Here is a 57,208-nt window from a genome sequence, read left to right on the forward strand (position 1 = left end):
GTCGAAGATAATGGGTTTTCCTGCGCGGTCATTTTTGGGCAGCTCTTTAATGCCCGCTACAGACGCGAAGGTGGCCATCAAGTCGAGGCCTCCCACAATGTCATGGTTTTTGCTATCAGCCTTGATTTTGCCTGGCATCCAGGCGATGGCTGGTACGCGGCTTCCTCCTTCACGATCGGTGCCTTTAGTGCCTCGAAACGGCGTATATCCGGCATCCGGATATACGTCCTGCCAGGCACCGTTATCGGTGGTGAAGACAACTAAGGTATTTTTATCCAGTCCCAGCGAACGGATTTTGTCCATGATGTGACCGACGCGGGCATCCATTTCCACCATCGAATCTGCATATTTGGTCTTCGCCATTGATTTTCCGATAAAGTCCGGGTCGGGCATATTAGGTTGATGGTTCTTCATAAAATTGATGCTCATGAAAAAAGGTTTGCTGTCTTTCGCATGAGCATCGAGGTATTCCAGTGAGGCTTTTTCTACATAGCGATCAAAGAAAGGAATACCGACTACACCTTCTTTGCCATTAATTTCTGGGGTATTAACGTACTGACCATTGATCTTGAAATCTTCATGGGGCGCTTCACCGGCTTTTCCTGATAATGCCCCTCGCGTCACGCGGGCGAACATTTCGCGCAGTTTAGGATCCATATCGGGGAACCAGGTCGGATCGGCGTAGGTGTAGGCATTGAGATGGTAAAGCCCGACATAGCGCATCTCGTCATAACCCTGAGCGTTCGGCAGGGCATAGTCCGATTCCCCCAGGTGCCATTTGCCGGTGAAGAAGGTGTCGTAACCTGCTGTTTTCAGTACCGAAGCCAGCGTCCATTCCTCTTTCGGTAGCCCGCCGCCCTGGCCCTGGAATGCCACCGTGGTCATGCCGCTGCGATTAGGTATACGCCCGGTCTGCATTGCTGCGCGGCCTGGGGTACTGCTCGGCTGCCCGTAAAAACTGAAGAAGGTCATCCCTTCCTGCGCCATTTTATCGAGATTTGGCGTTGGCATACCCCGGCCTTCACCCCCGCCATAGGCACCGAGGTCACCGTAACCGGTATCATCGGCAACAATTAAAATAATATTGGGCTTATTACCGTTGCTCTGATCATCGGACACATTTTTCGCAGGTTCTTCCGCCCGGAGATCATGGGGCAGAAATATCGAACCGGCAGCAAGAGCTAAAACACCAACGCCTTTATAGGATCTGTTCATCGTTTACATCCTTAGAAATAGCGGTTGTTTTGAAAGTGTTCACTGCACAGAAAGGTATTGAGATTGTCTTACGTCCATTTGCGAAAAAAATAAAAACAGAATAAGCGTTTTTTAGGGTGATTCCGGGCGACCCAATGGCTCGGTAGCCCGGCAATTATTACGGCGTCACCATATTGAACCAGAACTCAAATTTATCCATATAGCCAAGCAGCTCATCGACTTTGGCGGGATTACCGCTGATTTTAACTTCCCCCTTATCCTGCGCCTGCTTCAGCGTTTCTTCCTTGAGGATGATGTTGTTCAGGGTGTTGCGGTTGAGGGTGAGGGTAGCATCCGCATTTTGTGCCTGGGCATCAGACGTGTGGTTGAGCACACCATTTTCCAGTTCCAGCTTATATTTGCCGCCATCATCACCCAGATCGACGTTAATCACTGCCTTCGCATTGCCGGCTTTCTCGCCATTGATATGCACCGCGAGGAAATCGAAGAACATTTCTGGTGTCATGGCTTTGACTGTGTCCGGGCTGGCAGTATTTGGCGTGGGGCCTTTAACCACGCCATTACGCAGCTCCTGCGCGCCAGTGAGATAGAAGTTACGCCATGGGCCGGATTCAGCCTGATAACCCAATTGTTCCAGGGCATCGGCTTCCAGATCGCGCGCAGCTTTATTGTTGGGATCGGCAAACACCACTTTGCTGACGACCTGTGCTACCCAGCGGTAATTCCCCTGGTCGAAGTCGGTTTTGGCTTTTTGCAGGATTGGGTCCGCACCGCCCATGTATTCAACGAATTTCTTCGCTGCTTCTTCCGGGGGCAGCTCATCCAGCGTGGCAGGATTACCATCGAACCAACCCAGATAGAGCACATAAGTGGCTTTCACGTCATGGCTTACTGAACCGTAATAACCCCGGTTCGCCCAGGTTTTCGCCAGTCCATCCGGCAATTTGAAGTTGGCGGCGATTTCGTCACGCGTCAGGCCTTCATTCGCCATCCGCAGCGTCTGATCGTTGATGTAACGATAGAGATCGCGCTGGGTTTTCAGCAGGTTGTTGACGTTATCATTGCCCCAGGTCGGCCAGTGATGCTGGGCGATAATAATCTCGGCTTTATCGCCCCAGCGGGTAATGGCATCGTTGATGTATTTTGACCAGGGCAACGGTTCACGAATCTTGGCACCGCGCAGGGAGTAGGTGTTATGCAGGGTATGGGTGACATCTTCCGCCGCCTCAATCATTTTCTTCTCTTCGACATACCACAACATCTCTGATGGCGCTTCCGAACCCGGTGCCATCATAAATTCATAGGTCAGGCCATCGATGGTGTGCTTCTCGCCGGTTTTACTGATGGTGTCCGTTGGGGCGATCAGGGTGACGGTCCCCGCTGAAGTGGTGGTGCCTAATCCCGCGCCGACCTGGCCTTTCGGGTCTGCTTTTAACAGGTTGCCGTACATGTAACTGGCACGGCGGCTCATCACGTTGCCTGCCATAATATTTTCAGCCACCGCGGCCTCCATAAAACCTGCCGGGGCATAAATTTTCACTTTGCCGGATTTCACATCCGCTTCGTCTACTACGCCACGTACTCCACCGTAGTGGTCAACGTGGCTGTGAGTATAAATCACCGCGACCACAGGTTTTTTACCACGATGTTTATAGTAAAGATCCATCCCTACTTTGGCGGTTTCAGCGGAAACCAGTGGGTCGATAACCGTGATACTTTTGTCACCTTCGATGATGGTCATATTGGAGAGGTCAAGATTGCGGATTTGGTAGACGCCATCGGTAACCTGAAATAGCCCGCTGATATTAATTAACTGTGATTGACGCCACAGGCTGGGATTAACGGTATCCGGCGATTTTTCACCCTCTTTAATAAACGCGTACTGGCCCGGATCCCAGATAACATTTCCGGCTGCGCCTTTAATCACAGCCTCGGGTAATGCGGCGATAAATCCTTTGTGGGCATCACTAAAATCGGTTTTATCGTTAAAAGGTAACTGGTTATACAGCGCATCATTGGCTTGTTTAGTTGCGCCAGTGGCGTCTTTGGGATTGGTGTCCGCAGCAACAGAATTAAACGAACTGGCAAGCAGGGCAGCCATTATCAGACAATGCAAATGTTTCCGTTTCATTTAATGACCTCGGCTTGATGGGCTAAAAATAAAAATGAAGCTGCACCTGGTAAATATAAGGCCAGTAAAAAATAGAAACTGTGATGAAAATTATTGGCTTAATGGTTTTAAATTCATTGACATTGTGAAGTAACCCTAGCCGAAGATTTTTGGTAATCAAGCGAAGCGTTAATGATTTTTTTTAGAATTTAGTCCTCACCAGGTTTTAAATCGAACAGTTGCAATATTTCAAACTCAGTCTAAAAATTTAATTGCTGCAATAATCCGTCCGATTTCAAACATCTCTGAGGTGTGATAATGAAAAAGATCATGGCAGGAGTGATAGCGCTCATCACCGCTTCGTTAATTTGTGGCTCAGCCTTTGCTGCAAAGGAAATAAGTAAAGCAGAAGCGAAGAAATATCATAAAGTTGGCACAGTGAGTTCGACCAAAGAACATACCTCACCGCGTGCCGCGATGGAGGAAATTTCCAAAAAGGCTGATGAAATGGGAGGTAAATATTTTGTCATCACCTCCGGCAATGAAGGTGACAAAGTCCGTGCAACGGCAACGGTATACAAATAAAAACACTGCGCCCTGGTTATCCAGGGCGCAGGCATCGGCTATCAGAACTGATATGACACGCTGACCGAGAAGTTACGCGGTTCACCGTAGACATAGTTATTCATGTAGCTGTAGTAGGTGCGGTCGAACAGATTATCGACGTTAGCCTGAACAGCCACCTGTTTGGTGACCTGATAACGCGCAAACAGGTTAGCCAGTGGGTAGCTACCCTGATAGACACGTTGGGTGCTGCCATCGGGTGCGGTGTCATCCTCAAACACACGGTTCTGCCAGTTGATACCGCCACCGATTGTCAGATCAGGCAGCATGGGCAGTTGGTAGCGGGTGAACAGCTTAAATTCAGTCTGCGGTTGACCCGGGTTGTAACGGCCGTCTGAATCACGCGCCACGTAACGTGTTGCGCCAAAAGTCATTTGCAGATTGTCCGTCAGCGCACCGTTCAGCTCAAATTCGGCCCCTTTACTACGCGCACCTTTGGTCGCGGTGTAAGCCTGCTCGCTGCTGTTGTTGACATAGACGCCATTGATTTCCTCGCCGACGTTGTCCTGTTCAATGCGGAAGATCGCCATAGTGGCGGTCAGTCGGCCATCGAACCAGGCTGATTTCAGGCCGGTTTCATAGCTTTTGCCGGTTACCGGCGTCAGGTAATGGCCGCTGGCGTCACGGTAGGTTTGTGGCTGGAAGATTGAGGTATAGCTGGCGTACGCCGACCAGGTATCGTTGATGTCATACACCACACCCGCGTAAGGCGTAATGTTGTTTTTCTCCATATTACCGCTGCTGCCATTGGTGCTGTACTGCGTGTAACGCGCACCGACAATCAGCGACAGCGGATCGGCCAGTGAGAAACGCGCGGCGGTGTAAGCCGATTTCTGACGTACCACGTCATCGGCGTTTTGATACCAGTCGCCCCACTCAGGTTCCGCGATATTGCCATTCCAGTGATTGTTAAATATCCCGATATCATCACTGGCAATATCACCCGCATCCTCATCAGTGACGCCATTCTGGCTATAGGTGCTGTTGTGCTGACGACTATAGCTGATACCCGCCATCAGCTGATGCTGACGACCAAATAACTCGAAGGGACCGCTGGCATAGCCATCCACCGAAGTTAACTCACGTTTGCCCCGGTCCTTACTGCCAAAACCATCGGCACCTTCACCGGTGGTCTCATCCGGGTAAGCCATGTATCCCACATACAGCAGTTTGTCGCTGAAGGTGTTTTCGGCATGTGTGCCGTTCAGACGAAAACTCCAGCCATTATCAAAGTTATGCACCAGGTCGGCATACACTTTGCGCACTGTGGTGTGGTAGTAAGTCCAGTCGGCGGATGAGTTCAGGCTGCGGCGATAATGTGTCAGAGAACCATTGCTGTAAAACACCGGGTTGCCGCCCCAGGTGGGGTCGCGGGTGTCGGCGTCCTGATAATCATAAGCGAGCGACAGGGTGGTGTTATCGGTGAGATCGGCATCAAGGGTGCCGTACAGGAATTTGGTATTTTTATGGTAACGATCCAGCCAGCTGTCCTGATCCTGGTAACCTGCGATAACACGTCCACGTACCGAGCCTGATTCGTTTAATGGCGCAGAAAGATCAGCGACATAACGCTGTTTGTTCCAGCTCCCGTAGCTGGCACTTACCGTTCCGGTGAAATCTTTGCTATCCGCATGTTTACGCACCATGTTAACTGACGCCGCCGGGCTACCTGCGCCGGTCATCAGGCCAGTGGCACCGCGCACGATCTCGATACGATCGTAAATCGCGGTATCCGAGGCGGTATCCCCATAGTTCCACGAATCACCCATGGAGGTGGGAATACCGTCAAAGGTGAAGTTTGTCAGCTGGAAACCGCGTGAATAGTAGTAGGCGCGTTCGCTGTCATCCTGGCTGCTGGTGATGCCGGTGGTGTTGTTCAGCACGTCATTAATGGTTTGCAGTTGTTGGTCCTGCATACGCTGCTGGGTAACGACGCTGACTGATTGCGGCACATCGCGCGGCGTCAGCAACAATTTGGTACCGGCACGGGTGGTTTTGACCTGATAGTCTTGCTTATCCTGGGCGGTGTTGTCGCCGCTGGTGGTGGCATCCACCACCAGATCCTGCTGAGTATTGCTGCTGCTATTATCCGCCGCCTGGGCCGTTATCGGGTTGAGAAGGGCGTGAACTGCCATTGCCAGCAATGAAACCGTAAAGGTTTTGCGCATGCCGGACGCGTGAGTATCCCTGCAAATCAAAGACATGATATTTCCCGTCAAAAAGAGCGTGTTTGTTATCGCTTCTGTTTTTTTATTTAGCCGCACCATCCTGCGGCATTTAACGCAAAGAAGCACATTAATTGAGAAAGCCAATGATAATCATTTGCTTTAAAAATTCTAAAAAGGTTTCATTCAATTATGTAAATATTTGTATAAATTAAGGTAATCATAAGGATAGGATGTCGATAGACCCTTTAATTACTCAAGTTAACGTTTTTACTGACGTCAATTCACCTGCCAGCTGGCGTATTTTTCAGGCAAATGTTCCGTTTATAACGAGGGGAGTGGGCTTCTTCTAAGCTGTTGTTTAGGGGGGATTTGCTAAGTTTTCGTTAATGCGTATGATTCTCATTCTTTCTACGATCATTTCCGCCAGGGCTTTGTCCTGCCGGAGACCGTTATCCATTGATGGAGTTCAGAATGACATCGTTTTTCAGTCCGCATCGGGCAGCGCTTGCCGCAGCGGTCATTGCCGCATTTAGCCTGACAGCCTGCCAGGCACCCGCCCAGAAAACTCAGACAGCTGCAGTCGCCGTGGCGGCAAAACCCACCGATAACCAGCTTACCCAGCGTGTGATTGGTGATGGCTTGTATGAACTGGCTTACTCTCCGGTAGCCAATGCGTTGTATGTCGCCAGTGCGCAGAGCTTCAAGGACGTTAACGGCGGCATGTTGTATCGCCTCGACCCGACTACGCTGGCAACCAAAGGGGAAACCCATACCGATCTGAAAAACTTCGGTATGGCTATCGATAGCGAAGGTGGCGTGTTCTACACCACCAACTCGCTGGATGGCGGGGTGTCGAAAGTTGATGCACAGAGTGGCAAAGTGCTGCAACGCCTGATGCTGGGTGGTAAGAAGGATAAAGACGGTGACGTGCCCGGTGCACGCGAGATGTTGCTGCATGGCAACGAACTTTACGTAGGCCGCGTTGCTGATCCTGGCTTTATCTCGGTGGTGGATACCAAAACCTTCAAACCTAAAACCACGATCAAAAATGTCGGTAAATGGGTAACGGGCATCATCTATTCACCGCTGACCGAACGTATCTACGCTGCCAATGGTGCAGGGGAAATCGCGGTCATCAATCCACGTACGCATAAAATTGAACAACGCTGGACGGCAGGCGATGGCAAAGAGTACCTGTTCCTGAATATGGCAGAAGATCCGGCCACCGGTCGCCTGTTCGTTACTGATGATTCCAAAGGCAAGACCACGCTGGTGTTTGACGAGCATAGCGGTAAGGTGATCAAGCGTATCCCGGGTGACGCGCTGGGCATCAAGTTCAACGCGAAACGCAATGAGATCTACATCAGCCAGCGTGAGTCGAAGAAAGTGCTGCAACTGGATGCCACCAGCTATGCGGTGAAAAACAGCTGGTCGTTCGATACCAACCCGAACAGCCTGCTGGTGTCACCTGATGGTGAAACGCTGTATGTTTCCCTGAAGCAGGCGTTCAATAAAGACAACTCCACTCAAGGGCCAGATAGCGTGGCGCGCATCGCGCTGAAATAACCGGGAAAAATCTGTAGCAGCGCAATACACTATGCTCCCGATTGCGCTGCTACCCAAGGTGACTCTCCGTTATGCTTGGTCATTACTTCTCGCAACATGGCTTCGATATCCGTCTGGAATGGGGGCTTGCCGCCGCACAGCATCTGGCTCAGAATGCGGATTGCGTGATTGTGGTAGATGTCATGTCGTTTTCCACCTGTGTCAGTGTGGCGAATGACAATGGCGCATTGATAGCCCCCTGGCCCTGGAAAGACGCGTCTGCCCAGGCGTATGCCGCAGAAATGGGGGCGCAGGCTGCGAGCATTGATCGGCGCTTCTCTGCTGAAACCTTTACCTTGTCGCCCGCCTCATTATTGAATATTCCTGCCGGGACAAAACTGGTGTTGCCATCACCCAATGGTTCCACCATTGCGTTTAAAGCGCGCGAACATGGCGGCGCGGTTTATAGCGCCGGGTTACGTAATCGGCAGGCAACCGCAGCGGCCTGTGGCCATTTTCAACGAATTCTGGTGATCCCCTGTGGTGAACGTTGGCCGGATGGGAGTTTGCGTCCGGCGATTGAGGATTATGTTGCAGCGGGCGGAATCATCCAGGCATTAGGCACGCGTCTGCGTTCCCCGGAAGCGGAGATGGCGGTTGCCGCCTTTCAGGCGGCGCAGCAGCAGAATTTTGCCGTATTAAAAGAGTGTGCATCAGCCACAGAGTTAAGGGGGCGGGGCTTTGCAACAGATGTTGAGCTGTGTTTGCAGGTTGATGTGAGTGCCAATGCTTGCCAGCTGACAGGGAAGTTTTTTGTCCCCGGTGTTAATGACAACTCAAAGCCGTGACGGAGTGATAATTACCACGATCACAATTATCGCACTAATTATCAATTATGAAATGATAACTATGGTTACTATAACTTCCATCGAAGGCATACAGCCTTTTAACAAATAAACGAAGGAAGAAGACCATGAAAACCATTAAAGCCATGTCCATCGCCGCTGTCGCTGCTCTTTCACTGATGTCATTTGGCAGCTTTGCTCAGAGCGTTTCCGTTACAGCTTCTACGCTGGACGGTGCTGAAGCGAAAATCGCCGCGCAGGCAGCACAGCAGGGCGCTCAGTACAAAATCACTGAAGCCAACACGAATAACCGTGTGCATATGACCGCTGAGTTATACAAATAACAGCGAGTGATGCCCGGAAGCGCTGAAAAGGGTCGCCGTGGGGTGGCCCTTTTTTTGATGGTATCAATCTTTATCAATTTTTTTGATTTATTTCAGCAAAACGCTCAGCTTTTATCCGCCGGGTGACAGGTCTATTCTTTCTCACATCGGGGCACAACGCCTCACAACTTAAAATAATCTCTGAGGAAATGACCATGAAATCTATCAAAACTTTCGTTGCAGTTGCGGCCCTGTCACTGGTTTCTTTCGGCAGCTTCGCACAAAGCATTACCGCTTCGGCCTCAACCCTTGATGGTGCCGAAGCCAAAATTGCCGCTCAGGCCAAACAAGCGGGCGCAGCTTACAAAATCACCGGTGCGCGTGTTGATAACGGTGCTTACCTGTCGGCTGAACTGACCAAATAATTATGGTCGCAAAGGGAAGTGCCGAAGAGGGCCGTCCTGGTACGGCCTTTTTCGCCCTTTACCCGTCATGAGGAGTTAATGCCATGCATCACAACCACGAAATCGCAGCCCAGGCAGCGGCATTTGTCCAGTCTCTCAAATCTCATCGCCACGCCAATATGCCCGCTATCCGTTTTCGCCACTGGCCGCAATTTATCTCGACCGTGCGCGAATTAATGGAAAAAAACTAACTTCCTGCAATCCAGATTTGCAAATCCTTCAGATTGTTCCCAGAATTGAGACTCAATGTGTGAGTTTTCAGAAGGATAAATCATGCGAAGTTATCTGGTGGCTTTGTATGTAACCTTGTTTATCTGTGCGGCTCCGGCACAGGCAGAAGGAACGATTAGTTCAGGGTGGAACTGGTTAACCAACGACATCTCCCAGACCTGGGAACAACCGCAGAATTACGATCTCTATTTGCCATTCATCGCCTGGCATGCCCGCTTCGCATACGATAAAGAAAAAACCGATAACTATAATGAAACGCCGTGGGGCGGTGGTTTTGGTGTGTCCCGTTACAATGAAGAAGGTAACTGGAGCACGCTGTATGCCATGATGTTTAAAGATTCGCATAATGAGTGGCAGCCGATCGTTGGCTACGGTTGGGAAAAGGGCTGGTATCTCGATAACGCGCGTGATTTTCGCCTCGGCCTCGGCTTTACCGCCGGGATTACGGCGCGTGATGATTTCGCCAACTATGTGCCGTTACCCATCGTATTACCGCTTTTCTCAGTGGGTTATAAACGCGCAACCGTGCAGTTCACCTATATTCCAGGCACCTATAATAATGGCAATGTGCTATTCGCCTGGCTGCGTTTGGCCTTTTAACCGACGGATGCTGATATGGCGAGAACCCACTTTGATGGCTGGCTGAAAAAAACCGGGTTAACCGTTGCCAGCCTGGCAAAAATCGTCCTGGTGGGTCTGGTCGTCATCATCATCGTTTTCTTTATTGGTCGGATTTATCAGTCAGAACGCGGTGCGCCTTTACATCGCTGGCACACCTGGTCAGCGGATGAAATGAGTGAGAAAGAGATCGACCGCGCCAGTTTTTCTGATTATCAAACGCGGGAAGACGCGATTTTTCTCGATATGAAGCACAGCATTACCGATAAGCTCAGTGACGATGAGAAAACGACACTGAACCGTTACTACGCACAAAGCCGGGTTTATCCTGCCCGTTTTCAGCCTGACTGGAATCGTTCTTTTATTCTGATGCCACAGGGCACCCCGCGCGGCGCGGTGGTATTGTTACACGGCCTGACCGACTCACCCTACAGCATGCGCTATCTGGCGGAAGATTACCGGCAGCAGGGCTTTGTGGCGGTAGTCCCGCGTCTGCCAGGACATGGTACCGCGCCGGGCGCACTGACCACGGTGAACTGGGAGCAATGGCTGGCCGTAACCCGTCTGGCGGTGCGCGAAGCCACGCGACGCGCCGGACCTGATGTCCCGCTCCATCTGGTGGGTTATTCCAACGGTGGTGCGCTGGCAATGAAATACGCCCTTGATGCTCTCAATGATCCCTCGCTGCGCCAGCCCCAGCAGATTGTACTGATGTCACCGATGATCGGTGTGACGGCTTTTGCGCGCTTTGCCGGGCTGGCGGGATTGCCTTCGCTACTGCCTGGATTTGCCAAAGCAGCATGGCTGAATGTGGTGCCGGAGTTCAATCCCTATAAATACAACTCCTTTCCGGTTAAGGCGGCACGCCAGTCTTGGCTACTGACCCAGGCACTTCAGCAACAAATTTTGCAGGAGGCACGTAATCAGCAGCTGGCACAACTGCCGCCCGTGCTGACGTTCCAGTCGGTAATGGATTCCACGGTCAGTACCCGTGCGGTGGTGGATTCGCTGTATCGTTATCTGCAAAGCCGGGGTAATCAATTGGTGATTTTTGATATCAACCAGGCTTCTGATTTGCGCGCGCTGTTCCGGCCAGCGTTATACACTGCCGTGAACAATTTGCTGCCGGCTGCACCACGTCATTACGGCACCACAGTGATCACCAATGCGACGCCAGCAACCAGCGAAACCGTTGCCCGCAACACAGCAGCCGATCAAACCAACGAAACCGTTCAGCCATTAAATATCGCGTGGCCGCCAGGTATGTATTCTCTGTCCCATGTCGCGGTGCCGTTTCCCCTCACGGATTCGCTCTATGGTCTGGAACCGACGGAAAAGAACCAGTCGGGTATTAGCCTTGGTATCATCTCATTGCGTGGTGAAACCAACACGCTGATTGTCGGGCTGGATACCCTGATGCGCGCCAATTCCAACCCGTTTTTTGACTATATGATGACGCGTATTAATCACCACATTGCCTGTAGCAACCAGCCTGATGTTGCCGCATGTCTGCAAAGCTGGTGATCGATCGCGAAAAAAACAATTTTTCCCGAATAGAAATCGCCATTGAGGTGTTTACCCCCAGACAAGGTGATTTTTCGGCGTCTTTCTCCCGGTGAACCTTGCCTCTGGTCGGTGTGAAAACACTGGCCGCCTTATTCCATGCCACTTCGCGAGGTTCAATGATGAAAACGATCAACTCTGTTCGCTGGTTGGTTCTGCCTGCCTTGTTACTGGCCCTGCACGTACCAGGTGCATGGGCGATGGGGGATGATGACAGCAACAGTAAAACGCCGGATTGTCCGAAAGGCCAGGTGTACGACAGCAAATCGAAAAGCTGTGTGCCGGATAAAACCAGTTCACTCAGCGATGAGGACAAAACCAACTACGCCTACCATCTGGCCAAAAAAGGAGAGTATCAGGCAGCGCTGAATCTGCTGGATACGCTAAAAAATCCCAACACCAAAGAAGCCTGGAATTACCGGGGCTACGCCACACGTAAGCTGGGCCGCACAGATGAAGGGATGAGCTACTATCAACGATCAATCGCCATCGACCCACATTACGCCAAAGTGCGTGAATATCTCGGCGAGGCCTGGATGATCAAAGGTCGTCCCGATCTGGCGAAGGAGCAGCTTGCCGTCATTAAAACCTTGTGCGGCGTAAGCTGTGAAGAGTATCGCGACTTGCAGGCCGCGATTAATGGGCATCCGGAGTCCTGATAGCGGTGTTTAGCGGAGGGTGGAAAAATCACCAGCACTGAAGTCCGACAGCATCTGGCGACACATCTGGCGCGCTTATGGCGTTACGCCATGGTGCTGTCACGTAACCGTGATGTGGCCGAAGAGCTGGTGCAATCCACCTGTGTGCGGGCGCTGGAGCGCAGTGCGCAATTCACGCCCGGCACGCGCATTGATCGCTGGTTGTTTAGCGTGCTGCATTCTGTGTGGATCAATGAATTGCGCGCCCAGCGGGTGCGTATGGGACAGGGTTTTGTCGCCAGTGATGAACTGATCGCCCCGGATCATCAGCAACTTAATGAGGAACGCATGCAGTATCTCAAGGTGATGCAGCGCGTTGGACAGTTGCCGGAGGCGCAGCGCAATGCGGTGTTTCTGGTATATGTCGAAGGCTTTACTTACCAGGAAGCGGCTGAGACGCTGGCCGTGCCGGTGGGGACGATTATGAGCCGCCTGGCTGCGGCGCGCACCACGCTGGCCAATGCCGTCAATGTCGGGTCTTCGGCACAGGAGAAACGTTTGTGACTGCGATCCGCTTTACTTCACCTTATCCGGATGAAGCTATCGTTGCCTGGCTGGATGGCGAAATGCGCGCGGATGACGTCCAGGCATTTGAGAAGGAACTGAAACGCAGCCCGGCGTTATCTGCCCGTACCGCAGAACTGATGAAAAGCAATCAACCCTTTGCGGAAGCGTTTGGTGTGATGCTGGATCAGGCCCCGGAACAACGTATGCAGCAGCAACTGGCACAGTTGCTGGCGCAAACGCCGGCGCTGCCCGAGCGGCGATCGGTACAGGTGAGTCGGCGGGCGTTAATCGCGGCATCGTTGGGTTTTCTGCTGGTGGGAGGGAGTGTCGGCTATCTGCTGCGTCCGGTGACACAACCGGATGAAAGCGCAACCATCCGTGAGCTGGAAGCACAATATATGTCGTTATACAGCCCGGAAACGCTGGCGGATGTCGATAACTCACCACAGGTACTGCAACACGCGCTGGCACGCACCGCGCGCGATCTCGATCTCCATCTGACGCTGACGCAACTCGCGTTACCGGAAGCGGATCTGAAAAGCGTCAGAATGCTGCGCTATGACGATGCGTTGATCAGCCAGATTGCCTGGAACCATGACAGCTATGGTCCGATGGCATTGTGCATTTCACGTCAGGATCCGCAGCCCTCCAGCACACTCAACCAGGAAAAACGTCACGGTATGAACCTGGTGTGGTGGCATCGTGACGGTTATCAGTTTGTGTTGATAGGACGTAATCCGGCGGAGCAGTTGATGAAAACCGCGACCTTGCTGAGTCGCGGTTTGCAGGTGTAAACGTCAGAAACGCAGTGAAAGGCAAGTCAGACCGCCGTCCATCTTACGGATTTCACTGGTATCCAGTTCAATAATCGGCATATCCAGCGTGCGCAGTTGTGCCAGGGTTGCCGGATAACCCGTCGGGGTAATTAGCGTGCCGTTAATCAGCAAAGTATTACCGGCGTAGATTTCTTCGTCGGGAATAATCAGGTGCTGATAGTGGGAGAATTGCGGCAGGCGGGCGAACTTTTCTGTCGAGATCAGGGTATTTTTACCGACATAATTGATCGCCGATTTAAGATGCAAACCTTCGTCAACTTCAACAGACGTGACACTGTAACCGTAAGGTTCCACCAGACTGGCAAACTCGCTGATACCGGCTTCATTGGTGCGGGTCGTCAGTCCGATATAAAACGCCTTATCGATTAACATGACATCACCGCCTTCGAGCGTTCCGCGCTCGCTCATCACTTTCAGCGGACGAAAATCCTTCAGCACCGCTTTGATTGATTCGACTTCGCCCGCCCGCTGTGGCGCGCCAGGATGGGTTATCACCGCCAGTTCCGGTACGATTACCGCAGTATCCTCGACAAAATGCGCATCGGGAAAGTCCGCTTCTGCGGGCAGCAGTGTCACCTTCAGTCTGAGCGACAGCATGGCGTTCAGATAATCCCAGAATTGCCTGCGGGTGAGTTCCGCATCCGGTGCGCCGAGAGAGGCGGTGGTCAGCCCTGCCGCGCAATTGTCAGCAGGGAGTCTTGCAATGATTTGAGTAAAAGCCATCTGTCATTCCTTTAATAATGGTTGTGCCTGACAATCAATCTAACTTGCAGGTGACTCACAGTAAATCAAGCCGCGCATGCAACACGGCGATCTGCTGTCGCCACTCCTCCTGAAGCGCCGGTTTCTGGTGTTTTGGCTTACGGCTGAGGTCATCAGCCAGTTTTTGCTGTAAATCCAGCAAGGTTGCCAGCAGGGTATCTTCGTCGTGGTCCAGTGTATCCGCAACCTGAGACATGCCTTGCCTGCACGGCTGTACAGGTTGGTCAACCCCCAGTTTGGCTGTCATGGCGGGTAGATCCTGACACTCGGTAAGCTGCTGTTGATCAATCAACCAGAATCGATTGCAGCTCTGCTCCATCAGTAAACGATCGTGTGTGATCAATAACACCGCACCAGTGAACTGATTTAGCGCTGCGGCCAGCTCCTCTTTGCCTGCGATATCAAGATGGTTTGTCGGTTCATCCAGTAACAATAATGAATAGCGTGCGAGGGTCAATCCGACAAACAACAGCCGCGAGCGCTCTCCGCCACTGAGTGAATCCACCCGTTGTTGATGGCGCGCATAAGGGAAACCGGCGGCGATCAGCGCCATTTTGCGCTGGTCAGTGCTGAGAGAGACGAAAGGCATCAGCGCATCGCTTAAGGTAGCGTCATCCGCTACCTGCATCAGATTTTGATCGTAATAACCAAGCCGGACACGGGGATGAAACATGCCAGACGCTGGCTGCTGCCAGCTCTGCCACAGATGACGCAGCAGGGATGATTTACCTGAACCGTTGCGGCCAGCCACGGCGATGCGATCGCCACTTTTCACCTGTAAAGCCGGTAATCTGAACAACACCGATGCCTGCGGGGCCGGGCGCACCGTCATTTCCGGCAGTGCCAGCACGCGATCGGCATCCAGCGCTTCTCCCTGCAATTGCAAACGCCAGGGGCTGCCGTCGGTGAGGGTGGTTTGTGCTTCCCTCAGCCAGTCAACCCGTTTCTCCATCTGCTGCGCTTTGCGTGACAGACCTTCGTTATCATAGGTGCGCCCCCAAATCGCCAGCCGATGCGCGCTTTTTGCCAGCCGATCGATCTCCTTCTGCTCGCTGTGAAAGCGTTGCGCATCGGCTTCATCCTGCTCCGCCAGGGCGGCACGCGCGGCGCTACAGGGCAGGTCAAAGAACTGCAAAGTTTTATCCCGCAGCATCCAGCTGCTGGTTGTCACGCGGTCCAGCAGGGTACTGTCATGCGACACCAGCACAAAGCTGCCATTCCAGCTATTGAGGAAGGTTTCCAGCCATAGCAACGTGGGGAGATCGAGATGGTTGCTCGGTTCATCCAGCAGCAACAGATCGGGTTGCTGAATCAGCGCACGAGCCAGCAACAAACGCATATGTTGGCCACCACTCAGGGTTGCGGCGGTTTGTGCTTGCTGGTCCACGCTGAATCCGAGGCTGTCGAGCAGAGCTTCCGCACGCCAGCGTTCACTCAGTTGCAGCGAGGGGGGCAGCTGCGCCACTACGCTAGCCAGTAGCGTTGCCTGTGCAAGTGACGGTGGCAGGTGTTGCTCAATTCTTGCCAGTAAACAATGGCTGGCCTGCACGATATTACCCCTGCTGACATCCAGTTCGCCGCTGAGGATTTTTAGCAGGGTACTTTTGCCGCTGCCGTTTGCCCCCAGCAGACCAATGCGGTCGCTTTTTTGCAGACTAAAAGTGATGTTGTGAAAAAGGGTGCCGAAGGCATTATCAAAGCCGACAGCCTGTGCTGATAGTAAAGTGCTCATGTGCTTACTCATAAGTTGCAGGCGCAAAAAGGCCTGACGTCAAACAACGCTGACGACAACCCGGTAAGCCGGAGGGAAGGGAGTTAAATTTTCAGTGACTTCGCTCAGGACGCGGATTATCGCAGCACGATACCGGTGACGCCTGAGTACGGCCAATTACTATAGAGGTGTGAGTAAATAAACAATTCACACGTCAGCATAGTAATCCTCCTTAGTTATCAGTGGGTGAAGGGAGGGAATGACTATTGATACCTTCTTGTCTCTTTTCAGACAAGACGTTTTTACTGCTTAATGCACAACCCAGTACGCCCTTGACAACTTCACCTGCAAAATGGTTGTATTGTACAACCTTATTTCATGCCGAATGCTAACCATGACCGATCCCACCCTTATCCAGACGATCCGTGCTTCATCGCGCCTGATGGTGCGCGAGCTGGGATTTATGAACACCACCCTGGCGGCGACCGAATATTCTCCCTCGGCGGTGCATACCCTGCTTGAAGTTGCCAGCCATGACGGGATGACCGCCGCGCAGCTGGTACAAATCCTTGGGCTGGAGAAGTCCAGTGTGAGCCGTATGCTGGGCAAATTGATCAAAGCAGGCGAATTAACCGAAGTGCCATCCACCCAGGATGCTCGTGTGAAGCAACTGGTGCTGACCGATCAGGGAAAAATCACGGTTGCCAGAATCAATGAATATGGCACCAGCCAGGTCATCACTGCGCTGGCGCATCTCACGGGGCAGCAACAGCAGGCGGTTGCTCAGGGATTAGCGTCCTATGCCGGAGCATTGAAAGCGCGCCGCGATCAGGCTGAAATGGGGCCGGAAATCGCCATCACCACGGGTTATCAGCCCGGCTTGATAGGCCGGGTCGCGGAAATGCATGGTCGCTACTATGCACAGCATCATGGCTTTGGCCACTTTTTTGAAGGCAAAGTGGCAACAGGTCTGGCGGAATTTGCCGGTCGGTTGGATGTGCCACGCAACCAAATCTGGGTCGCCAGCCAGCAGGGGAGTATTGTTGGCTCGGTTGCCATCGATGGTGAGGATCTGGGAAATAATCAGGCGCATCTGCGCTGGTTTATTCTCGACGATGGCTGCCGTGGGGCGGGTGTCGGCAGAAAGTTACTGAGTGCCGCGATGGCCTTTTGTGATGCGCAGGCATTCTCTGCGGTTCAGCTCTGGACATTCAGCGGACTGGACGCCGCCCGCCGTCTGTACGAATCCTTTGGTTTTACCCTGACACAGGAGTGGCAGGGCGACCAGTGGGGAAAATCCATGCTGGAACAGCAATTTACCCGCGAGGCTAAATAACCGTTATCTGTTTTTGCGCCAGTAATCGCGCCATCGCGTCATCAAGCGGATCATCAATGATCAGCGTGCTGGCAAGCGACAAATCGCCAATCGCGAACGCCGAAGCGGAGTTCATTTTCTCTTTCGATACCATCACCACGGTCTCGGCCGCTCTGGCAGCCAGTGCTCGCTTCACGCCAGCCTCTTCATAATCTCCTGTGGTGAGGCCGGCGGTTTTATGCACGCCGGTCACGCCCATGTTGCTGCAACACCTGGCATTGCGCCTCAATACGCAGAAGAATCGGTGAGCATTTTTAGCGACGCGATTTATCGTGCAATTCTGTGCAGGGCGTTGGAAAACCCCGCGTGATAAATCACGCCGCAACAACCCGGTGCGATATTTCACTATGGGGGCAATATCGCAGCGTTACAGAAAGTCTCCTTATCCGGGCATCTTTTTCTGTTCTGCGATGCTAGATTCCTGTTGCGGGTTGGTTAAAATCAACCTTTAGTCACTGACAGGAGCGCTCCATGCTGGACATCACCCACTTTCCTCTTTTTCTCGCCTCAGTCTTTTTACTTTGCATAACCCCCGGTCCTGATCTGGCCTACGTGGTAGGGCAAAGCGTGGCGAATGGGCGACGTTCCGGAGTGATCTCGGCTGCAGGCGTGGCGTTAGGCAGTTGTACTCATGCGGTTGCCAGTGCCATTGGCCTCACTGCCCTGATTGCCGCCTCGCCGCTGCTATTTACGGTGATTAAATATATTGGTGCTGCCTACCTGCTATTTCTCGGCAGCAAAATGGTGTGGGGGACGTTTGTCAGCCGTAGCGCCGCACAACAGGCTGGTGAGGCTGCCGTCAAAATGCCTGTCAGTGCGCGTAGCCTGTTAACTCGCGGGCTGATTACCTCGGTGACCAATCCGAAGGTGTTGCTATTTTTCATCGCTTTCTTCCCACAGTTTGTCGTGGTTGACGGCGATCACCATGCGCAATCTTTCCTGATCCTCGGCCTGACTTACGCCCTGGTGGGTTTAACCACTGATACCCTGTTTGCGTTGTTAGCCGGTGGTGCCGCCAGTGCAGTGGCGAAAAACGCCGCGATGCAAAAGTTACTGGATCGGGTGGTTGGCGTCACCTTTATTGGTCTTGGGATTCGTCTGGCCTTAACCCGTCGTGGTTAAACCTGATTGCAGAGGGAGCCTTTCATGACAAGAAAGCACAATATCATCGGTATCGTCAGCGATGAGTTCGCTAATCCCAACAGCGTAAAAATGCTGAATGAAGTGACGCGACAACTGAATGCGCGTGGATGTTTGTCATTGTTGCTCAACGTTACTTCGCGCGAGCATTATCTGTCGTTACTCCGTCAGGCGACTGAACTGGGCGTTAATGGATTGATTTTCCTCACCTCCCTTTATCACGAAGAGCCATCACCATTCCCGGCGATCTGGCTGAGTGGGGAGAACGCGCTCAGGGCGGATAACTATGATGCCGGTGCTGAGATTGGTCGTCTGCTGCTGGCGCAGGGGCATCAACGTTTTGGTGTTATGCACGGCGAAGATCCCGCAACCGAACCGCGCCAGATGCAGGGTTTTGTCGCGAGCTTAGCCGCTGCCGATAAAACCCTCGATCAGCGACTGATTGCCGGTAACAATGATCGTGAACTGGCTTATCAGGCGATGATGGCATACCTGAAAAAAACGCGTGCTGCTGAACGTATCAATGCGCTGTTCTGCGAAAATGACGTGCTGGCTTTCGGTGTCATGCAGGCAGTGCGCGATTTTGGTCAGGGTGTGCATATTGGCGTGGTGGGTTTTGATGATGTCGACGAGGCTCGCTCTCCGACCTGGCATCTGACCAGCTGGGCGCAGCGTGGTGATTTGCTGGTGGCTGAGGCGTTAAATCGCTTGCTGGATAACAAGGCAGATGACAGTGCGGCGTGGCAGCAGGGCGAATTGCAGGTGCGTCATTCGCATCATGGCAAACATGTGCACGGTGAGATGTCAAAGTGCGGCTGTGCCAGCCGTCATTGATAACGATTGCGCGATAAATCGCGCCGCTACAAAACCCCCACCGGTCCGTAGCGGCGCGGTTCATCGCGCTCTTTTGATCTTACTCATCAAATTGCATCAATCATCCCGCCATCCACTCGCATCACCGTGCCAGTGATGTAACTGGCTTGTTGGCTAGCGAGAAACGCCGCAGTGGCGCCGTATTCTTCGGGTGCACCATAACGGCCCGCTGGAATGCCCTGACGGCTTTTCTCCGCTACGGCGTCCGCGGTGCTGTTTTCACGTTTCGCCTTGATGGCATCCAGCTGGCTGACGCGATCGGTAGCGATGCGTCCCGGCACCAGCACGTTAACCGTTACACCATCCGCCGCCACTTCACGGGCCAGGGTTTTTGACCAGCCGAGTAAACTCATACGCAGGGCATTGGACAGCGCCAGATTAGGGATCGGGGCAATCACGCCAGACGAAGTCGAGGTGATAATACGACCCCAGCCGCGCTGGCGCATGGCGGGCAGCACTTTGTCCGTCAGCTGAATCAGTGAGGAAACCATCAGGGAAAACTGCTGCTGCCAGATACCGGCATCAGTGCCCTGAGCAGTGGCAGGAGGCGGACCACCCGAGTTGTTGATCAGAATATCAATATCGCCCCAATGCTTGTGGATGTCGTTCAATACATCATCAAACTTCTCGGGCGCAGCCAGGTCGAGCTGCCAGGCCTGCGCGGTGCCGCCTTGCTGCTGGATCAGTGCTACCGTTTCTGCCAGCTTTTCCTGGTTGCGGCCGGTTACCGCGACTTTTACCCCTTCCTGCGCCAGAGACAGCGCCATCGCCCGGCCTAAACCACTTCCCGCACCACACACCAGCGCGACCCGTTGTTGTATTTGCAAATCCATAAACCACTCCTGATTGTATTTTCAGGATCATGATGTGCAAAATTGATGCCGATTATTTGCGTGGCCGCTTAATATTTACCTGGTCATAGGCAAATTGCAGATGTTGCTGCATCAGGCTGGCGGCCAGTTCCTGCTTGTTTTCTCGTAATGCATCAATGATCGCCACATGTTCTTCACACCATTCTTTGACGCGGCGCTTGTTATGGTAGCTGCCAAATTCCATCAGACGACGTAAGCGGTTTTGCTGCTGAATCGCCTGCAACACAAACAGATTGCCGCTGGCTTCCGCCAGTAGCTCATGAAAGGAGGCGTCGGTTTCGAAGATGTCCTTCGCCGGGACCTGGGTGATATCCGGGTGAGTAATCAGCCACAGATGCTGTGCACGCAACCTTTTGAGTAACTGGCGATCGACATGTAAATGCGGCGTCAGCAGGGCGGCGGGTTCAATCATCAGGCGGAAACCGTAACTGTTGCGCAAAGCCACATCCGAGTTCAGCGTTTGCAGGAAGCGCCAGCCATGCCCGGCATTACGTGCAATCAGGCCATCTTCCGACAGCTTCACCAGGGTGCGCGTCAGTATCCCGCGGTCCACCTCATAGCGCTGCACAATTTCGGTCTGGGTGAAAGACTCAGGCAGCGTACCGGCAATACGATCGCGGACCAGCAATTCATACAAATTCTGATCATTACTTTTGGGTTGTTCGATACTCAGCTGTTGCAGTTCATCGGCGCTCTTTAACAGAAAGAAACCCTGATTGGGCCGGGCTTCCACCGCACCGAGGCGGGTCAGTTCTTTTAATCCGGCACGTACCGGCGTGCGCGAAACGCCCAGCGCATCGGCAAGATGTTGTTCACGTAAATGATGACCTGGATCGAATCTTGCTTCATATATCAGGTCAAGGATTTGCCGGGCTATCCGGCGACTGCTCGCAGTTGAGTCAGGCTGCATGGAGAACGTTCCCTGAAAGTGTATTGTTGTGGTCTGAATATACAATAACACGGGAAAAGTTTTGCAGCGAAATAAAGCAGGAACTGCACGATAAGCGTGCAAGTGCACCAGGAAGGGACGTGTTTTTGTCATCATGATTGTATTTGTTGATTCATAAAATCCAAAATATTAACCAGGAGACGACTATGTCCAGCTCGTATTTCACCCCTAACCGCCTGCGCGGATTGATGTTCACACTGGCGCTGCTGCCACTTGCCAGCCATGCCGCAGGGGAAAGTGTTACCCCCGGCAAACTGACTTATGGCACCGCCGCCACCTTTATGCCGTACGAATTTGTCAAAGACGGCAAGCTCACTGGCTTCGATATCGACCTGATCACGGCACTGAGTAAAGAACTCAAACTCACGCCTGCGCCGATGGCGATGGAGTTCAAAGGACTGATCCCGGCCTTACAGGGCAATCGCCTCGACATCATCAACTCAGCGATGTACGTCAACCCGACCCGCGCCACCCAGGTGGATTTTGTGCCTTACCTGAAGATCGGCAGCCGCGTGGTGGTGCGTAAAGGTAATTCGGCTGGCATCACCGGTCGTGATATGTCGCTGTGCGGCAAAACCATCGCCGTTACTCTGGGTGGCATCGAAGAGAGTCAGGCGCGGGTGGACAACAAAAATTGCGTGGCCGCCAGCAAAGCCGCGATCAACGTGCTGACCTTCCCGGCGGCCACTGACTCTGCGGTTGCCGTTGCTCAGGGCCGCGCTGATGCAGAATTCCTCTCTACGCCGGGCACCCTGGCGCTGTTCAGCGAGAAACCCGGCATGTTCGAAGCGGTAGGTCCGGAATTTGAAGCCGATACCCATATCGCCTTTGCCGTGCGTAAAGGGGATGCCGAAACCAAAGCACAGCTGGAGAAGGGCCTGCAAAGCCTGGTGAAAGATGGCACCTACAAGCAACTGATTGAGAAATGGAACTTCCCGGATTCCGTTGCCATTTTTTAATGCTTTTTAAGCCGTTAACCGGAGATAGCTATGTCGATTGATTTAATGTGGCAGTACTTCCTTTCCCCTGAGTTTTTGCAGGGTGCGTGGATGACACTGCTCATCACCCTTTGCTCACTGTTGTGTGGCGTGGTGCTGGGTCTGGTACTGGCCCTGCTACAGGAGGCTCCTTTTCGCGCCGGAAAGGCCCTGGCCTTTTTCTACCTGTGGCTGTTTCGTGGCACGCCAGTGCTATTCCAGATCATCTTTGTCTACAACGTGCTGCCAGGCTTCGGCTTACGCTTCTCCGCGTTTACCTGTGCAGTGCTGGCGCTTTCGCTCAATGAAGGTGCGTATATGGCTGAGATACTGCGTTCCGGTCTCCAGGCAGTGAAAAGCGGGCAACGTACCGCCGGTATGGCGCTGGGTATGACCAACGCGCAGATCATGCGCAAGATCGTGTTACCGCAGGCGGCACGCATTGTACTGCCACCGATGGGTAACCAGATGATCAGCATGCTGAAATCGAGTGCGCTGGTGTCGGTGATTGCGGTGCAGGAGCTGCTGCTGGTGGCGAATCAGGCGGCCAGCGCCAGTTTCCGCTACTTCGAAGCGCTGTGCGCTGCCGGTATCTACTATCTGCTGCTGACCACGCTGTTCATGATTTTCCAGTCATGGCTGGAGCGCACCCTCGACCCGAAACAGCGCCGCCGCAAAAGTCAGAAAGCACAATCCCATGAAATGAAGTTGCCTAAACCTGCCCGGGAGGTGTCATGAACCAGGAACGTAAACCGCTGCTGGAAATGATCGGCATCGATAAAACCTTTGGTCGTCAGACCGTACTGAAAAACTGCTCGCTGAGCGTGAATCGCGGTGAAACCGTGGTGCTGATTGGCCCGTCCGGTTCGGGTAAATCGACGCTGCTGCGTTGTGTCAATTTGCTGTCCCCGGCTGACAGTGGCGATGTGTTTTTTGCCCGGCAAAACATCAGCCGTGGCGAAGTTCCGCCGCATCAGCTGCGCCAGCGTATTGGCATGGTGTTTCAGAACTACGAGTTGTTTTCCCATCTCACCGCTGCGGAAAACATCATGCTGGCCCCGATGACGGTGCTGGGCATCAACCGCATTGAGGCGCGCAAACAGGCCGAAATGCTGCTGGCAAAGGTGCGTATCAATGAGCGCGCCGATCACTTCCCGGATGAGCTTTCCGGCGGCCAGCAGCAGCGTGTGGCGATTGCCCGCGCGCTGGCGATGAAACCCGAACTGATGTTGTACGACGAACCGACCTCAGCGCTGGATCCGGAAATGATCCGTGAAGTGCTGGATGTGATGGCGGAGCTGAGTGCCGAAGGCATGACCAGCATGGTCGTAACCCATGAAATGGGTTTTGCCCGCCGCGCTGCCAATCAAATCTTGTTTATGGAAGAGGGCGAAATTCTCGAACGCGCCAGCGCCCAGGACTTTTTTACCGGCCAGGTCAGCGAACGCGCCAAACGTTTCCTCGACCAGATCTTACATTAATAGCGGAGTACCTATGAGTAGTTACCAGGCAGACAGTGTGCGCATGAAGCGGGATCTTACCGCACTGGTCGCCATCAATACCGAAAACCCGCCCGGTCACGAACGTGAGGCCGCCGAGTGCGTAGCAGGCTGGCTGCGCGAAGCGGGTTTTGACCTCTCGTTTAGCGAGTATGCGCCAGGGCGCACCAACGTGATCGCGCTGCTGAAAAACGGCGACGGCCCCTGTTTTGCCTTTAATACCCACCTCGACACCGTCCCGGCCGGGACCGGTTGGTCGAGCGATCCCTTTACCCTGACCGAGCGTGAAGGGCGTTTATACGGTCGTGGTGCCTGTGATGCCAAAGGCCCGCTGGTGGCGATGGTGGAAGCGCTGCGCATGCTGGCGGCGAACCGTCACAGCTGGTCCGGCACGCTAATGGGCGTGTTCACGGCGGATGAAGAAGTGGCGAGTGAAGGGGCGAAGTTTTATGTGCGCGATCAACCGCCCGCTATCGATTTTGCGGTGATTGGTGAACCGACTTCTAACGCGACCTTCTCGGCCCACAAAGGCAGCCTGCGTCCGCGTGTGCGGGTGAAAGGCGTGACGGCGCATTCCGGTACGCCGGAGTTGGGTATCAACGCGATTTACCAGTCGGCGAAACTGCTCGGGTTGATCGAGGAGGCGCATCAGCAGCAGGTGCGCTGCCGCTGCCACGCGCTGGTGGGCAACGCCAGTTTGACCGTCACCCGTGTGCATGGCGGGCACGCCGATAACGTGGTGCCGGATAACTGCGAACTGCTGCTGGATCGCCGCATGGTGCCTGGCGAAGACGAAACAGAGGTGAAAGCGGAGCTGCAACAGTTGCTCGATCACGCCAGAGAACAATCCGGTGTTGAGGCGGAAATCATCGCCTGGCAACCGACCACCGGTGGCGCAACCGAAACTGACAGCAATGAAGCCATTGTGCAGCACAGCCTGGCAGCCTGCCGTCGGCATGGTCAGCCTGAACCCGGCCCGTTTGGTTTCCAGGGCGGCTGTGATTTGGTGCATTTCCGTACCCTCGGTGCCAAAGGTGTGGTGGTCGGCCCCGGCGCGCTGGCGGTGGCGCATAAGCCGGACGAGTTTGTCCCGGTAGAGGAGTTTATCGCTGCGGCTTACATCTATCTCGATATCGCGCTGGCGATGCTGCCTGCGGAGGCTCACGCGTGAAGGCGCAACTCTGGCGCGGCGACCTGCATTACGCCGGGGTGACGCTGCATACCGCAGCTTCCGGCGCGGTACATGCGCTCGATACCCTGTGGCTACAGCTGGAAGATCAGGGTGTGCAGGGCATCGGAGAAGTGCGACTCAACATCGCTTATCTGCATGGCTACAGCGAACAACAGGTGCTGAACAATCTGCTGGCGACGCTGGCGCAGTGGGACTGGCAGGCCGATGCGCACAGCATGCTGGCCGCCGTGCACGCCGAGGATAGCCCGCTGCTGGCTCCGTCACGCATGGTGCTGGATATGGCGCTGCATGACCTGCTGGCACGTCAGCAGGGCGTCAGCCTGGCAGCCTGGCTGGGTGCACCAGCCGCGGCATGGGGTTTCGCCACCAACCAGACGCTGTTCTGGGGCAGCGAAACGCAACTGTTGGCTCAGGCGCAAGGCTATGTCGAACGCGGTTTTACCCAGTTGAAACTGCGCACCGGGGTGGCGGATTTCGCCACCGATCTGGCGCGTTTACAGGCGTTGCGCGACACCTTCGGTGACCAGATCTCACTGGCGATCGACGTTAACGGCCAGTGGTCGCTGGCGCAGGCCCACCAGGCGCTGCCGCAATTGGGTGAACTTCAGCTGAGTTATATCGAGCAGCCGCTGGCCGTCGCTGATGACCGGCATCTGGCGGAGCTGTACCCGTATGCCATCCCGATCATGCTCGACGAAAGCCTTAACAGCAACGCGGCCATCGATCGCCTGATCGCTGCCGAAGGGGCGCTGTGGGGCCATCTCAAGCTGGTCAAATTGGGTGGACTGGCACCGACGCTGGCAGCGGCACGACGTCTGCAAAAAGCAGCGGTTCCTTTCATGATTGGTCAGATGAACGAAGGCCATGCGGCGACGGCAGCGGCGTTACAGCTGTGCCGCGTGCTGCAACCGGCGTTCGCCGAACTTTACGGCGCTGATGGTTTAACCGATGACCCGGTCAGCGGCCTCGCTTATGCCCACGGCCAGGTCGCCGTGAATGATTCTCCCGGCCTGGGTGTGCAGTTTTCTGCCGCCCGCGCCACTTTCCTCCAGGAGTTTAGTGATGCAACAGCTTAATAATGTGGTTCAGGGCAGTGAATCCGCCTTCAGCGCGGGCGAGTATGCACTGCGTATTCAGCGCACCCGTGAGCGTCTTAGCGCCGCCGGTGTCGATGTGATGATCGTCACCGGGCCGGAAAATATCTTCTGGCTCACCGGTCAGCAAACCCCCGGTTATTACACCTTCCAGGCGCTGCTGCTGCCGGTAGAAGGGGATCCGGTGTTTGTGATTCGCCAGCTGGAATACTTCAACTTTATCGCCAACACCTTTATTTCTGACGCCGCCATCTATCAGGATGGCGATAACCCGGTGGATTTTCTTGTCGGCATGTTGCAACAGCGTGGCTGGCTGAATAAGCGCATCGGGCTGGACAAACGCGGCTGGTTCCTGCCGATTGCTGTCTACGAACTGCTGCAAAGCAAGCTCGGTACCATCGCCGACACCGCAGGGGTGATCGAACCGCTGCGTGCGGTGAAGTCTGCGGCAGAAGTGGAAAAAATCGCCACCGCGGCACGTTATGTTGATGCGGGTATGCGTGCCGGTATGGCAGCGATTCGCAGCGGCAGCGATGAAAACGCGCTGGTGTCCGCGATGATGGGTGCCGCCATCGCGGCCGGTTCTGAATATGTCGGGATGGAGCCGCTGGTGTCCACTGGACCACGCAGTGGTGTGCCGCACGGCACCTGGCGTCGTCGCGTGATGCAGGATAACGAGCCAGTATTCCTCGAAATGGCTGCTGCGCATGATCGCTACCACGCTGCGCTGATGCGTTCGGCGTGGATTGGTCGCCCACCGGCGATTGCGCTGGAAATGGAAAAAGTGTGCCAGGAAGCGTTGCAGGCGGCACTGGATGCCATCCGTCCGGGTGCCACCTGTGCCGAGCCGCATATCGCCTGCCAGAAAGTGATCGATCGTGCCGGTTTCACCGAACATTTCAAAAAACGCACCGGTTATTCCATCGGTGTCTCTTTCGCACCGGACTGGGGCGAAGGCGGCATTCTCAGCCTGTACAGCGGTGTTACCACCGAATTGCAGCCAGGCATGACCTTCCATATTCCACCGGCCCTGCGCATTTACGGCGAATTCACCGTTGGCGTCAGTGAAACCGTGGTGGTCACGGAAACCGGTTATCGCCAGCTTGGCAGTCTCTCTCGTCCATTAACTTTGCTGTAAGGAATTTCCATGAAAGATATCAACGAATGCCGTGAACGCCTGCGTGGCATTTTCAACATCACCGTCACGCCGTTTGCGGCTAACGGCGCTATCGACTTCGCTGCCCTGCGGGAAAACATTGAGCGCGTCATTGGTCTTGGTTATGACGGCATTCTGATTGGCGGGACGTATGGCGAGTTTCCGGTGATGTCACTGGCCGAGCGCCGTGAATTGTTCCATCAGGTGATGGATTGCGTGCAGGACCGTATCCCGGTGATGCTGTGCAGCGCCAGCTCAGACCCGCGTGATGCGCGTGAACTGACCATTCTGGCGGGCGATTTGGGTGGTTTACCGATGGTCACTGCACCGTACGTCAGCGAAATCACCGACGCACAAATCCTGTCTTATTTCAAAGAGATGGCACCGTTATCTAAAACCGGCATCCTGGTCTACAACGCACCGGGCATTGGTATCACGCTGTCACCCGCTTTGCTGGAGCAACTGGCGGATGTCACGGGTGTGGTGGGGATCAAACAGGGGGATCTTAACCCGACCGCCATCGACCAGATCGCCAACCGCCTGCGTGGACGTCTGCGTCTGTTCTGCGCCTCGGACCTCGCGTTCTTAGGCCCGATGATGGCTGGCTTTGACGGTATCAGCACCACCAACAGCGGGGCGCTGCCGGAGCTGGTGTTGGCGACATTCCGCGCGGTGGAAAAAGGCGATGCGGGCACAGCGCGCGATCTTCATCAGCTGTGGTACGACTACCGTGCCCTGGCGCGTCAGCACGGTCAGCCGCAGTTGGTGAAAGCGGCAATGGCGTTGCGTGGCTTTAACGGTGGTCGCGTACGTGCGCCGTTGCTGGATATTTCTGCCGAAGCCCAGACAGCGCTGACCAGCGTGATGCGCAAACTGGCCAGCGATGCGCGTACCGGCGTTACCCTCGCTGAGTAAGCGCCGCCTGTAGAAACGCGGTGAGCAGCGGGTGCGGGGCGTCCGGACGCGATGCCAGTTCGGGATGGCCCTGCACCCCCTGCCAGAACAGATGATCGGGCAGGGTTATACCCTCAACGATATCGTCGGTCTGCGCGTTGACCTGCACGCCACTGGCGCTGAGTTGAGCAAATAACTGCGGATTAAAGCGATAACGATGGTTGTAGTGCATGGCACCGTCATGAAATGGCAGCACCCCGCAACGGTGATGACCATCGGCGAAGGCGACAAAGCTGTGCAGTGCCGCATCGGGGGCGACCTCCGCCAGAATCGCCTGTTCGCACGCTGGCTGCTGGCGCACGGCAGCCGTAGCCATGCTCTGCATCCCGAGACACAGCCCGAGGGTGGGGAGTGGGCGGGTCACCGTGGCTTGCGCGACGCGGATTTGTCCCTGTACCGCCGCCATTGATGATCCACCCGGCAGCAGCACGCCATGCAGCCCCTCCAGTTCATCCAGGCTGGCGGAGAGCGAGGCGGGTGGCAGGAAGTGGATGTCGAGCGTCAGATGCAATGCGGATGCTGCATCACCCAGCGCCGCCAGCGTGGCCGGATAAGCCTGACGATGGTCAGCTTCGCGGCCAATCAGGCCAATACGCAACGTGCTGGCAGGTTCAGCGGCTGGTGCGGTAGACCAGCGACCATAGTGGTCGGTATGCAGGGTGAGCAGCGGCTGGGTGTCATCGCGCAGTACCAGCGTCTGGCCGCTGTCGTGGCTGAACAGCCGGGTGCCAGGCAGCTCGACGATCGCAGCGGCACGCGCGGCAGGTAAGACGATCACTGCGCCAGCGTTCGGTAGCGAGTCGGCGCTGCTGACTTCCTGTTGCAGCGTATCGCTGCGATACAGGCCGCTGGTGACGCAATAACCGGCGGGAATAACGTGTTGATGGCTATCGGGCACATCGCCGCTAAAGCTGGGGCGCAGGCTCCATAACGGCAACCCGAGTTGATTAGCCCACAGGCTGGCGGTGACACCGTAACGGGCCGATAAGGGTGAATCATCGAGAATGAATATCAGTGACACGGCAATTTTCCTGCTGATGTTGGATGAATAATTGTATTAGTTGAATCATCAGATACAAAAGAGGATTTATGAATAACAGTCAAACGGCCCGGCGCATGCAGCGGGTACGACCTTCGCCAACCGCGACCATTTCTGACCAGGTACGTGAACTGGAAGCAGCGGGCAAAGCGGTGATCAATCTGGGCGAGGGGGAGCTGGATTTTGCCACCCCGGCGTCAATCAGCTATGCCGGCATCGAAGCCATTGTGCAGCAGCAAACCAAGTACACCGCCGTGACGGGTACCGCAGCATTGAAGGCGGCGATTGCCGGTAAATTTGCCCGTGACAATCAGTTGCAGTTCGCGCCAGATGAAATCATCGCCGGTAGCGGAGCGAAGCAGCTGATTTTTAATGCGCTGCTGGCGACGGTCGATGCAGGCCAGCAGGTGATCATTCCCGCCCCTTACTGGGTGTCTTACCCGGACATGGTCACGCTGGCGGAAGGTGAGCCGGTGATTGTTCCCTGCGCTGAAGCGGACGGCTGGAAGCTACAACCGGCGCAGCTGGCGGCGGCCCTGACGTCGGAAACGCGCTGGGTGATCCTCAATTCGCCGGGCAATCCAACCGGTGCGATTTATAGCGCCCAGGAGCTGCGGGCGCTGGCAGATGTGCTGTCCGATCATCCGCATGTGCTGATTATGGCCGATGATATCTATGAACCGCTGCGTTATGACCAGACACCGTTCGCGACCTTTGCCGAAGTGGCACCCCAACTGGCACATCGCACCCTGACGGTGAACGGCGTGTCAAAAAGCCATGCCATGACCGGCTGGCGTCTGGGCTATGCGGCGGGACCGCGCTGGCTGATTGCGGCGATGCAGGTGCTGCAATCGCAAAGCACCTCCAATGCCAGCAGCATCGCCCAGGCGGCGGCGGTGGCAGCGTTGAATCAACCGGCTGATTTTCTGCTGGGCTGGCTGGCAAAACTGGAACAGCGTCGTAACCAGGTGCTGGCGATGATCGCGGCCACCGACGGACTGAGTGCCAGTGCCCCACAAGGCGCATTTTATGTGTTTGCCAATTGCCAGGGGTTGATGGGGCGCCGTACGCCGGGCGGAGAGGTGATCAGCGATGATAAGGCGCTGGCCTCCTGGCTGCTGGCGGAAGCCCAGGTGGCGGTGCTGCATGGTTCGGCGTTTGGGACGCCGGGCTATCTGCGTATCGCCTATGCGGTGGACGATGCGCTGCTGGAAACGGCGTGCCAGCGGTTGCTGACCGCCTGCGCAAAACTGCGTTAGCATCAGGTCTTTGGCTTTGCGCGATAAATCGCGCCGCTACAAATGTGGCGGTAGCGGCGTGATTTATCACGCGTTTCAGAAACACTCCCGGCACCACTTTGATTACAACATACTACAACATCGACTAACAAAAACCGGCCACAGCGCCGCTGTATATCTGCTATTTAAGCGAAGCAGTAAATAAATTTTGGCCTGAATAAATACCGCACTGAAATTATCCACAAGTTGAATGATGTTTAATTTAATTGTGATGCTTTGCACACATCGAGAATAATAAACGCAGAAAGCACAACCGCGTGCAGGGGAGTTATTAAGCTTAGAGGCGCAGAGTATGATCCTATGCTCAACGGCGACATTTAAAAATTAATACTTTCTGAAAGGTGCTCACATGTCTGAAAACCGCGGAGTGGTATACATAGGTAATGGCAAAGTTGAAGTCCAGTCGATTGATTATCCGAAAATGCACGATCCCAGGGGCAAGAAAATAGAACACGGAGTGATCCTCAAAGTACTCTCCACTAATATATGCGGATCCGACCAGCATATGGTGCGCGGGCGCACCACCGCCCAGGTTGGGTTAGTGCTGGGGCATGAAATCACCGGGGAGGTGATCGAAAAAGGTCGCGATGTGGAACGCTTTGAGATCGGTGATGTGGTCTCAGTGCCGTTCAACGTCGCCTGCGGGCGCTGTCGTTCCTGTAAAGAACAACACACCGGCGTCTGTCTGACGGTAAACCCGGCGCGTGCCGGTGGGGCCTATGGTTATGTGGATATGGGGGATTGGGTGGGGGGGCAGGCTGAATATGTACTGGTGCCCTATGCCGATTTCAACTTACTCAAGCTGCCGGATCGCGAGCAGGCACTGGAGAAAATCAAAGACTTAACCTGCCTTTCCGACATCCTGCCCACCGGCTTTCACGGGGCGGTGACGGCGGGGGTAGGACCAGGTAGCACCGTCTATGTGGCGGGTGCGGGTCCGGTCGGCATGGCGGCCGCTGCTTCTGCACGCCTGTTGGGTGCGGCGGTGGTGATCGTTGGTGATATGAATGGCGCACGCATCAAACATGCGGCAGAACAGGGTTTCGAAGTGGTTGATTTAAGTCAGGATACACCGCTGCATGAGCAGATTGCTGCCATCCTCGGTGAGCCGGAAGTGGATTGCGCCATCGATGCCGTAGGCTTTGAAGCCCGTGGGCATGGTCACGAAGGGGCGCAGCATGAAGCACCGGCAACCGTTCTCAATGCGCTGATGCAGGTGACGCGAGTCGCAGGTAAAATCGGTATTCCCGGCCTGTATGTCACGGAAGATCCTGGCGCTGTCGATAAGGCAGCAAAAATGGGCAGCCTGAGCATTCGTCTGGGACTGGGCTGGGCCAAATCACACGCCTTCCATACCGGGCAGGCACCGGTGATGAAATATAATCGCCAGCTGATGCAAGCCATTCTGTGGGATCGTATTCCGATTGCCAAAATTGTTGGGGTTGAAGTGATTTCACTGGAAGATGCGCCGCGCGGCTACAGTGAATTTGATTCTGGCGTACCGAAGAAATTCGTTATTGATCCGCATTTCTCTTTCTCGAAACCCTGACCAGATAACCTATATTCTGTGTGGTAATCTCGTCGGATAAATTTTAATAAACCGCGCCAGCATTAATCAGAGAAATAAGGTGCTGGCGCATTTTTCCATCAGGTTAAATAATTTACACTACCTGACAATTCATTATTCACCATCGGTTGAACGTGTCAGTTTTTCCCAGCGATTAATATCCTCATTCAATGCGGTGAATTTATCGCGCACCAGCGTCAGAGCATCACTGCCCAGAAGCAAATGTGCCGGAGGGTTAGCGCTGCCGATGATGTCCAGCATCGCCACAGCGGCTTTTTGCGGATCACCCAGTTGCTTACCACTTTTTTCGGCACGCGCCTGGCGGATGGGGTCAAACAACGCATCGTAATCGGCAATGCTCCTTTCGCTACGCACCATCGAACGACCCGCCCAGTCGGTACGAAACGATCCCGGTGCGACCGCAGTGACGAAGATACCGAAGGGTTGTACCTCTTTACCCAACGCTTCAGAAATCCCCTCCAGCGCGAACTTGCTGCCGCAATAATAAGTGATACCCGGCATGGTGATAAAACCGCCCATCGAGGTGATGTTGATGATGTGGCCGCGCCGGCGCTGGCGCATAAACGGCAGCACCGCCTTGATCATGGCGACAGCGCCAAATACGTTGACATCAAACTGACGACGCATCTCCTCCAGGGAAGATTCTTCCATCACCCCTTCATGGCCGTAACCGGCATTGTTGACCAGCACATCAATCGGACCCACTTCCTCTTCCAGTGCAGCAACGGTGCTGTCGATGGCGCTGAAATCAGTCACGTCCAGCAGGCAGGCGGTGGCGAAACCAGGTTTAAGCGCTTCAAATGCCTCTCCGGCGGCCTGATTACGCACGGTGCCGATCACCCGATGACCCTGGCTTAGTGCCTGTTGTGCCAGAGCACGACCAAAGCCGCTGCTGACACCGGTAATGAATAACGTTTTGGTAGATGACATAAGATAGGCTCCCGCTAACAAGTGAGGATGCATAATATTCTTCATTTCTTGTTGTGCTGAGGCCGTATCTTCTGGTTTTATTGCCTAATCTTATGAGTGGGTAATTTTATGAGTGAGCAGATTCAGACCAGCATGGTGGCATTGCTGCGCGCGCTGGCACCGGAAGAAGGCTATAACCTGACCGCGCTGGAGCAGGTACGCATCCTGCGATCCGACCGTCCTTTGGCACGCACGCCGGTGCTGTACGATCCCGGTATCGTCATCGTTTGTCAGGGCTGCAAGCGTGGTTATCTTGGCGATCGGGTTTATGTGTATGACGCTCAGCATTACCTTGCGGTGTCAGTACCGGTGCCGTTTGTGATGGAAACCGATGCCAGCCCGGAGCAGCCATTGCTGGCTATTTATCTGCATTTGGATTTCGCCGTCGCGGCGGAGTTGTTGCTGCAACTCGAACAGCAGGGCGGTGCCGAACCGATACCGGCACCGCAAAGCATGATGTCCACCCCGATGGATGCGGTGATGCAAGATTCTGTGCTGCGTTTTCTGCAAGCGCTGCATCATCCGCGTGATGCGGCCATTCTCGGGCCAGCCCTGATGCGTGAATTGTATTACCGGGTGCTGACCGGCGCGCAGGGCAGTGTAATGCGTTCGGCGCTGACGCAGCAGGGACAGTTTGGCAAAATTGGCAAAGCGCTGCGCCAGATCCACGCCACCTATGCGCAGGCACTGACGCTGGCGCAACTGGCGGCAGAAGCGGGGATGAGCGTGCCCACCTTTCACAGCCACTTCAAGACCATCACCGGTACCGCGCCGATGCAGTATGTGAAATCGGTACGTCTGCATCAGGCGAGGATGTTGATGGTGCGTCAGGAGATGACCGCTGCTGCCGCCAGCTTTGCGGTGGGTTATGAAAGCCCGTCGCAGTTTAACCGCGAATTCAAACGCCTGTTTGGCCTGCCACCCGCAGAGGAAAGTCGCAGAATGCAGCAACATTTTGCCGTGCCACCTGAACATCAGGGCGCGATATTTATTTCTTCACATTGACCGGATGCGCAATAAATCATGCCGCTACAACAAAATCATTAACCCGAACTACACTGACAATGCATCTGTTCAAGGTGTTGCTTCCTTTGCTATTGCCATCTCATACCATCAAAGCCGTTAAAACACTTAAAACTAACGCCAGCTATACCTGTGGATTCATCCGTTCAAGGAGATAATCATGTCGGTATCACGCAGAGAGTTTTACAAGTTAGTCGTCGGTGTCGCCGCCGGATTCGCGGTGATAAAGCACGCAGGAGCGCAACAGATCACCGCAGTAAAAAAAATTCCACTTCATCACGGAGCAGGAGACAAAGGTGAAACCCAGGGAGGTTTTCCTCCCGCTGGCGCGGTTTGTTCCATTGCAGATTTTGACTACCAGATAAAATACCAACGCGCTTTTGAGGCGGTGCTGTGGAATATGCCTGCGGTGGCCATTTACAGTTTCCGGCGCGCGGCGTTTAAAAACCTCGGCATGAAAGATAACGATATCATTGCCTATTCACATACCGCTACGCCGAAACTGGAGGCCATCACGGCCAACAGTACCACCCCTTATATCTCCGCATTTACCGATCTGCAAAAAGGTCCCGTTGTACTGGAAGTCCCGGAAGCGGGAGCCGAGGGGAGTCTTTACGGACAAATTGTCGATGCCTGGCAATTCACCATTGCTGACGTCGGACCATCGGGTATGGATAAAGGGAAAGGGGGGAAATACCTGCTGACACCGCCGGGATATAAAGACGCCATCCCTGAAGGTTATCTACATGTTGCATCACCCAACTATCGCGTCGCCCTTGCATTTCGCTCAGTACTGGCACCCGGTAAATCAGCCAATGATGCTTACCTGTATTCAAAGAAGTTGCGCATGTATTACCTCAGTGAGGCAGCGAATCCTCCTGCGCAGAAATTCGTTGATCCCAGTGATGAAGTTTATCCCACATTGCCGTTCTACGATGAGCGCCATTTCGACGATATGCACGCGGTTGCCAGTGTCGAACCTGCCAGGGAGCAGGATAAGGTGATGATGGGGATGCTGCTGTCACTGGGGATTGAGCGCGGAAAATCCTTCAATCCCGATGCCACAACCCGTAAAGCCATGCGCCAGGCCGCGATTGATGCCTGGTTTTATCTGCAACACTGGTTCGATAATTTCCCGCGAGAGAAGCTGTTCTGGCCGGACCGGCACTATGCTTCGCTGTTACAGGCGGATGACAATCAGCGTTTCACCTTTGTTTATGAAGACAGGATTGACCTGATTAACCGTGCCGCTGAATATTTCTGGTGTACTTATATGCCAAAACAACTCAGCGCTTCTCCGGCTACCCAATATCTGATGGCGCTGGCGGATAACAAAGGCCAACTGCTGGAAGCGGGGGTAATGTACAAACTGGTGGTGCCTGCGCAGATGCCGGTTAAACAGTTCTGGGCGCTCACCGTGTATAACCGCGACACCATGTCTTTTATTTACAACCCTCTCGACCGCACCACTCTCTCTTCCTATGACCTGGAAAAAATGAAAAAAAATGCGGATGGCAGCGTGACCCTCTACATCGGTCCACATGCTCCCGATGGACTGCAAAGCAACTGGATCCCCACCAGTGGAAAACGCCCATTACCTGCGATGCGGTTATATGGTCCAACCGACGCCATTAACCATAAAACGTTCAAATTAGCAGATATTGAGCGCATTTAAGCCAACCGACATGTCTGTGGAGTGAAAAATGAAAAAAGCCCTGATTGCCCTGTCATTATGCGCGCTGAGTTCACAAGTATGGGCGCAAATCCCGGATAAGCTGGCAGAGGATGCCTGGATTTACGCTTATTCAATGGATGAAGCCTACAAGTTTTTTTATGACACGACAGTGAAAAAAGACGTTCCGTTAAACCGCTTCCAGAATATCCGTCATCTTGCCGATGACACCTACACCGATCACCCCACCATTAACAACGACACGCTCCATCTGCAGGGATGGTTAGATGTGGGTGCCGAACCGGTGATTGTCAGCGTGCCGGATATGGACAAAGGGCGCTACTGGATACTCCATACAATGGATATGGGGCATTACACCACCTCGATGATCGGTTCCCGCACTCGTGGCACCAAAGGTGGTCACTTTATGTTTGCTTTACGTAGCTGGAAAGGGGAAGTGCCGGCCAGTATCACGGAAGTGGTTCGGGTTGATTCCGATCTCCTGAAATTGATGGGGCGTATTATGGCGACCAGCCCGGAAGATGAGAAAAAAGCCCTGAGTTATATGGATGACTGGAATATCCGCACATTGTCGGCCTATCTCGGCGAACCAGGGCCGAAAGCGAAGGAATACCAATGGCCCGATCCGGCAACAACCAACTGGCTGCAACGGGTCAACTTTCTCTTGTGTGAAGGCGATATGGGGACAGCCGACAAAAAATGGCTGGATCAGTACAAAGACGTCGGACTGGCACCCTGTAAAACGGATTTCACCGCGGAGCAATTAGCGGCGGCCAAAAAAGGCGAAGAATTGGGCATGGCGTATTTGAAAGAATTGGCACCGAAAATGACCAGTTCAGAAGGGCTGCTGGGCACGCGTGCTGAATTACAAAACAGCCCGCGTGATAAGTTTGCCGAAGGTACGTTTATTGGACAGTGGGGATTACCGCCGGAAGAATCTGTTTATCTTCAGGCAGTGCAAGGTTCTGATGGTAAAAACATTAATGGTGCCAACGGTAAAAAATATCGTATGCACTTTAAAGCACCCAACGTTAGCCAGTTCTGGAGTTTTACCGTGTATGGTTCCGACAATAAACTGATGGCGCATAACGATATAAATCGCCACAGTCGCGGCGATCGTACGCTGAAACCCGATGCGCAGGGGATGTACACCATCGACCTGAGCGCCAACGGTGAGGCCAGTAATCCCAACTGGTTACCAATCCCGGAAAAGGATGCGTATATTGTGCTGCGTTTATACGGGCCAGATAAAGCGATCCGCGAGGGTAAATATAAAATGCCGGTGGTGGAAGTGGTTAAATAACCGGTTCCTGCCGCCTCCGTGCCCGGAGGCGATAGGGTTTATGCCGATGCCATCCACGCTGCAATCAATTCCCCATATAAATTCTCTGCCTCTTCCAGCCGTGACAGCAGGCAATATTCATCAGTCTGATGCGCCATGGTTGGTTCACCCGGCCCAAGAATGACGCACGGCGGCGAACCCAGTGCCGGTAGCAGCAGCGACGCATCAGTAAAGTAGGGCACAATCCGCGCCGTGAGCGGTTCGGCGTGTAGTGGCTGACATAACTGAAACACCTGCTGCATCCAGCGATGTTCTTCAGCGCTCAACACCGCAGGTAAATCTACCAGCGTGGTAACGAATACGTTTTCCCCGAGGGTCGTGGTAAGACGCTGGCGGATTTCGCCATGTTGCAGATTTGGCGCGGTGCGGATATCGACATCAAAGGTGGTGCGATCCGGCACCGAGTTGATGTTTAACCCACCCTGAATGCGTCCCACGTTCAGCGTGGGTTGCTGCATCAGCGGATGTGCCGCACCTGGAGAGAAGTGCTGGATCTTCCCCAGCGCCTCCGCCGCCAGATAGATAGCGTTAATACCCAGATGCGGCATCGCGCCGTGCGCAGTTTTCCCGCAGGTTTCGCAGCGCAGCCACAACGCACCTTTATGACCAATCACCGGATAGTTAGCCGTCGGTTCGCCGACGATTAACGCGCCCGGCTGAGGCAGCGCGGTGTCACCGATCAGAGCCCGCGCGCCGTCGCAGCCGGTTTCTTCACCGCCTGTGAGGTACAACACCACGCCACTGCCCGCCATAATCGCGGATTTGTGACGCTGACAGGCGGTGATAAAGGCAGCAATCGCCGCTTTCATATCGCTGCTGCCGCGTCCATAGATGCGGTCATCAACGATATCTGCGCCGAAAGGGTCATATTGCCAGTCAGCCACGCCCAGCGGCACCGTATCCAGATGTCCGGTAAAACCCAGCGGCTTGCCGTTAGCCTTGCCCGGTAACATGGCAATCAAATTGGTTCGCCGTTCACCAAAACTATGCTGCTGCACCTGGAAACCCACAGCGCGGAGGTAATCTGCCAGCCACGCCATGCATGCAGCTTCGTCACCAGGTGGATTGATGGTGTTAAAACGCAGCAATTGCTGCGTCAGATCGCGTAACGCGCTCATGCGGGTGATCCGGTCAGCCAGTCGAGGCAATTGAGCCACAGCTGGCGAAATCCGGGCCATTGCGCAAATTCCGGTGGCAGCCAGTGCGCAGACATATCACTGGTCCACACCAGCGTGCGTCCCTGCTGATATTCGCGGATTGCCAGCAACGGGTGCGTTGTCCCGGCGACGGTCGCCAGCAGCTGCCCTTCGGGTTGCATTTCGACTTCGTTATAGCCCAGTAGCCACGGCATCTCCGCAGGCAGATTTTCCAGAATGCCATGCGTCTGGGTTTGCTCCAGGTAACAGCCTTCAGGGCGCTCAATCCGGTCATCCCAGGCGAGGCACCGTACGGGCAGCGTTTGTTCAACCGCCGTGTTGCGGTAGCGTGCGCCGCCATTGATGCCCTGGAAACTGTAGTAACCGCCAATCATCATCAGCGCACCCCCCTGAGCAACATGATCATGCAGTAATGTCAGGCGGTTAGCGGTGCGCTGGCTTTTCAGCCAGGTAGCGGGATGCAGCAGCAGGGTGTTAGCACCAATATCCGACAGAATGATCACATCCCATTCCTGTAATGCAGCCAGCGTCAGCGGGAACTGTTCAGGGGCTTCGTGTACCGGCATATGGGTGACCTGATACGCGCTGTCCTGCAACGCCGCGAGGAAATCCACCGCACCGTTGTGCCAGGTGGCGGTCGCGAATTGATCAAAGCCTTTGATATGTGTTGAGGTGCTGGTCCAGGATTCACCCACCAGCAGAACCTTTTTCGTCATGATTTTCTCCATTACGCGCCAAATACCCGCTGTGGGTTGGCGATCATCAACGTTTCTAACTGTTCACCGCTGACACCGTGGCGGCGCAGGCGCGGTACGAAATTTTTCAGGATGTGGCCGTAGCCGTGGCCGCCGTAACGCGTCAGCATGGTTTTGAGGAATACGTCCTGCGACAGCAAAATCTGCTGGAGATAGCCGTCATCGATCAGTGCACAAATCGCGTTAGCATTCTCTTCATCGGAGGGGGACTGTGCCTGTTCATCGGCGTAGTAGTAGCTCATGCCGATCATGTCGTATTCGAGATACGCACCGCGATCGGCCAGTTCTCGCTGATAACTTTTATCCGCATGGCTGGGGTTCATATGGCACAACACGGTATGCCGCAGATCGGCACCTTCTTGGTCCAGAATATCCAGCACCTTGTGGCCAAGGCGTTCCCAGCCAGGCAGATGAACCTCAATCGGCACCCCGGTGGCCGCACTGGCGCGTCCCGCCGCCCGCAGTGATTTCTCTTCATCGGCGGTGAAACGGCTGGATACGCCAATCTCACCAATCAACCCGGCCAGCACCTCAGGTTTTTCCGCCAGTCCACCGAGGTCATAAATCAGTTTTTCCGTCAGCTGTTCCACGCTGGTGGTTTTTACCCACTCCGGGTGCGACGGTTGCAGATACAAACCGGTGCCCATGATGATGTTCAGGCCGGTGAGACGGGCGATACGTTGCAACGCTTTAGGGTCGCGGCCAATACCGATATTGGTGGGATCAACCACCGTTTCCCCACCGAGGGCGCGGTACTTCATCAACTCTTCAATCGCCACATCGACGTCAAACAGCTGGCAGTTATCACGGCTCATCAGCGGATTGAGCGACAATTCACCGAGATTTTCGATGCGTACCGGCATCTCGGCGATATGACGCTCACTGCAACAGCAGGGCGGTACCCATTTGCCCGAGGCGTCCAGCAAAATGTGTTCATGCATCAGCGTGACACCCATCTGGTCCAGCGGCAGCGGGCCGAGGACCGTCATCACATAACCGCTCTGCACGCCGAGCGGCAGCGGTTCGGGATGACGAAAAAGTGAACCTTTCATCAGCTATCCTTTGGCAGAGGCGCGTGCCGGGTTGAGAATGCGTGTGTTGATCCAGATGGCGAGCAGGATGATCGCGCCGGTGGCGATTTGCGTGTAGAACGGTGAAATATGCGACAGAATCAACCCGTTCTGGATAATGGCGATGGAAAGCGCACCCAATAACGTGCCGATCACCGTGCCAAAACCACCGAACAGGCTGGTGCTGCCGAGCACCACGGCAGCGATAACCTGCAATTCAAACCCTTCGCCCTGATTAGAGGAACCGCTGCCGAGACGGGCGGTGATGATCATGCCTGCCAGCGCGGCTGCCATGCCGCTGATAATGTAAACACGCATCACCACCGCTTTGGTATTGATACCGCTACGGCGGGCACCTTCGGCGTTGGCACCGATGGCAGTGACATAGCGACCAAAACGCATATGGTTAAGCACCACATGCCCGACAATCAGCGCCACAATGCCGATCAGGGCGGGCATCGGGATACCCATCACCCAGGCGCGGCCCATAAAGGTAAACGGGCTATCGGCGGGGACCGGGATCGAGTAGCCCTGGGTGATCAACAGCGCCACGCCCCGCACCACCGCCAGGGTGGCGAGGGTGACGATAAACGCCGGAATCCCCTCGTAAGCAATAAAGAAACCGTTAATCGCGCCGACTAACGCGCCCATTGCCAGGCCGCCAATCAGTACGCAGTACCAGGGCCAGCCCCAGCTGTTGAGGGCAATGGCGGACAACGCGCCTACCAGTGCCAGCGTCGATCCTACCGAGAGATCAATGCCGCCGGTGGTGATCACTAGCGTCATCGCCGTCGCCACAATCAGCAGAGGTGCGCTCTGGCGAATAATGTTGAGCCAGTTAGGCGTGGTGAGAAAGTTGCTGGTGATCAGTGAAAACACCACACAGCAGAAGACAAAAAACAGCGCAATGCTGACCACGCCAGAATGGTTATGTAGCAGGCGTCTGGGCAGCGAATGCTGGATCATGCGTGTACCGGAGAGGTTAACCATACTCATACTCGTTCCCTTAATGGGCGTGGGCGGACGGCGCGCTGAATTTCTCGCCGACAATCAGGTTGACGATTTCGCTCAGGCTGGTGTCGGCCACCCGGCGGTCCGCCACGTTGGTGCCCTCGTACATCACCATGATGCGATCGCACACCAGAAACAGATCCTGCAAACGGTGGGTAATCAGGATCACGCTAACGCCACGGGCGCTGACGCGTTTGATCAGCTCCAGCACTGCTTCCACCTCGGCCACGGCCAGCGCCGCTGTGGGTTCATCCATAATCAGCACTTTCGGACCGAACGCTGCCGCACGGGCAATGGCGATCGCCTGACGCTGCCCACCTGACAAATTACGCACCAGCAGGCGGGTATCAGGAATGGAAATCCCCAATCCCTTTAGCATTTCACGCGCATCGGCATGCATTTTTTGTTGATCGAGAAAGGGCACGCCCAGCCAGTGTTTCATCGGTTCGCGGCCCATAAACAGGTTACCCGCGACATCCACGGTGTCGCACAGCGACAAATCCTGATAAACCATTTCGATATGGCAACGTCGGGCATCGGCGGGATTCGCGAAACGCTGCTCCTCGCCATCAATACGAATTGCTCCGCTGGTAGGCACCACGGCACCGGACAGCACCTTGGTCAGCGTGGATTTACCGGCACCGTTGTCACCGACCAGACCCAGCACTTCACCGGGTGCCAGCTCGAGATTCACACCGCGCAGCGAGCGAATCGAGCCGTAGGTTTTAGTGATATTGATCATCTCAACCCGTGCCGGGGCGGCACGTTGCTGCTGTTGCATCTCAACACTCCCCTTGTGATTCAAACGGAGACGTTGCATCAGCGGACGCCTTACGCGGTAAGGGTTTACATCTTGTAAACCGGTTTACCCGATGCGCGTAAAACATGTCGCTGACCAACGCATGTCTTGCAGAGATATTTGTTCGCCACTGGAAAGATAGCAGAGACTGTGCCAGGTGAAAAAATCACCTCATGCAACCTTGTGCAACCTGATGTTTACTTTGGTGAAATATTTTTTTCACTCAGGTAAACCGGTTTACCTGGTGGCGGAGATTTTAAGCGTGATGAGCCAGCAGGGTGCAACGATGCGCCAATTTAGCGCATGTTGGACAGCGGGCTGATAGAGTCGCGGGCGATCCATTCCACCGGCAGGCGGGTTTCCAGGGGAAGCGGCAGGTCGCCGTGCAGCAGGTTCAGCATCTGTTCAACGGCGGCACGCCCCATATCCCGTGCGGGTTGGCGAATGGTGGAGATACGCGGCTGGGTGAAATCGGCATAGCTGGCATCATCGAATCCTACCAGTGACAGGGCCTCCGGCGCACGTAACCCGCGTTCACGCAGGCCATCCAGTAACCCGAGCACCAGATAATCACTGGCGGCGAACACCGCACTCGGGCGTGGTTCGCTGGCAAAGAAATGGTGCAGGGCCTGCGCGCCAAAACTGCGCTCGTATTTGCCAAACAATACCCATTCCGGCACCACTGCCAGCCCGGCCTGTTGCATCGCCTGGCAAAAACCCTGGTAACGTTCGCGCACGCTCATCAACGCATCGGGACCGCCAACAAAAGCAATCTGCCGATGTCCGGCGGCAATCAGCTGCTCCGTCGCCAGTTTGCCGCCCTGGACGTTATCGGCGAATACTTTCGGCACGTTGCTGCCGGGAATATCCTCATCCAGCAAGACGATACGCTGTTGGCGCTGGACCTCTTTGCGCAGCAGGCCATTATCCGGGCGGTTGGTGGTGAACAGCAGGCCATCCACCTGGCAGGTATCCAGCCAGCGAATAAACTGGCATTCCTTGTCCGGGTTGTTGCGGGTGATGCATAACACCAGGCTGTAGCCACGCTGTGACGCGGCTTCTTCGGCGGCATCGGCCAGTTCGGCAAAGAAGGGGTTAGTAATATCGGGCAGCACCAGGCCGAGTGTTTCACTACCGCCTTTGCTTAAGCGGCGTGCCAGCGAGTTGCCGCGATAATCCAGCTGACGGATCGCGTTTTCGATACGCGTAACGGTATCCTGCGGCAGAACCAGCGAATGATTGAGATAGCGCGACACGGTTGCTTTTGACAACCCGGCCAGTTGCGCCACATCTGAAAGTAAAACGCGTTTTTTTGTCATGAGTGCACACCTTTTATCGGCCACAGCATTAACACATTTTTCCCTGCCAGCGACAGACTTTTTACTGCGGCTGCACTTAAAATATTCGCTTGACATTTTATTGCGTTCGGAGAATGTTAATACCCAGTTTATCCGATGCCGTTTTTCCTTTAGCGCTTTTCATCCAGCCACCGAACGGAGTTCGTGACGGAAAAGTAATAAAGGTCGCCAATGCAGGCAGCAGACATTATGTTTGCTGTTCCAGATATTTGTCCCGCAAAAAACTTACCCACCAGGGTGCAGACACTTTTTGATGAGGGCAACGATGATGTTATTTAACACCAGCAAGAAAAGCGTTCTTTCCTGTGTTGTACTTCTCTCTTCGATAATGACTACTTCCGTTATGGCGGCTTCAGCTGATTATGCTTTGGTGCAGATCAATCAGCAGGCCTTATTTTTTAATCAGATGAATAAAGGCGCGCAGGAAGCGGCAAAAGCCAGCGGTAAAAATGTCGTTATCTTTAACGCTAACGATAATCCTGTTTCACAAAACGATGCGATTGAAAACTATATTGAACAGGGCGTGAAAGGCATTATGGTGGATGCCATTGACGTCAATGGCATCATGCCCGCAATAAAAGAAGCGGCAGCGAAAAACATTCCGGTGATTGCTATCGATGCGGTATTACCCGCTGGCCCACAAGCGGCTCAGGTGGGGGTAGATAACGCTGAAGGCGGTAAGATCCTCGGCAAATATTTCCTGGGTTATGTTGATAAAAGTATGGGCGGCAAAGCGCGTGTCGGTATTGTTGGCGCGTTGAATTCTGCCATCCAGAATGAGCGCCAGAAAGGCTTTGAAGACACCATCAAAAGCAATAAAAACATCAGCGTGGCCGATGTGGTTGATGGCCGCAACATCCAGGATGACGCGATGACGGCGGCGGAAAACCTGATTACCGGCAACCCGGACATGACCGCGATTTATGCCACCGGTGAACCGGCACTGCTCGGCGCGATTGCGGCGGTGGAAAACCAGGGACGTCAGAAGGATATCAAGGTGTTTGGCTGGGACCTGACTGCCCGCGCCATCAGCGGTATCGATCAGGGTTATGTGGTGGCGGTACTGCAACAGGACCCGGAAAAAATGGGTGAAGAAGCCGTCAAAGCCCTGAATGCCATCAGCGCCGGTAAAACGGTGCAGAAACACATCCAGGTACCGGCGACGGTGGTGACCAAAGAGAACGTGGGCAGCTATCGCGCCATGTTCAAATAAACCTCTGGTCCGGCATTAACGCCGGGCCAGAATGACCTGTAACTCTGAGCGGGTGGGAAATGCGCCCCAGGTCCCCCGGCGGCTGACGGTGATGGCTGCGGCCGCAGTGGCATGACGCAATGCCAGCGCGTCCGGCAGGGTCTGACGCAGCAGGCTGGAGGCCAGCATCACGGCAAGGAAGGTATCACCCGCGCCGGTGGTATCGATAACCTCGGCTTTGACGGCGGCGACCTGCCAGCTCTGCTGGTCACGCTGTAATTGCGCACCGGCAGCGCCCAGGGTGGTGATCAGGCTGCCGTGCGGTGGCAGCATCGGGATCAGTAAGGCCGCTTCTCCCTGATTGACGACCGCGATGTCTACCCAGGGCCAGCAGTGGGCAAAATCCGGATTCACCGGGGAAGGGTTAAATACCGTGGTCATGCCCCGGGATTTAGCCTGCTGGAACAATGCCAGAGTGGTTTGCGGGGAGAGATTTCCCTGCTGTAAAAAAATATCTCCCGGTTGCGCCGCTGTTAAATGTGCGCTAACGCTTTCCGGGGTCAGACTATTTGCGGCGGCATTGCTGGTCATAATGGCATTGTTGCCATCAGCCGTGGTGAAAATAACCGAGTTGTCACTAAAGGTAACGGTGGCCGCAGAAGGTAACAGCGTCAATCTTTCATCACTGGCGCGCTGGCGTAACCATTCACCCTGTGAATCTGCGCCGGTAGCAGTAATTAATGTGGTGGCAATACCACAGCGGGATAATACCATCGCCTGGTTGGAGCCTTTGCCACCCACATCACTATGGACTTTATTTCCCAGGGCGGATTCACCCTCGGCAGGAAAATGATCAACCTGCCAGAATTCATCAACGGTAATATTACCGCATACATAGATATGCATGGTTTTCTCGAAAAGGTGATTAAGATGGCAGTTATCTCATCAGAAAAGAGTGATGCAATTCAAGAAATATTTTCACGTTCAAAAGCAGTGATAGGAGTTATTCATTGTGATGCTTTTCCCGGTTCGCCAAAATATCGCGGCGCGCCTGTTCCCGATATTATCGAACGCGCACTGCGGGATGCGGAAAATTATCTGACAGGCGGGGTGCATGGTTTGATTGTTGAGAATCATGGCGATATTCCGTTTTCGAAACCGGAGGATATCGGCCCGGAGACAGCCGCATTTATGGCGGTGATCACCGAAAAAATTCGCAGCCGTTTTGGTGTACCACTGGGAATTAACGTGCTGGCGAATGCGGCGATCCCGGCACTGGCAACGGCGCTGGCCGGTGGCGCGGATTTTATCCGGGTCAATCAATGGGCCAATGCCTATGTGGCGAATGAAGGTTTGATTGAGGGGGCAGCGGCCAAAGCGTTGCGTTATCGCAGCCAGCTACGCGCTGAGCATATTCGGGTGTTTGCCGACAGCCATGTGAAGCATGGCAGCCATGCGATTGTCGCCGATCGTTCCATTCCTGAGCTCACCCGTGATGTGGAGTTCTTTGAAGCGGATGCAGTGATTGCCACCGGGCAACGCACCGGCGATAGCGCCACCTTAAGCGAAATCGATGAAATCCGCAGTGCCACCTCGTTGCCGTTGCTGGTGGGATCGGGTGTTACGCCGGGTAACGTCTGCGAAATTCTCGGTCGCACTCAGGGCGTGATTGTGGCCAGCGCGCTGAAACGTGATGGTGTCTGGTGGAATGAAGTGGAACTGGCGCGCGTGAAACATTTTATGAATGTGGCCAAAGCCGTGCTGGAGGAGGAGTGATGTCATTCACCGATCGTCTGTTACAGGAACATCAGGCACTCTGGCAGGAAATGCAGCAACATCGTTTCGTGCTGGATATTGAACAGGATCAGCTCGATGAGGCGGTATTCAATCGGTATCTGGTATTTGAAGGCAACTTTGTTGCTACCGCTATCGCCATCTTTGCGCTGGGCATCAGCAAAGCGCCCGGCATCCGCCAGCAGCGCTGGCTGATTACGGTGTTGAATGCGCTGGTTGATACGCAGATTGCCTGGTTTGAAGAGGTTTATGCGCGGCGCAATATTGATCCGGCCAGTGTTCCGGGCGATCTGCCTGGGGTTCAACGTTTCGATCAGGGCATGTTGCACACGGCGCAGCAGGGCAGCTATGCCGACATCATCACCATCATGTTTGGTGCCGAATGGATGTACTACCACTGGTGCGCGCGGGTGGTCCAGCAAACCCAAAGCGATGCAGATGTTCGCCGCTGGGTGGAGTTGCATGCCGAGGAGGCATTTTATCAACAGGCGAGCTGGCTGAAAGCCGAACTGGATGCCTGCACAGCCACGCTGCCGGAAAGCGAACGGCAGCGGCTGTCAAAGCTGTATGCGGAGGTATTGCGCTGGGAAATCGATTTCCACAGCGCAGCCTGGCTGGATTAACGCAGATTAGCTGGGAAGTCGGCGGGCAGTTCGCTCGCCGCACAGGCAATCACGCTCTCATCATCGGGACCGCAGTCGCGCACAAAGGTAATGGTGGCAAATTCATCAATCACTGTGGTTGGATAAGTGGGTCCCTGTTCACGATACGCCGCCATTTCACTCAGATGATCATTCTGGAAGCAGACGGTTTTTTCCGGATTCAGCATCACCCACTGCGGGAAGAAAATGGTGCCGTGAAAGACAAGGTCAGCGAGGTTGGCGATCAGGCTGACGTCGGTGCCGGTCGGTTCGGTCCAGGAAATTTTATACACCGCGTCGGCGACCCGCACGATGTAAGCCTGCTGATCTTTCACCCAGCGATTTCCCACCAGACCACTGTGAATACGGTAGTCGAGGGTGGTGGCATTTTTCACGTAGATCTCGTAATTCCAGCCATTGTCGTAGGTGTAGACCAGGTGTTTACCAATAAAACCGCTCAAATCTTGTTTATCAAAGGTGCTCATTTTTCATCTCCTTCAGTTGATGAACTAACGATACCTCTGTAAAAAATGAATGAATAACGCTATTTTTGGATAGTTTTAATCTAAATAATGGATGTATTCATGTTTAAGACCACGCTGGAACAATGGGCGATCCTGGATAAAGTCGTTGAACTGGGCGGATATAATCAGGCGGCGGAGGCCATGAATCGCAGCCAGTCATCCGTCAGCTACAATCTCTCGCTGCTACAGCAACGCCTTGGGATTTCATTGCTGCGTATTGAAGGCAGGCGTGCGCTGCTGACCCCGCAGGGGGAAACTCTGCTGGCGCAGGCGCGTCCATTGCTGAATGCCTTCCATGTTTTGGAGTCGCGCGCGGCCAGCTTGCATGACGGGGTGCGTACCCAGCTGGAACTGGTGGTTGACAATATTTTTCCCCGTCAGACGCTATTTCGCGTGTTGCAGCAGTTCCAGCAACAATACCCGGCGACGCAAATTCAACTGACCGAGGTGCTGGAATATGACGATCCGCTGCATCCGGCGGTGCCTGACGCCGATGTGATGGTGATGACGCGCCGCGAAGACGTCTCCGGACGCGGGCAATGGCTGATGAATGTTGATTTTCTCGCGGTTATCCATCGCGACCATCCGCTGCTGAGCTTAGCGCAGCCGCTGACGGAATATGACCTGTCACGCTATCCGCAAATCCGCATCGGTACTTCGCGCTCGCAGGCGCCGAATGCCTCGGTGGGGCAATCAGAACAATGGTTTTTCTCGACGGTAGATACGGCGGTTGAAGCGGTGATGCACCAGGTGGGATATGGCTGGCTACCGCAGGAGCGCATCGATGAGGCACTCCGGCAGGGAGTGCTGCAACCGTTACCGCTTAATCACGGTGGTCGGCGCAGTACGCCGATGCATCTGATTGTGAAAAAGGAACTGATCCCGCTGGATGACCAGGTGATTGCATTGGTAGACCTGTTTACCCGCTATTGTTCAGGGCAGGGTACGGTCTCCGGTACCTAATTCGCGCTGCATAATCACCGTATCCAGCCAGCGGCCGTGTTTGAATCCCACCGAGCGTAGCGTGCCGGTAACGGTAAAACCGGCTGAACGGTGCAGGGCGATAGAGGCATCGTTTTCGCTGTTGCCTACCACACCTATCATCTGACGATATCCGTGCTGTTCGGCCCATAACAACGACTGCGCCAGCAATTTTCTGCCGATACCGCGTCCGGTATATCGCTGGTCGATATACACCGAATCTTCGAGGCTAAAGCGATAGGCAAACCGTTCGCGCCAGCGCGATAGATAGCAATAGCCCAGCACCACACCGTCTTCGATTGCCACAAACCACGGCAGCCCGGCGGCGTTAATTTTTTGCAGGCGAGCCAGCAGGGTGGCTTCATCAGGCGGTTCGGTTTCAAAGGTCGCGCAACCGTATAACACATGGTGCGCATAAATCTGTTGGATAGCGGGGATATGTTGTTCTTCTGCCAGCAAAATTTCCATGGTACGACTCTCGTTTGTTATCTGCATTCAGGCTAACCTGTTGCCTGAATCTGTGGCAGCCTGTCGCGCTTATCCACGCTATAAGGAATTTTTAGAGATGGCCAGTCTCAATCTCGATCATCTGGATACCTTCCGCCTGGTTATCAGTCGGGGCAGTTTTTCCGGCGCGGCAGATGCGCTGGGCCTTTCGCAACCGGCTGTCAGCCTGCAAATCCGTCAGCTGGAGCAATCACTGCAAACAAGGCTGATTGAACGCACCGGGCGCGGGGTCAGGGCCACCGCAGCAGGGCAGGCGCTGCTGGAGCACAGTGAACATATTGCCAGCGTGATTGCCACGGCACGGGCCGCCGTCACCCAACATGCTGATGAGATCAGCGGTACGGTGATCGTTGGCACCGGCGCGACCGCCTGCATTCATTTATTGCCTCCGCTGCTGCAACAATTACGCCAGCAGCATCCACAGCTGAAAGTGGACGTGAGGACCGGCAACACCGCCGCCATTATACGCGCGGTAGAAGAGAATCAGGTGGATATCGGCCTGGTCACGTTGCCGGTTAGCAGCCAAAGTGTGCATGTCAGTCAGTTATATGAAGAGGATTTCAGGCTAATTGTGTCAGGCGAAAGCAGGGAAACCGTTGCAGTACCGGCCACGCCAGCGGCGCTGGCATCATTGCCATTGATCGTTTTTGAGTCAGGTAGCGGCACGCGGGCCGTCATCGATGCCTGGTTCCGCGAGGCGGGACTGCGTCCCATGCTGGTGATGGAGCTGGGAAGTGTTGAAGCAATCAAACGCATGGTACGTGCCGGACTGGGCTACAGCCTGGTGCCAGCGATGGCATTGGCGCAGCAGGAAGACCGGGCGGGTTTAGACGTATTTATTCCGCAACCTGAATTGAAACGCAGTCTTGGTATCGTGATGCGCCACGATCGTGTGGTGAGCCGGGGGATGACGGCGGTGCTGGATCGGCTGCGTCGGACTGAAAGCACGGGTTTATCAATCACCGGGGGCATCCCGTAATAGCTGCTGGCAATAGTCCGGGAGTGAGCCTGCATATTCCGACCAGATACTCGCAGGTTCATAGGAGATCGGACGAATTACCGTGGCGGCAGGCGATACATCTTTTGCTGCATCAACTCTGCCTGGCGCGCATTCATCACCGGCCATGCCTGCTGCGGAAACAAATACAGCCGCACGCTGGCAAGATGGAACATTGGGGTCAGCAGACTCTCGTCCCACATCGCCAGACGCTCCAGCATCAGCAGCAATGTATCGATCTCATCCAGCAGATCCGGGTGGGGTGTGGTTTGCAATGATTTCAAACGTCGCTTCAGAAACAAACCCAGCTCGTGGAACATCTGTCCGCTATCGAGATGATATTTCGCCAGTAAATCTTTATGTCGTGCGTAGTAGTCAAAGCTGTTGACCCCCAGCCATACCTCATTCAGCAGCATACCCGCCGAGGTCATATCAGGTTGTGGATCGAGGCGCAGGCGCGGTAGCACCACATTCAGCTTATCCAGCATCAGGCCGATAAAACGCTGACGTCCCAGTAACGATGAACTGTTGCGTTCCGTTTCTTTGATAAAACGCAGCAGTTCGCGCAGACCAATGCGTACCGCGCGGCGTGCAGTCCAGGACGGCTTTTTATTGCGCAGGATAGCGGTAAGGATGACGGCAAATAACACGCCAGTCATCGAGGAAATGGCGGTATTGGTCAGTGCCACAAGGTCAGGGCGCAGATGATGGCCCAGGCCAATAAAACCAGGAATTTGAATCGCGACACTCAAACCAATCATATTGGTAGTGGGGCGGGCAATCATCAGTCCGAGCAGGATCAGACCCGGAGCCAGGCAAATCATCAGCGCCTCAAACGATGTCGCCTGCGGCAGCAGGATAGCCACGTAAATCACGCTGATAAAGATGGCGACGATAACACCACGAATAAATAGCTTCATGGAGGTGAGAGGTGTATCCAGACTGGCGAAAAACGAACTCAGAATAGCTGCCATCACCGGGGCGGATGCGCCATCGCGCCAGCCCGTCGCCATCCACACCAGACAGGATCCGAAGGTGGCACAAAAAGCGGTGAGGGCGGATAGGCGGATAAGCCCCTTGTCAAAAAAGCGGTGGGTACGTTTGCCGCGCGCCAGGGTGGTATCACCTGAAAGATCGCTCACCAGCCCACCTACGCTCTGATAGGCTCCGGCGATACGCACAAAGTCCGTCAGACGCTCCAGTACACCGATCAGTAACAGGTGGGATTCAGTAGGCAACTCGCCCAGACGCCAGGTTTCGTTAAGTTCCTTCTGACAGGTTGCCAAAGCCTGCTGAATATCGCTGGTTTCACCCACCGCCTCACCGTCATGTAACCACAGCAGGAACTGGCGGAAGGTTTGTGCCACATTTTCCGGGAAGGTGATTTGCAACGCTGACAATTTTTGCAGGCGAATTTCAATCGCGATAAGCGTTGGGATCAGATAAGACAGATGCTGGTACTGCACACTGACCAGACGAATCAATCGACGCGCCGCATCCCCCTCGTACACGCAGTGAGTGATAAGAATTTCTACCTGCTGCGGATTGGTCGCCATGCGGATCAGAATGTCATCACGCTCAGGGGATTTATCCGTCGGGATGCCGGAAAGCAGGTCGCTACATAGCTTGCGTCCATTGAGGTACCACTGGCTGACACTCTGCTCCAACAGGCTGCGCATGGAGACCGGAAACAACAGGCCATGTACCAGGCTGCTGCACACGATCCCTAAGGTGATCTCTTCAATGCGAGATAACACCGTATTGGTGATTGCCAGTGGGGTGGTGACTTCCGGGAACCCCATGATCGCCGCGCTGTAACCGGCCAGCATAAAGACATAACTTTTCGGCGTGCGATCGTGCAGCGACAGGTACAAACAGACGCTGACCCAGAGCGATACGCACAGGCTAAACAGCAGCGGATGCTCCACTGTCAGCGGAAAGATAAAAAAGATAAACACGCCACCCAACAAGGTGCCCATCAGGCGGAACACCGATTTGGAGATGGTGGAGGCTGAATAAAGCTGTGAGGAAACAAATACCGTGGTCAATGCCCAGGCAGGTTTATCCAGGTTCAGTTCCAGTGCGAAATATAATGCCAGAAAGGCGGCCAGACAGGTTTTAACAGCAAAAAAAACGGCGTTTTTTGAAAACCACGGCATGACAGTAATAAGACCAGGAGGAGGCGCTAAGTGCGGCGTATCCTGCCAGAATTAAAAAACCACTCACCCCGTTAAATATGACAAATTGTTTCGCAATCAAAAATGATGTTCTTACTCTGTGATCAATTCGCGATTAATTATTAAATATTTCTTATGCGGAAAAGGGAAGGAGTCGCCGGAAGGAATGCCAATGTGGCGTTATTTTGTTCAGGTTTTGCCGTTTTCCGGGTTTTATCCCGACTCTGCCATCAATATGTTAAATGTGATCTGGATCATGTTTTTGCCAATTCCCACAGTTTTCGTGTTGCCACCATAAAATAATTTCGCGCTGACAGACGTGATTCCCTGCGCGAGATCAATCCATTACCACTAAAAATCCGTATTGCCTGAGAATCTGCTGCGCTGCCGGGGACTGCAGGAAATCGGCCAGCACCAATGCCTGTGGCTGACACAGCGCCCAGGCATATTCAGCCCGAACGTTATAGGGTGCCGGGATACTAAATACCTGGAGTGCCGGAAAGGATGTCAGGCGAGGGGCGTAACTGGCATAGCCAATAAACATATCGGCGTGATTCCGGGTCAAAAGCCAGCTGGCGGCAAGCTCACCCGGCGGGACGGTCAGGCTGTCTGTTCCGCCGACCAGGCAGCGGGCTTTAGCCTGAATCTGCTGACCTAATCCAGAATGATGTTGTTCAATGTTGGCGAACAGTTGCCAGGTATAGTCACCGGAGGGATCACTGTGCGGTGTCGAGGTGGCGAGCGTCAGATCGGGGCGTGCCAGTAACGAAAGCCAGTCATCCTGTTCGGTGACGCGGTCACGTTTCACTGTCAGGCAAAGCGCATTGGCCGCAAAGCGGCCAGTTTTCAGCGCCAGCCCACGCTGGAATAAATCTTCAGCATGTGCGAGATTCGCTGAGGCAAACAAATCACAGCGAACTCCCGCCACAATCCGCTCGCGCAGCAGGCCTGCCGGGCCAAAATCCGTCTCGACAGTCAAGCCATTAAGGCTGGCCATACCGGTTTCAGGCTACCGGCTGCCAGGATGTGCAGCGTTGTCATGATAATGCGTCCGGTAAAATTGTTGATACCATTGGTCAGCCTGTTTCTGCATATCAATATCGCGGAATTTTTCCGGATAGAGTTTCTTCGCCATCCACAGTTCTCCCAGCCCAATGGCTTCGGGCATCGGATAGCCCCAGGCTTTGGCATATTCCGGCATCAACCACACGCGATGATTTTTCACTGCATCAATGGTTTGCCATTGTGGGTTATGGATGATTTCATCCACCTCCTGTGGGTAACGATCCTGAACAAAAATCACCTGCGGATTCCAGGCAATAACCTGCTCCATACTGACCTGTTTAAAACCCTGAATGGTGGAAGCTGCTACATTGAGTGCCCCTGCATGGGCCATCATCAACCCGGTATATTTACCAGAACCGTAAGTGGTGAGGTCCGGGTTTGCCATATAGGCACGCACGCGTTGCTGCTCGGGGACAGACCGCAAACGATCAGCCACCAGCTGGCGACCTGCAAAGGCAGCATTAATCAGCGTTTGCGCCTGTTGCTGCTTATTCACCACCTCACCGATAAGCGTGATGCCTTCCTTAATACCCAGATTATAGGCCTGTTCTTCATCCTGCATGGAGGGATTGATTTTGCCCTGCTGACCCGCGTCGTCATGCCGCAGAGAGATAGCGATCACCGGAATGCCGAGGGCGGAAATCTTATCGATCATCTCTTTCGGCGCATAGTTGGTCACAAACACCACCTGCGGATGGAGTGCCACCAGGCTTTCCACATCCACATGGGTAAGATCGCCAAGCATCGCTTTGTGATTGAGCTCCGGCACCAGCGTGGCGTAGCCGTCACCCAATTGCTGCTTCCAGTTTGCCAGGATGCCGACGATTTTGTCGGTGGCGTTCAGTTGCACCAGCAAATTCAGGGTTTGATGTTGCAGCACCACGACACGGTCCACCTTGTCGGGAAGGGTGACCTGGCGGCCGATCTGATCGGTGACCACCCGGCTGGCAAAACTGTGCAGTGAAGTAAGCAGTAAAACGCTGGCTAAGGCAAAGCGGGAAAAAGGGCGGTTCATAATGGCTCCTGATATCGATATGCACAGGATTATATAGCGATATGTGCCATGACTAAATATACGATTGCTCTTTTAAAAATTAACGATATATAATAATTTACATAGCGATAATAATAACCTTACAAAACAATACCATAAATCAATCTTTTTTATTCAGTAAAGCAATGGCCAGGAAATGAAAATTAATTCGCGTAACACCCCGGTTATCAGTTTAATTAGCTTAAGCGTACTGATAGCGATTAATGCCAATGCGGCAGAAAACACCACAGAGCAACCTGCTCTAACCGTCACCGCAGTACCCAGTCAAACCCCTTCATCTGTCGATAAAAAAGCCACCTTGGGTAATTTAGGCAGCCAGGAAATACGTAATACCCCGTGGTCGGTTGAGACAGTTTCTCCGCAATTGATAAAGCGGCAGCAACTGAAAAGCATCACCGATATCTATCGCTATATGCCTTCGGTACAGGGGGATGGCGCGCGTCCACAGACGCGGGGTATGCAGGGCAGCGTGGTACAAAACAGTATGATCGATGGGTTGAATGTGGTCTCAACCACCGATTACGCCGCTGAGCAGTTTGATCATCTGGAAGTGCTGAATGGTCTGGCCGGTTCGCTTTATGGCCCCGCCAACCCGGCTGGCTTATTCAATTTTGTCAGCAAGCGTCCAACCGATACGCCGCAGCATAGCATTACGGTCGGGGGCGGAACCGGGCTCAGCCATCTGCTGTCTGGCGATTTTAGCGGTCCGTTGGATGACAACGACCGGCTGCGCTACCGCCTGAATATGCTGGATGATGAAGGTAATGGTTACGTAAAAGGCAGTAAGAAACGTCGTCAGTTAGTGAGTCTGGCGCTGGATGCTAACCTTACCGACAAGACGGTGCTGGAGACCAACTTTAGCTATTACCATTTCTATGACAAAGGCTTGCCGGGTAAATTTGCGCTGGGCAGTGGCCTGACATTCCCCGCCGCGCCTGATCCGAAAACTGCGCATCTGGGCCAGTCCTATGCCGGTGATAACAACCATACGCTGACGGCGGGCGTCCATCTGAAGCACGATTTTGACGGCAACTGGCAGGGCGAAGTGGGGGTGTTACGACAAATCGCCGATCGTGAGTCAACGGCAGTCACTAATACCTTTACCGACAATAAAGGCCATTACACCACCACCACGTCCTCGGCCACCGCCAGTCGTTTTACCATCAACAGCTACATGGCGAATCTGAATGGTGAAGTGGATACCGGCTGGATTCATCACCAGATTTCCACCGGCCTGCGCGGTTTTGTCTGGAAAAATATGAATCCGATAGCAGGGGGGACTTCAACGCTGGGCAGTGCCTCGCTGGATAATCCGCAGGCCTTTGCTGAACCTGATTACCCGGATTTCACCGATCGCTACCATTCGGCCACTGCCACGCAACACGCCTTCCTGTTGAGCGATAACCTGTCGTTTTCACCGCAATGGAGCCTGTTGCTGGCAGGAAGCGAAAGTTTGCTCAGTTCGTCCAACTACAACAAAGCAGGCAGCCGTACCAGCGAATCGTCAAACAGTGGCTTTAGCGGTTCTGCCAGTTTGATGTACAAGCCGGTTGACCCGCTGACGCTGTATGTCAGTTACGCGGATAGCCTGCAACAGGGGGATACCGCACCAACCGGATCGAATAACGCCGGGAACATCCTCGCGCCTTACCGCAGCCGTCAGGTGGAGATGGGCAGCAAACTGGCGATTAACAACAAACTTCTCCTCACCGCCGCGGTGTTTCAGATCAAGCGTCCTTACGCCTATACCAATGCCAGTGGCGACTATGCCATCGATGGCGAACAGCGTAACCGGGGTATTGAGTTGATGGCTGATGGCGATGTCACTGATCGCTTACATATTTACGGTGGCATGACGTGGCTGGACCCGCGTTTGTTAAAAACCGCCAGTAAACAGACCGAGGATAAGCAAATCGTTGGTTTGTCGCGCTACGTCGCCAGCCTGTTTGCTGCCTATGATCTGCCGATGCTGAGTGGCACGGATATCCACGGCGGCCTGCATTATGTAGGTCGGCGCAGCACCGATAACCAGAACAATGGCTGGGTGAGCGGTTATACCACGCTGGACGCAGGAACAGCATGGAAAACCCAACTGTTCAATACCGCCACCACCTTCCGCCTGGATGTGACCAACCTGACGAATCGCCACTACTGGACCAATATCGTACCGGGTGGACTCAACGGTTACAGCGGTTCGGGTTACGCCAGCGCCCAGCTGGGCGAGCCGCGTATGGTTCAGGTATCCATGCAGCTTAACTTCTGACGGGAATACACCGATGTTGAAACCGATTTGCCGGTTAGCGCTGGCGCTGCCGTTATTGCTGGCCAGCGCCACTGGCCTGGCGCAAACCGTGACTGACGATCGTGGTAACCGGGTGGAAATCACCCATCCGGTTAACCATATTGCGGATGCCTGGTTTGCCCATCATTCGTTGCTGATGACGCTGGGGGCGGGTGACCGCATTGTCGCGACGGTAAACCATCCGGCAGATCGGCCGTGGATGTTTAAGGTTCAGCCGTCACTGAACCAGGCTTTACAGGCGCATGGTAAAACCTTCGCCAGTGAAGCGCTGGTGGCGCGCCATGTAGATGCGGTCTTTGTCCCGGCCAATGATCCGGATGCCCAGTCCTACCGCCTGGCGGGCATTCCGGTGCTGGAAATGCAGTTTGATGACTTCGACTCGATGAAGCGTTCTCTCACCACCACGGCAGCGGTGATAGGCACGCCTGAGGCGCAGGCACGAGCTGTGGCCTATAACCAGTATCTGGATCAGCAAATCGCCAGCATTCAGGCGAAAACTCAGGGATTGACCAACAGCCAGCGCCCGACTGTGCTGCATATTCAGTCGCTCCATCCATTGAAAGTGGATGGC

53 protein-coding genes and 2 pseudogenes (2 of these 55 cut by a window edge) are annotated in these 57,208 nt (G+C 54.4%); 33 read left to right on the forward strand and 22 right to left on the reverse strand.

The features are described from left to right. Positions 1 to 1,215, reverse strand: partial view of an arylsulfatase gene (locus tag RCF31_RS20440; RefSeq protein WP_416413631.1) — the 5' portion only. It extends 480 nt beyond the left edge of the window; only the first 1,215 of its 1,695 coding nucleotides appear in the window; its start codon is at positions 1,213 to 1,215; the stop codon falls past the left edge of the window. A 157-nt stretch (positions 1,216 to 1,372) separates the two neighbouring features. Then, the gene (locus tag RCF31_RS20445; protein ID WP_416413632.1) at positions 1,373 to 3,346 is read right to left on the reverse strand and encodes an alkyl/aryl-sulfatase; all 1,974 of its coding nucleotides are present in this window, start codon (positions 3,344 to 3,346) and stop codon (positions 1,373 to 1,375) included. Between the two features lie 297 nt (positions 3,347 to 3,643). Here RCF31_RS20445 and RCF31_RS20450 point away from each other — a divergent pair, with 297 nt between their 5' ends. Further along, positions 3,644 to 3,910, forward strand: a complete 267-nt coding sequence (locus RCF31_RS20450; protein ID WP_416413633.1) for a YdgH/BhsA/McbA-like domain containing protein — start codon at positions 3,644 to 3,646, stop codon at positions 3,908 to 3,910. A 41-nt stretch (positions 3,911 to 3,951) separates the two neighbouring features. Here the strand turns inward: RCF31_RS20450 and fhuE are convergent, their stop codons facing one another. Then, the gene (fhuE, locus tag RCF31_RS20455; RefSeq protein WP_416413634.1) at positions 3,952 to 6,153 is read right to left on the reverse strand and encodes a ferric-rhodotorulic acid/ferric-coprogen receptor FhuE; all 2,202 of its coding nucleotides are present in this window, start codon (positions 6,151 to 6,153) and stop codon (positions 3,952 to 3,954) included. A 435-nt stretch (positions 6,154 to 6,588) separates the two neighbouring features. On the opposite strand from fhuE, the gene RCF31_RS20460 reads away from it, so the two are divergent. From RCF31_RS20460 to RCF31_RS20505, 10 genes are all read left to right on the forward strand, one after another. Further along, on the forward strand, positions 6,589 to 7,683 hold the full coding sequence (locus tag RCF31_RS20460; RefSeq protein ID WP_416413635.1) for a YncE family protein: 1,095 nt from the start codon (positions 6,589 to 6,591) through the stop codon (positions 7,681 to 7,683). Between the two features lie 71 nt (positions 7,684 to 7,754). Continuing rightward, positions 7,755 to 8,510, forward strand: coding sequence for a 2-phosphosulfolactate phosphatase (locus RCF31_RS20465; protein ID WP_416413636.1), 756 nt, complete (start codon positions 7,755 to 7,757; stop codon positions 8,508 to 8,510). A 125-nt stretch (positions 8,511 to 8,635) separates the two neighbouring features. After that, positions 8,636 to 8,851: a YdgH/BhsA/McbA-like domain containing protein gene (locus tag RCF31_RS20470; RefSeq protein ID WP_299450845.1), complete on the forward strand. Its 216-nt coding sequence runs from the start codon at positions 8,636 to 8,638 to the stop codon at positions 8,849 to 8,851. A 194-nt stretch (positions 8,852 to 9,045) separates the two neighbouring features. Beyond that, on the forward strand, positions 9,046 to 9,255 hold the full coding sequence (locus RCF31_RS20475) for a DUF1471 domain-containing protein (protein ID WP_416413638.1): 210 nt from the start codon (positions 9,046 to 9,048) through the stop codon (positions 9,253 to 9,255). Positions 9,256 to 9,338: 83 nt separating this feature from the next. Continuing rightward, complete coding sequence (locus RCF31_RS20480) at positions 9,339 to 9,485, forward strand: hypothetical protein (protein WP_167379277.1); 147 nt, start codon at positions 9,339 to 9,341, stop codon at positions 9,483 to 9,485. 82 nt (positions 9,486 to 9,567) lie between these two features. Next, a complete protein-coding gene (pagP, locus tag RCF31_RS20485) occupies positions 9,568 to 10,125 on the forward strand; it encodes a lipid IV(A) palmitoyltransferase PagP (RefSeq protein WP_416413640.1) in 558 nt (185 codons plus the stop codon). A gap of 15 nt (positions 10,126 to 10,140) precedes the next feature. After that, positions 10,141 to 11,667: an alpha/beta hydrolase gene (locus tag RCF31_RS20490; protein ID WP_416413642.1), complete on the forward strand. Its 1,527-nt coding sequence runs from the start codon at positions 10,141 to 10,143 to the stop codon at positions 11,665 to 11,667. A 161-nt stretch (positions 11,668 to 11,828) separates the two neighbouring features. Next, positions 11,829 to 12,365 (forward strand): tetratricopeptide repeat protein, encoded by a 537-nt coding sequence (locus RCF31_RS20495; RefSeq protein ID WP_416413783.1) that lies wholly within the window; start codon positions 11,829 to 11,831, stop codon positions 12,363 to 12,365. Positions 12,366 to 12,419: 54 nt separating this feature from the next. Then, positions 12,420 to 12,908 carry an RNA polymerase sigma factor gene (locus RCF31_RS20500; RefSeq protein ID WP_299451132.1) on the forward strand — a complete coding sequence of 163 codons (489 nt, stop codon included), beginning with the start codon at positions 12,420 to 12,422 and terminating at the stop codon, positions 12,906 to 12,908. Next, complete coding sequence (locus tag RCF31_RS20505; protein WP_416413644.1) at positions 12,905 to 13,705, forward strand: anti-sigma factor family protein; 801 nt, start codon at positions 12,905 to 12,907, stop codon at positions 13,703 to 13,705. The genes RCF31_RS20500 and RCF31_RS20505 overlap by 4 nt, the downstream gene beginning before the upstream one ends. Positions 13,706 to 13,708: 3 nt before the next feature. Here the strand turns inward: RCF31_RS20505 and RCF31_RS20510 are convergent, their stop codons facing one another. After that, positions 13,709 to 14,470 carry a dimethylarginine dimethylaminohydrolase family protein gene (locus RCF31_RS20510; RefSeq protein WP_416413645.1) on the reverse strand — a complete coding sequence of 254 codons (762 nt, stop codon included), beginning with the start codon at positions 14,468 to 14,470 and terminating at the stop codon, positions 13,709 to 13,711. Positions 14,471 to 14,525: 55 nt separating this feature from the next. Then, the gene (locus RCF31_RS20515; RefSeq protein ID WP_416413646.1) at positions 14,526 to 16,241 is read right to left on the reverse strand and encodes an ABC-F family ATP-binding cassette domain-containing protein; all 1,716 of its coding nucleotides are present in this window, start codon (positions 16,239 to 16,241) and stop codon (positions 14,526 to 14,528) included. Positions 16,242 to 16,614: 373 nt separating this feature from the next. On the opposite strand from RCF31_RS20515, the gene RCF31_RS20520 reads away from it, so the two are divergent. Further along, positions 16,615 to 17,556 (forward strand): bifunctional helix-turn-helix transcriptional regulator/GNAT family N-acetyltransferase, encoded by a 942-nt coding sequence (locus tag RCF31_RS20520; RefSeq protein WP_416413647.1) that lies wholly within the window; start codon positions 16,615 to 16,617, stop codon positions 17,554 to 17,556. Here the strand turns inward: RCF31_RS20520 and RCF31_RS20525 are convergent. Next, positions 17,549 to 17,794: pseudogene (locus RCF31_RS20525) on the reverse strand (DeoR family transcriptional regulator); the annotation flags it as partial. The gene RCF31_RS20520 and the pseudogene RCF31_RS20525 sit on opposite strands and share 8 nt — an antisense overlap. Before the next feature lie 272 nt (positions 17,795 to 18,066). Between RCF31_RS20525 and RCF31_RS20530 the strand changes: the two are divergent. Together RCF31_RS20530 and RCF31_RS20535 are read left to right on the forward strand one after the other, a co-directional pair. After that, a complete protein-coding gene (locus tag RCF31_RS20530) occupies positions 18,067 to 18,717 on the forward strand; it encodes a LysE family translocator (protein ID WP_299450879.1) in 651 nt (216 codons plus the stop codon). A 24-nt stretch (positions 18,718 to 18,741) separates the two neighbouring features. Next, the gene (locus RCF31_RS20535; RefSeq protein WP_416413649.1) at positions 18,742 to 19,569 is read left to right on the forward strand and encodes a substrate-binding domain-containing protein; all 828 of its coding nucleotides are present in this window, start codon (positions 18,742 to 18,744) and stop codon (positions 19,567 to 19,569) included. 86 nt (positions 19,570 to 19,655) lie between these two features. On the opposite strand, the gene RCF31_RS20540 is transcribed toward RCF31_RS20535, so the two are convergent. Both RCF31_RS20540 and RCF31_RS20545 read right to left on the reverse strand, forming a co-directional pair. Next, entirely contained in the window at positions 19,656 to 20,441 is a 786-nt protein-coding gene (locus tag RCF31_RS20540) for an SDR family oxidoreductase (protein ID WP_416413650.1), read from the reverse strand. Positions 20,442 to 20,493: 52 nt separating this feature from the next. Then, entirely contained in the window at positions 20,494 to 21,390 is an 897-nt protein-coding gene (locus tag RCF31_RS20545; protein WP_084880868.1) for a GntR family transcriptional regulator, read from the reverse strand. A 185-nt stretch (positions 21,391 to 21,575) separates the two neighbouring features. Here RCF31_RS20545 and RCF31_RS20550 point away from each other — a divergent pair, with 185 nt between their 5' ends. From RCF31_RS20550 to RCF31_RS20580, 7 genes are read left to right on the forward strand one after another with little or no spacing between them, the layout of a single operon-like run. Further along, positions 21,576 to 22,388, forward strand: coding sequence for an ABC transporter substrate-binding protein (locus tag RCF31_RS20550; protein ID WP_416413651.1), 813 nt, complete (start codon positions 21,576 to 21,578; stop codon positions 22,386 to 22,388). Positions 22,389 to 22,418: 30 nt separating this feature from the next. Next, on the forward strand, positions 22,419 to 23,144 hold the full coding sequence (locus tag RCF31_RS20555; protein ID WP_084880870.1) for an amino acid ABC transporter permease: 726 nt from the start codon (positions 22,419 to 22,421) through the stop codon (positions 23,142 to 23,144). Beyond that, positions 23,141 to 23,887, forward strand: a complete 747-nt coding sequence (locus RCF31_RS20560; protein ID WP_299450890.1) for an amino acid ABC transporter ATP-binding protein — start codon at positions 23,141 to 23,143, stop codon at positions 23,885 to 23,887. The genes RCF31_RS20555 and RCF31_RS20560 overlap by 4 nt, the downstream gene beginning before the upstream one ends. Before the next feature lie 13 nt (positions 23,888 to 23,900). After that, entirely contained in the window at positions 23,901 to 25,076 is a 1,176-nt protein-coding gene (locus tag RCF31_RS20565; protein WP_416413652.1) for a M20 family metallopeptidase, read from the forward strand. Continuing rightward, positions 25,073 to 26,173 carry a mandelate racemase/muconate lactonizing enzyme family protein gene (locus RCF31_RS20570; protein WP_416413653.1) on the forward strand — a complete coding sequence of 367 codons (1,101 nt, stop codon included), beginning with the start codon at positions 25,073 to 25,075 and terminating at the stop codon, positions 26,171 to 26,173. The genes RCF31_RS20565 and RCF31_RS20570 overlap by 4 nt, the downstream gene beginning before the upstream one ends. Next, positions 26,160 to 27,329 (forward strand): M24 family metallopeptidase, encoded by a 1,170-nt coding sequence (locus tag RCF31_RS20575; protein ID WP_416413654.1) that lies wholly within the window; start codon positions 26,160 to 26,162, stop codon positions 27,327 to 27,329. The genes RCF31_RS20570 and RCF31_RS20575 overlap by 14 nt, the downstream gene beginning before the upstream one ends. A 9-nt stretch (positions 27,330 to 27,338) precedes the next feature. Next, positions 27,339 to 28,262 (forward strand): dihydrodipicolinate synthase family protein, encoded by a 924-nt coding sequence (locus RCF31_RS20580; RefSeq protein ID WP_416413655.1) that lies wholly within the window; start codon positions 27,339 to 27,341, stop codon positions 28,260 to 28,262. On the opposite strand, the gene RCF31_RS20585 is transcribed toward RCF31_RS20580, so the two are convergent. Next, positions 28,246 to 29,322, reverse strand: coding sequence for a glutamine amidotransferase-related protein (locus RCF31_RS20585; RefSeq protein WP_416413656.1), 1,077 nt, complete (start codon positions 29,320 to 29,322; stop codon positions 28,246 to 28,248). The two genes, RCF31_RS20580 and RCF31_RS20585, sit on opposite strands and share 17 nt — an antisense overlap. Positions 29,323 to 29,390: 68 nt before the next feature. Between RCF31_RS20585 and RCF31_RS20590 the strand changes: the two genes are divergently transcribed. Together RCF31_RS20590 and fdhA are read left to right on the forward strand one after the other, a co-directional pair. After that, positions 29,391 to 30,599 (forward strand): pyridoxal phosphate-dependent aminotransferase, encoded by a 1,209-nt coding sequence (locus tag RCF31_RS20590; protein ID WP_416413658.1) that lies wholly within the window; start codon positions 29,391 to 29,393, stop codon positions 30,597 to 30,599. Between the two features lie 388 nt (positions 30,600 to 30,987). Then, positions 30,988 to 32,187 carry a formaldehyde dehydrogenase, glutathione-independent gene (gene fdhA / locus RCF31_RS20595; protein ID WP_313687227.1) on the forward strand — a complete coding sequence of 400 codons (1,200 nt, stop codon included), beginning with the start codon at positions 30,988 to 30,990 and terminating at the stop codon, positions 32,185 to 32,187. Positions 32,188 to 32,319: 132 nt separating this feature from the next. On the opposite strand, the gene RCF31_RS20600 is transcribed toward fdhA, so the two are convergent. Then, positions 32,320 to 33,156 carry an oxidoreductase gene (locus tag RCF31_RS20600; protein ID WP_416413659.1) on the reverse strand — a complete coding sequence of 279 codons (837 nt, stop codon included), beginning with the start codon at positions 33,154 to 33,156 and terminating at the stop codon, positions 32,320 to 32,322. 108 nt (positions 33,157 to 33,264) lie between these two features. On the opposite strand from RCF31_RS20600, the gene RCF31_RS20605 reads away from it, so the two are divergent. The 3 genes from RCF31_RS20605 (at position 33,265) to RCF31_RS20615 (ending at position 37,214) form a co-directional block, all read left to right on the forward strand. Further along, positions 33,265 to 34,200, forward strand: coding sequence for an AraC family transcriptional regulator (locus RCF31_RS20605; RefSeq protein ID WP_416413660.1), 936 nt, complete (start codon positions 33,265 to 33,267; stop codon positions 34,198 to 34,200). A 178-nt stretch (positions 34,201 to 34,378) separates the two neighbouring features. After that, complete coding sequence (locus RCF31_RS20610; RefSeq protein ID WP_416413661.1) at positions 34,379 to 35,893, forward strand: DUF1254 domain-containing protein; 1,515 nt, start codon at positions 34,379 to 34,381, stop codon at positions 35,891 to 35,893. A gap of 28 nt (positions 35,894 to 35,921) precedes the next feature. Further along, on the forward strand, positions 35,922 to 37,214 hold the full coding sequence (locus RCF31_RS20615; RefSeq protein WP_416413662.1) for a DUF1254 domain-containing protein: 1,293 nt from the start codon (positions 35,922 to 35,924) through the stop codon (positions 37,212 to 37,214). A gap of 38 nt (positions 37,215 to 37,252) precedes the next feature. Here the strand turns inward: RCF31_RS20615 and RCF31_RS20620 are convergent, their stop codons facing one another. The 6 genes from RCF31_RS20620 to RCF31_RS20645 all read right to left on the reverse strand — a co-directional run bounded on the left by RCF31_RS20620 (position 37,253) and on the right by RCF31_RS20645 (position 43,364). Continuing rightward, positions 37,253 to 38,371: a M20 family metallopeptidase gene (locus RCF31_RS20620; RefSeq protein WP_416413663.1), complete on the reverse strand. Its 1,119-nt coding sequence runs from the start codon at positions 38,369 to 38,371 to the stop codon at positions 37,253 to 37,255. Beyond that, positions 38,368 to 39,126 (reverse strand): glutamine amidotransferase, encoded by a 759-nt coding sequence (locus RCF31_RS20625; protein WP_416413664.1) that lies wholly within the window; start codon positions 39,124 to 39,126, stop codon positions 38,368 to 38,370. The genes RCF31_RS20620 and RCF31_RS20625 overlap by 4 nt, the downstream gene beginning before the upstream one ends. Positions 39,127 to 39,137: 11 nt before the next feature. After that, the gene (locus tag RCF31_RS20630) at positions 39,138 to 40,217 is read right to left on the reverse strand and encodes a phosphotriesterase family protein (RefSeq protein ID WP_416413665.1); all 1,080 of its coding nucleotides are present in this window, start codon (positions 40,215 to 40,217) and stop codon (positions 39,138 to 39,140) included. A gap of 3 nt (positions 40,218 to 40,220) precedes the next feature. Then, positions 40,221 to 41,231, reverse strand: coding sequence for an ABC transporter permease (locus tag RCF31_RS20635; RefSeq protein WP_299450917.1), 1,011 nt, complete (start codon positions 41,229 to 41,231; stop codon positions 40,221 to 40,223). A gap of 10 nt (positions 41,232 to 41,241) precedes the next feature. Continuing rightward, on the reverse strand, positions 41,242 to 41,988 hold the full coding sequence (locus RCF31_RS20640) for an ATP-binding cassette domain-containing protein (protein WP_299451136.1): 747 nt from the start codon (positions 41,986 to 41,988) through the stop codon (positions 41,242 to 41,244). Positions 41,989 to 42,341: 353 nt separating this feature from the next. After that, positions 42,342 to 43,364, reverse strand: a complete 1,023-nt coding sequence (locus tag RCF31_RS20645) for a LacI family DNA-binding transcriptional regulator (RefSeq protein WP_416413666.1) — start codon at positions 43,362 to 43,364, stop codon at positions 42,342 to 42,344. A gap of 367 nt (positions 43,365 to 43,731) precedes the next feature. On the opposite strand from RCF31_RS20645, the gene RCF31_RS20650 reads away from it, so the two are divergent. Continuing rightward, on the forward strand, positions 43,732 to 44,616 hold the full coding sequence (locus RCF31_RS20650; RefSeq protein ID WP_416413784.1) for a substrate-binding domain-containing protein: 885 nt from the start codon (positions 43,732 to 43,734) through the stop codon (positions 44,614 to 44,616). 15 nt (positions 44,617 to 44,631) lie between these two features. Here RCF31_RS20650 and RCF31_RS20655 read toward each other — a convergent pair whose 3' ends face one another. Continuing rightward, positions 44,632 to 45,501, reverse strand: a complete 870-nt coding sequence (locus tag RCF31_RS20655; protein ID WP_416413667.1) for a PfkB family carbohydrate kinase — start codon at positions 45,499 to 45,501, stop codon at positions 44,632 to 44,634. 24 nt (positions 45,502 to 45,525) lie between these two features. Between RCF31_RS20655 and RCF31_RS20660 the strand changes: the two genes are divergently transcribed. Then, entirely contained in the window at positions 45,526 to 46,371 is an 846-nt protein-coding gene (locus tag RCF31_RS20660) for a BtpA/SgcQ family protein (protein ID WP_416413668.1), read from the forward strand. Beyond that, on the forward strand, positions 46,371 to 47,012 hold the full coding sequence (locus RCF31_RS20665) for a TenA family protein (RefSeq protein WP_409521786.1): 642 nt from the start codon (positions 46,371 to 46,373) through the stop codon (positions 47,010 to 47,012). Before RCF31_RS20660 ends, RCF31_RS20665 begins: the two co-directional genes overlap by 1 nt. On the opposite strand, the gene RCF31_RS20670 is transcribed toward RCF31_RS20665, so the two are convergent. Further along, the gene (locus RCF31_RS20670; RefSeq protein ID WP_310616208.1) at positions 47,009 to 47,515 is read right to left on the reverse strand and encodes a phenolic acid decarboxylase; all 507 of its coding nucleotides are present in this window, start codon (positions 47,513 to 47,515) and stop codon (positions 47,009 to 47,011) included. The genes RCF31_RS20665 and RCF31_RS20670 overlap by 4 nt on opposite strands. Positions 47,516 to 47,614: 99 nt before the next feature. Here RCF31_RS20670 and RCF31_RS20675 point away from each other — a divergent pair, with 99 nt between their 5' ends. Continuing rightward, entirely contained in the window at positions 47,615 to 48,517 is a 903-nt protein-coding gene (locus tag RCF31_RS20675) for a LysR family transcriptional regulator (protein WP_416413669.1), read from the forward strand. Here RCF31_RS20675 and RCF31_RS20680 read toward each other — a convergent pair. Further along, positions 48,488 to 49,003, reverse strand: coding sequence for a GNAT family N-acetyltransferase (locus tag RCF31_RS20680; protein WP_416413785.1), 516 nt, complete (start codon positions 49,001 to 49,003; stop codon positions 48,488 to 48,490). The two genes, RCF31_RS20675 and RCF31_RS20680, sit on opposite strands and share 30 nt — an antisense overlap. A gap of 97 nt (positions 49,004 to 49,100) precedes the next feature. On the opposite strand from RCF31_RS20680, the gene RCF31_RS20685 reads away from it, so the two are divergent. Then, entirely contained in the window at positions 49,101 to 50,021 is a 921-nt protein-coding gene (locus RCF31_RS20685; RefSeq protein WP_416413670.1) for a LysR family transcriptional regulator, read from the forward strand. 77 nt (positions 50,022 to 50,098) lie between these two features. Here the strand turns inward: RCF31_RS20685 and RCF31_RS20690 are convergent, their stop codons facing one another. The 3 genes and pseudogenes from RCF31_RS20690 to RCF31_RS20700 form a co-directional block, all read right to left on the reverse strand. Continuing rightward, positions 50,099 to 52,198, reverse strand: coding sequence for an FUSC family protein (locus RCF31_RS20690; RefSeq protein ID WP_416413671.1), 2,100 nt, complete (start codon positions 52,196 to 52,198; stop codon positions 50,099 to 50,101). Positions 52,199 to 52,553: 355 nt separating this feature from the next. After that, positions 52,554 to 53,257: pseudogene (locus RCF31_RS20695) on the reverse strand (substrate-binding domain-containing protein). Then, positions 53,226 to 54,296 (reverse strand): ABC transporter substrate-binding protein, encoded by a 1,071-nt coding sequence (locus RCF31_RS20700; RefSeq protein WP_416413672.1) that lies wholly within the window; start codon positions 54,294 to 54,296, stop codon positions 53,226 to 53,228. Before RCF31_RS20700 ends, RCF31_RS20695 begins: the two are co-directional and overlap by 32 nt. A 175-nt stretch (positions 54,297 to 54,471) precedes the next feature. On the opposite strand from RCF31_RS20700, the gene RCF31_RS20705 reads away from it, so the two are divergent. Continuing rightward, a complete protein-coding gene (locus tag RCF31_RS20705) occupies positions 54,472 to 56,598 on the forward strand; it encodes a TonB-dependent receptor (protein WP_416413673.1) in 2,127 nt (708 codons plus the stop codon). Between the two features lie 13 nt (positions 56,599 to 56,611). After that, positions 56,612 to 57,208, forward strand: the 5' portion of a protein-coding gene (locus tag RCF31_RS20710) for an ABC transporter substrate-binding protein (protein ID WP_416413674.1). Its footprint extends 423 nt past the window's final position; the window shows 597 of its 1,020 coding nt (coding positions 1-597); the start codon lies at positions 56,612 to 56,614; the stop codon falls past the right edge of the window.

Origin of the sequence: Pantoea sp. App145 (assembly GCF_047947045.1) — a bacterium.
Lineage (GTDB): Bacteria > Pseudomonadota > Gammaproteobacteria > Enterobacterales > Enterobacteriaceae > Pantoea.

Bases quoted from the DNA above. Each gene is read 5' to 3' on its own strand.
- RCF31_RS20445 (WP_416413632.1), bottom strand. From the start codon at position 3,346: ATGAAACGGAAACATTTGCATTGTCTGATAATGGCTGCCCTGCTTGCC.
- RCF31_RS20450 (WP_416413633.1), top strand. From the start codon at position 3,644: ATGAAAAAGATCATGGCAGGAGTGATAGCGCTCATCACCGCTTCGTTA.
- fhuE (WP_416413634.1), bottom strand. From the start codon at position 6,153: ATGTCTTTGATTTGCAGGGATACTCACGCGTCCGGCATGCGCAAAACC.
- RCF31_RS20460 (WP_416413635.1), top strand. From the start codon at position 6,589: ATGACATCGTTTTTCAGTCCGCATCGGGCAGCGCTTGCCGCAGCGGTC.
- RCF31_RS20465 (WP_416413636.1), top strand. From the start codon at position 7,755: ATGCTTGGTCATTACTTCTCGCAACATGGCTTCGATATCCGTCTGGAA.
- RCF31_RS20470 (WP_299450845.1), top strand. From the start codon at position 8,636: ATGAAAACCATTAAAGCCATGTCCATCGCCGCTGTCGCTGCTCTTTCA.
- RCF31_RS20475 (WP_416413638.1), top strand. From the start codon at position 9,046: ATGAAATCTATCAAAACTTTCGTTGCAGTTGCGGCCCTGTCACTGGTT.
- RCF31_RS20480 (WP_167379277.1), top strand. From the start codon at position 9,339: ATGCATCACAACCACGAAATCGCAGCCCAGGCAGCGGCATTTGTCCAG.
- pagP (WP_416413640.1), top strand. From the start codon at position 9,568: ATGCGAAGTTATCTGGTGGCTTTGTATGTAACCTTGTTTATCTGTGCG.
- RCF31_RS20490 (WP_416413642.1), top strand. From the start codon at position 10,141: ATGGCGAGAACCCACTTTGATGGCTGGCTGAAAAAAACCGGGTTAACC.
- RCF31_RS20495 (WP_416413783.1), top strand. From the start codon at position 11,829: ATGAAAACGATCAACTCTGTTCGCTGGTTGGTTCTGCCTGCCTTGTTA.
- RCF31_RS20510 (WP_416413645.1), bottom strand. From the start codon at position 14,470: ATGGCTTTTACTCAAATCATTGCAAGACTCCCTGCTGACAATTGCGCG.
- RCF31_RS20515 (WP_416413646.1), bottom strand. From the start codon at position 16,241: ATGAGCACTTTACTATCAGCACAGGCTGTCGGCTTTGATAATGCCTTC.
- RCF31_RS20520 (WP_416413647.1), top strand. From the start codon at position 16,615: ATGACCGATCCCACCCTTATCCAGACGATCCGTGCTTCATCGCGCCTG.
- RCF31_RS20530 (WP_299450879.1), top strand. From the start codon at position 18,067: ATGCTGGACATCACCCACTTTCCTCTTTTTCTCGCCTCAGTCTTTTTA.
- RCF31_RS20535 (WP_416413649.1), top strand. From the start codon at position 18,742: ATGACAAGAAAGCACAATATCATCGGTATCGTCAGCGATGAGTTCGCT.
- RCF31_RS20540 (WP_416413650.1), bottom strand. From the start codon at position 20,441: ATGGATTTGCAAATACAACAACGGGTCGCGCTGGTGTGTGGTGCGGGA.
- RCF31_RS20545 (WP_084880868.1), bottom strand. From the start codon at position 21,390: ATGCAGCCTGACTCAACTGCGAGCAGTCGCCGGATAGCCCGGCAAATC.
- RCF31_RS20550 (WP_416413651.1), top strand. From the start codon at position 21,576: ATGTCCAGCTCGTATTTCACCCCTAACCGCCTGCGCGGATTGATGTTC.
- RCF31_RS20555 (WP_084880870.1), top strand. From the start codon at position 22,419: ATGTCGATTGATTTAATGTGGCAGTACTTCCTTTCCCCTGAGTTTTTG.
- RCF31_RS20560 (WP_299450890.1), top strand. From the start codon at position 23,141: ATGAACCAGGAACGTAAACCGCTGCTGGAAATGATCGGCATCGATAAA.
- RCF31_RS20565 (WP_416413652.1), top strand. From the start codon at position 23,901: ATGAGTAGTTACCAGGCAGACAGTGTGCGCATGAAGCGGGATCTTACC.
- RCF31_RS20575 (WP_416413654.1), top strand. From the start codon at position 26,160: ATGCAACAGCTTAATAATGTGGTTCAGGGCAGTGAATCCGCCTTCAGC.
- RCF31_RS20580 (WP_416413655.1), top strand. From the start codon at position 27,339: ATGAAAGATATCAACGAATGCCGTGAACGCCTGCGTGGCATTTTCAAC.
- RCF31_RS20590 (WP_416413658.1), top strand. From the start codon at position 29,391: ATGAATAACAGTCAAACGGCCCGGCGCATGCAGCGGGTACGACCTTCG.
- fdhA (WP_313687227.1), top strand. From the start codon at position 30,988: ATGTCTGAAAACCGCGGAGTGGTATACATAGGTAATGGCAAAGTTGAA.
- RCF31_RS20600 (WP_416413659.1), bottom strand. From the start codon at position 33,156: ATGTCATCTACCAAAACGTTATTCATTACCGGTGTCAGCAGCGGCTTT.
- RCF31_RS20605 (WP_416413660.1), top strand. From the start codon at position 33,265: ATGAGTGAGCAGATTCAGACCAGCATGGTGGCATTGCTGCGCGCGCTG.
- RCF31_RS20610 (WP_416413661.1), top strand. From the start codon at position 34,379: ATGTCGGTATCACGCAGAGAGTTTTACAAGTTAGTCGTCGGTGTCGCC.
- RCF31_RS20615 (WP_416413662.1), top strand. From the start codon at position 35,922: ATGAAAAAAGCCCTGATTGCCCTGTCATTATGCGCGCTGAGTTCACAA.
- RCF31_RS20620 (WP_416413663.1), bottom strand. From the start codon at position 38,371: ATGAGCGCGTTACGCGATCTGACGCAGCAATTGCTGCGTTTTAACACC.
- RCF31_RS20625 (WP_416413664.1), bottom strand. From the start codon at position 39,126: ATGACGAAAAAGGTTCTGCTGGTGGGTGAATCCTGGACCAGCACCTCA.
- RCF31_RS20630 (WP_416413665.1), bottom strand. From the start codon at position 40,217: ATGAAAGGTTCACTTTTTCGTCATCCCGAACCGCTGCCGCTCGGCGTG.
- RCF31_RS20635 (WP_299450917.1), bottom strand. From the start codon at position 41,231: ATGAGTATGGTTAACCTCTCCGGTACACGCATGATCCAGCATTCGCTG.
- RCF31_RS20640 (WP_299451136.1), bottom strand. From the start codon at position 41,988: ATGATCAATATCACTAAAACCTACGGCTCGATTCGCTCGCTGCGCGGT.
- RCF31_RS20645 (WP_416413666.1), bottom strand. From the start codon at position 43,364: ATGACAAAAAAACGCGTTTTACTTTCAGATGTGGCGCAACTGGCCGGG.
- RCF31_RS20650 (WP_416413784.1), top strand. From the start codon at position 43,732: ATGACTACTTCCGTTATGGCGGCTTCAGCTGATTATGCTTTGGTGCAG.
- RCF31_RS20655 (WP_416413667.1), bottom strand. From the start codon at position 45,501: ATGCATATCTATGTATGCGGTAATATTACCGTTGATGAATTCTGGCAG.
- RCF31_RS20660 (WP_416413668.1), top strand. From the start codon at position 45,526: ATGGCAGTTATCTCATCAGAAAAGAGTGATGCAATTCAAGAAATATTT.
- RCF31_RS20665 (WP_409521786.1), top strand. From the start codon at position 46,371: ATGTCATTCACCGATCGTCTGTTACAGGAACATCAGGCACTCTGGCAG.
- RCF31_RS20670 (WP_310616208.1), bottom strand. From the start codon at position 47,515: ATGAGCACCTTTGATAAACAAGATTTGAGCGGTTTTATTGGTAAACAC.
- RCF31_RS20675 (WP_416413669.1), top strand. From the start codon at position 47,615: ATGTTTAAGACCACGCTGGAACAATGGGCGATCCTGGATAAAGTCGTT.
- RCF31_RS20680 (WP_416413785.1), bottom strand. From the start codon at position 49,003: ATGGAAATTTTGCTGGCAGAAGAACAACATATCCCCGCTATCCAACAG.
- RCF31_RS20685 (WP_416413670.1), top strand. From the start codon at position 49,101: ATGGCCAGTCTCAATCTCGATCATCTGGATACCTTCCGCCTGGTTATC.
- RCF31_RS20690 (WP_416413671.1), bottom strand. From the start codon at position 52,198: ATGCCGTGGTTTTCAAAAAACGCCGTTTTTTTTGCTGTTAAAACCTGT.
- RCF31_RS20700 (WP_416413672.1), bottom strand. From the start codon at position 54,296: ATGAACCGCCCTTTTTCCCGCTTTGCCTTAGCCAGCGTTTTACTGCTT.
- RCF31_RS20705 (WP_416413673.1), top strand. From the start codon at position 54,472: ATGAAAATTAATTCGCGTAACACCCCGGTTATCAGTTTAATTAGCTTA.